Source organism: Streptosporangium sp. NPDC000239 (assembly GCF_040300765.1).
GTDB lineage: Bacteria > Actinomycetota > Actinomycetes > Streptosporangiales > Streptosporangiaceae > Streptosporangium.
In genome coordinates, this window is the sequence record NZ_JBEPEI010000002.1 from 676,701 (window position 1) to 733,908 (window position 57,208).

General features: G+C 69.9%; 51 protein-coding genes (2 of these 51 only partly in view). 19 read left to right on the top strand and 32 right to left on the bottom strand.

What is annotated here, in order from left to right:
- The 4 genes from ABT340_RS08585 to ABT340_RS08600 all read right to left on the bottom strand — a co-directional run.
- Nucleotides 1–869, bottom strand: partial view of an ABC transporter permease gene (locus ABT340_RS08585; RefSeq protein ID WP_352010045.1) — the 5' portion only. It extends 304 nt beyond the left edge of the window; only the first 869 of its 1,173 coding nucleotides appear in the window; it begins with the start codon at nt 867–869; the stop codon falls past the left edge of the window.
- Nucleotides 866–2,416 (bottom strand): ABC transporter ATP-binding protein, encoded by a 1,551-nt coding sequence (locus tag ABT340_RS08590; protein ID WP_352010046.1) that lies wholly within the window; start codon nt 2,414–2,416, stop codon nt 866–868. Before ABT340_RS08590 ends, ABT340_RS08585 begins: the two co-directional genes overlap by 4 nt.
- Nucleotides 2,417–2,491: 75 nt before the next feature.
- Nucleotides 2,492–3,568: a BMP family lipoprotein gene (locus tag ABT340_RS08595; protein ID WP_352010047.1), complete on the bottom strand. Its 1,077-nt coding sequence runs from the start codon at nt 3,566–3,568 to the stop codon at nt 2,492–2,494.
- Between the two features lie 370 nt (nt 3,569–3,938).
- Nucleotides 3,939–5,174, bottom strand: a complete 1,236-nt coding sequence (locus tag ABT340_RS08600) for an amidohydrolase (RefSeq protein WP_352010048.1) — start codon at nt 5,172–5,174, stop codon at nt 3,939–3,941.
- 872 nt (nt 5,175–6,046) lie between these two features.
- On the opposite strand from ABT340_RS08600, the gene ABT340_RS08605 reads away from it, so the two are divergent.
- On the top strand, nt 6,047–7,387 hold the full coding sequence (locus ABT340_RS08605; RefSeq protein WP_352010049.1) for a peptide ligase PGM1-related protein: 1,341 nt from the start codon (nt 6,047–6,049) through the stop codon (nt 7,385–7,387).
- Here ABT340_RS08605 and ABT340_RS08610 read toward each other — a convergent pair.
- Nucleotides 7,361–7,558 (bottom strand): SCO4848 family membrane protein, encoded by a 198-nt coding sequence (locus ABT340_RS08610; RefSeq protein WP_352010050.1) that lies wholly within the window; start codon nt 7,556–7,558, stop codon nt 7,361–7,363. The two genes, ABT340_RS08605 and ABT340_RS08610, sit on opposite strands and share 27 nt — an antisense overlap.
- A 100-nt stretch (nt 7,559–7,658) precedes the next feature.
- Between ABT340_RS08610 and ABT340_RS08615 the strand changes: the two genes are divergently transcribed.
- The 4 genes from ABT340_RS08615 (at nt 7,659) to ABT340_RS08630 (ending at nt 11,314) form a co-directional block, all read left to right on the top strand.
- Nucleotides 7,659–8,795 carry a D-alanyl-D-alanine carboxypeptidase family protein gene (locus tag ABT340_RS08615; RefSeq protein WP_352010051.1) on the top strand — a complete coding sequence of 379 codons (1,137 nt, stop codon included), beginning with the start codon at nt 7,659–7,661 and terminating at the stop codon, nt 8,793–8,795.
- An 87-nt stretch (nt 8,796–8,882) separates the two neighbouring features.
- Complete coding sequence (locus ABT340_RS08620; protein WP_352010052.1) at nt 8,883–10,127, top strand: sensor histidine kinase; 1,245 nt, start codon at nt 8,883–8,885, stop codon at nt 10,125–10,127.
- Nucleotides 10,118–10,759 carry a response regulator gene (locus tag ABT340_RS08625; RefSeq protein ID WP_352010053.1) on the top strand — a complete coding sequence of 214 codons (642 nt, stop codon included), beginning with the start codon at nt 10,118–10,120 and terminating at the stop codon, nt 10,757–10,759. The genes ABT340_RS08620 and ABT340_RS08625 overlap by 10 nt, the downstream gene beginning before the upstream one ends.
- Nucleotides 10,760–10,771: 12 nt before the next feature.
- Nucleotides 10,772–11,314, top strand: a complete 543-nt coding sequence (locus ABT340_RS08630; protein WP_352010054.1) for a hypothetical protein — start codon at nt 10,772–10,774, stop codon at nt 11,312–11,314.
- 4 nt (nt 11,315–11,318) lie between these two features.
- Here ABT340_RS08630 and ABT340_RS08635 read toward each other — a convergent pair whose 3' ends face one another.
- From ABT340_RS08635 to ABT340_RS08645, 3 genes are all read right to left on the bottom strand, one after another.
- Nucleotides 11,319–12,263, bottom strand: coding sequence for a YihY/virulence factor BrkB family protein (locus tag ABT340_RS08635; RefSeq protein WP_352010055.1), 945 nt, complete (start codon nt 12,261–12,263; stop codon nt 11,319–11,321).
- 73 nt (nt 12,264–12,336) lie between these two features.
- Nucleotides 12,337–13,341 carry a tryptophan--tRNA ligase gene (gene trpS / locus ABT340_RS08640; RefSeq protein ID WP_352010056.1) on the bottom strand — a complete coding sequence of 335 codons (1,005 nt, stop codon included), beginning with the start codon at nt 13,339–13,341 and terminating at the stop codon, nt 12,337–12,339.
- Between the two features lie 14 nt (nt 13,342–13,355).
- Nucleotides 13,356–14,669: a hemolysin family protein gene (locus ABT340_RS08645; protein WP_352010057.1), complete on the bottom strand. Its 1,314-nt coding sequence runs from the start codon at nt 14,667–14,669 to the stop codon at nt 13,356–13,358.
- A gap of 122 nt (nt 14,670–14,791) precedes the next feature.
- Between ABT340_RS08645 and galE the strand changes: the two genes are divergently transcribed.
- Complete coding sequence (galE, locus tag ABT340_RS08650; protein ID WP_352010058.1) at nt 14,792–15,754, top strand: UDP-glucose 4-epimerase GalE; 963 nt, start codon at nt 14,792–14,794, stop codon at nt 15,752–15,754.
- Nucleotides 15,755–16,217: 463 nt separating this feature from the next.
- Here the strand turns inward: galE and ABT340_RS08655 are convergent, their stop codons facing one another.
- The 3 genes from ABT340_RS08655 to ABT340_RS08665 form a co-directional block, all read right to left on the bottom strand.
- Nucleotides 16,218–16,976, bottom strand: a complete 759-nt coding sequence (locus ABT340_RS08655; RefSeq protein ID WP_352010059.1) for a hypothetical protein — start codon at nt 16,974–16,976, stop codon at nt 16,218–16,220.
- 240 nt (nt 16,977–17,216) lie between these two features.
- Nucleotides 17,217–18,194: a malate dehydrogenase gene (locus ABT340_RS08660; RefSeq protein ID WP_352010060.1), complete on the bottom strand. Its 978-nt coding sequence runs from the start codon at nt 18,192–18,194 to the stop codon at nt 17,217–17,219.
- A gap of 41 nt (nt 18,195–18,235) precedes the next feature.
- Nucleotides 18,236–19,696, bottom strand: a complete 1,461-nt coding sequence (locus ABT340_RS08665) for an MDR family MFS transporter (RefSeq protein ID WP_352010061.1) — start codon at nt 19,694–19,696, stop codon at nt 18,236–18,238.
- Nucleotides 19,697–19,751: 55 nt separating this feature from the next.
- On the opposite strand from ABT340_RS08665, the gene ABT340_RS08670 reads away from it, so the two are divergent.
- Complete coding sequence (locus ABT340_RS08670) at nt 19,752–20,279, top strand: PadR family transcriptional regulator (protein WP_352010062.1); 528 nt, start codon at nt 19,752–19,754, stop codon at nt 20,277–20,279.
- A 2-nt stretch (nt 20,280–20,281) separates the two neighbouring features.
- Here the strand turns inward: ABT340_RS08670 and ABT340_RS08675 are convergent, their stop codons facing one another.
- Nucleotides 20,282–22,507, bottom strand: a complete 2,226-nt coding sequence (locus ABT340_RS08675) for a protein kinase domain-containing protein (RefSeq protein WP_352010063.1) — start codon at nt 22,505–22,507, stop codon at nt 20,282–20,284.
- Nucleotides 22,508–22,705: 198 nt separating this feature from the next.
- On the opposite strand from ABT340_RS08675, the gene ABT340_RS08680 reads away from it, so the two are divergent.
- The gene (locus ABT340_RS08680) at nt 22,706–24,235 is read left to right on the top strand and encodes an RNA polymerase sigma factor (protein ID WP_352010064.1); all 1,530 of its coding nucleotides are present in this window, start codon (nt 22,706–22,708) and stop codon (nt 24,233–24,235) included.
- Between the two features lie 108 nt (nt 24,236–24,343).
- Here the strand turns inward: ABT340_RS08680 and ABT340_RS08685 are convergent, their stop codons facing one another.
- From ABT340_RS08685 to ABT340_RS08695, 3 genes are all read right to left on the bottom strand, one after another.
- Complete coding sequence (locus ABT340_RS08685) at nt 24,344–25,558, bottom strand: NADP-dependent isocitrate dehydrogenase (protein ID WP_352010065.1); 1,215 nt, start codon at nt 25,556–25,558, stop codon at nt 24,344–24,346.
- A gap of 102 nt (nt 25,559–25,660) precedes the next feature.
- Entirely contained in the window at nt 25,661–25,948 is a 288-nt protein-coding gene (locus ABT340_RS08690) for a DUF3017 domain-containing protein (RefSeq protein WP_352010066.1), read from the bottom strand.
- 43 nt (nt 25,949–25,991) lie between these two features.
- Entirely contained in the window at nt 25,992–27,113 is a 1,122-nt protein-coding gene (locus ABT340_RS08695; RefSeq protein WP_352010067.1) for a citrate/2-methylcitrate synthase, read from the bottom strand.
- Nucleotides 27,114–27,294: 181 nt separating this feature from the next.
- Between ABT340_RS08695 and ABT340_RS08700 the strand changes: the two genes are divergently transcribed.
- On the top strand, nt 27,295–27,948 hold the full coding sequence (locus ABT340_RS08700) for an FHA domain-containing protein (protein WP_352010068.1): 654 nt from the start codon (nt 27,295–27,297) through the stop codon (nt 27,946–27,948).
- A gap of 479 nt (nt 27,949–28,427) precedes the next feature.
- Nucleotides 28,428–28,892: a hypothetical protein gene (locus ABT340_RS08705; RefSeq protein WP_352010069.1), complete on the top strand. Its 465-nt coding sequence runs from the start codon at nt 28,428–28,430 to the stop codon at nt 28,890–28,892.
- 136 nt (nt 28,893–29,028) lie between these two features.
- Here the strand turns inward: ABT340_RS08705 and ABT340_RS08710 are convergent, their stop codons facing one another.
- Genes ABT340_RS08710 through ABT340_RS08730 form a run of 5 tightly spaced genes read right to left on the bottom strand, consistent with a single transcriptional unit; the run spans nt 29,029 to nt 37,353 of the window.
- A complete protein-coding gene (locus ABT340_RS08710) occupies nt 29,029–30,027 on the bottom strand; it encodes an aldo/keto reductase (protein ID WP_352010070.1) in 999 nt (332 codons plus the stop codon).
- A complete protein-coding gene (locus ABT340_RS08715) occupies nt 30,027–31,778 on the bottom strand; it encodes a CocE/NonD family hydrolase (RefSeq protein ID WP_352010071.1) in 1,752 nt (583 codons plus the stop codon). Before ABT340_RS08715 ends, ABT340_RS08710 begins: the two co-directional genes overlap by 1 nt.
- Nucleotides 31,771–34,347, bottom strand: a complete 2,577-nt coding sequence (locus ABT340_RS08720; protein ID WP_352010072.1) for a N,N-dimethylformamidase beta subunit family domain-containing protein — start codon at nt 34,345–34,347, stop codon at nt 31,771–31,773. Before ABT340_RS08720 ends, ABT340_RS08715 begins: the two co-directional genes overlap by 8 nt.
- A 40-nt stretch (nt 34,348–34,387) precedes the next feature.
- Nucleotides 34,388–35,317: an AraC family transcriptional regulator gene (locus ABT340_RS08725; protein WP_352010073.1), complete on the bottom strand. Its 930-nt coding sequence runs from the start codon at nt 35,315–35,317 to the stop codon at nt 34,388–34,390.
- Nucleotides 35,318–35,358: 41 nt separating this feature from the next.
- Complete coding sequence (locus ABT340_RS08730) at nt 35,359–37,353, bottom strand: dipeptide ABC transporter ATP-binding protein (protein WP_352010074.1); 1,995 nt, start codon at nt 37,351–37,353, stop codon at nt 35,359–35,361.
- A gap of 244 nt (nt 37,354–37,597) precedes the next feature.
- On the opposite strand from ABT340_RS08730, the gene ABT340_RS08735 reads away from it, so the two are divergent.
- The 4 genes from ABT340_RS08735 to ABT340_RS08750 all read left to right on the top strand — a co-directional run bounded on the left by ABT340_RS08735 (nt 37,598) and on the right by ABT340_RS08750 (nt 42,388).
- A complete protein-coding gene (locus ABT340_RS08735) occupies nt 37,598–39,211 on the top strand; it encodes an ABC transporter substrate-binding protein (RefSeq protein WP_352010075.1) in 1,614 nt (537 codons plus the stop codon).
- Between the two features lie 6 nt (nt 39,212–39,217).
- A complete protein-coding gene (locus ABT340_RS08740; RefSeq protein ID WP_352010076.1) occupies nt 39,218–40,162 on the top strand; it encodes an ABC transporter permease in 945 nt (314 codons plus the stop codon).
- Nucleotides 40,159–41,061, top strand: coding sequence for an ABC transporter permease (locus tag ABT340_RS08745; protein WP_352010077.1), 903 nt, complete (start codon nt 40,159–40,161; stop codon nt 41,059–41,061). Before ABT340_RS08740 ends, ABT340_RS08745 begins: the two co-directional genes overlap by 4 nt.
- A gap of 70 nt (nt 41,062–41,131) precedes the next feature.
- Nucleotides 41,132–42,388, top strand: a complete 1,257-nt coding sequence (locus tag ABT340_RS08750; RefSeq protein WP_352010078.1) for a multidrug effflux MFS transporter — start codon at nt 41,132–41,134, stop codon at nt 42,386–42,388.
- Between the two features lie 89 nt (nt 42,389–42,477).
- On the opposite strand, the gene ABT340_RS08755 is transcribed toward ABT340_RS08750, so the two are convergent.
- From ABT340_RS08755 to purN, 5 genes are all read right to left on the bottom strand, one after another.
- On the bottom strand, nt 42,478–42,648 hold the full coding sequence (locus tag ABT340_RS08755) for a hypothetical protein (RefSeq protein ID WP_352010079.1): 171 nt from the start codon (nt 42,646–42,648) through the stop codon (nt 42,478–42,480).
- Between the two features lie 156 nt (nt 42,649–42,804).
- Entirely contained in the window at nt 42,805–43,674 is an 870-nt protein-coding gene (locus ABT340_RS08760) for a bifunctional methylenetetrahydrofolate dehydrogenase/methenyltetrahydrofolate cyclohydrolase (RefSeq protein ID WP_352010080.1), read from the bottom strand.
- A 22-nt stretch (nt 43,675–43,696) separates the two neighbouring features.
- Complete coding sequence (locus ABT340_RS08765; protein ID WP_352010081.1) at nt 43,697–43,870, bottom strand: hypothetical protein; 174 nt, start codon at nt 43,868–43,870, stop codon at nt 43,697–43,699.
- Nucleotides 43,871–44,028: 158 nt separating this feature from the next.
- Complete coding sequence (gene purH, locus ABT340_RS08770; RefSeq protein ID WP_352010082.1) at nt 44,029–45,573, bottom strand: bifunctional phosphoribosylaminoimidazolecarboxamide formyltransferase/IMP cyclohydrolase; 1,545 nt, start codon at nt 45,571–45,573, stop codon at nt 44,029–44,031.
- 43 nt (nt 45,574–45,616) lie between these two features.
- Complete coding sequence (gene purN, locus ABT340_RS08775) at nt 45,617–46,237, bottom strand: phosphoribosylglycinamide formyltransferase (RefSeq protein WP_352010083.1); 621 nt, start codon at nt 46,235–46,237, stop codon at nt 45,617–45,619.
- Between the two features lie 78 nt (nt 46,238–46,315).
- On the opposite strand from purN, the gene ABT340_RS08780 reads away from it, so the two are divergent.
- Nucleotides 46,316–46,726 (top strand): hypothetical protein, encoded by a 411-nt coding sequence (locus ABT340_RS08780; protein ID WP_352010084.1) that lies wholly within the window; start codon nt 46,316–46,318, stop codon nt 46,724–46,726.
- Between the two features lie 6 nt (nt 46,727–46,732).
- Here ABT340_RS08780 and ABT340_RS08785 read toward each other — a convergent pair whose 3' ends face one another.
- Both ABT340_RS08785 and ABT340_RS08790 read right to left on the bottom strand, forming a co-directional pair.
- The gene (locus tag ABT340_RS08785; RefSeq protein WP_352010085.1) at nt 46,733–47,206 is read right to left on the bottom strand and encodes a TIGR00725 family protein; all 474 of its coding nucleotides are present in this window, start codon (nt 47,204–47,206) and stop codon (nt 46,733–46,735) included.
- A gap of 80 nt (nt 47,207–47,286) precedes the next feature.
- Complete coding sequence (locus tag ABT340_RS08790) at nt 47,287–48,015, bottom strand: SDR family NAD(P)-dependent oxidoreductase (RefSeq protein WP_352010086.1); 729 nt, start codon at nt 48,013–48,015, stop codon at nt 47,287–47,289.
- 144 nt (nt 48,016–48,159) lie between these two features.
- On the opposite strand from ABT340_RS08790, the gene ABT340_RS08795 reads away from it, so the two are divergent.
- Nucleotides 48,160–48,816, top strand: a complete 657-nt coding sequence (locus tag ABT340_RS08795) for a TetR/AcrR family transcriptional regulator (RefSeq protein ID WP_352010087.1) — start codon at nt 48,160–48,162, stop codon at nt 48,814–48,816.
- Between the two features lie 167 nt (nt 48,817–48,983).
- Here ABT340_RS08795 and ABT340_RS08800 read toward each other — a convergent pair whose 3' ends face one another.
- The 4 genes from ABT340_RS08800 to ABT340_RS08815 form a co-directional block, all read right to left on the bottom strand.
- Nucleotides 48,984–50,645, bottom strand: coding sequence for a cell division protein PerM (locus ABT340_RS08800; protein WP_352010088.1), 1,662 nt, complete (start codon nt 50,643–50,645; stop codon nt 48,984–48,986).
- Between the two features lie 231 nt (nt 50,646–50,876).
- Nucleotides 50,877–51,752 carry a succinate--CoA ligase subunit alpha gene (gene sucD / locus ABT340_RS08805; RefSeq protein ID WP_352010089.1) on the bottom strand — a complete coding sequence of 292 codons (876 nt, stop codon included), beginning with the start codon at nt 51,750–51,752 and terminating at the stop codon, nt 50,877–50,879.
- Entirely contained in the window at nt 51,752–52,933 is a 1,182-nt protein-coding gene (gene sucC / locus ABT340_RS08810) for an ADP-forming succinate--CoA ligase subunit beta (RefSeq protein WP_352010090.1), read from the bottom strand. Before sucC ends, sucD begins: the two co-directional genes overlap by 1 nt.
- 170 nt (nt 52,934–53,103) lie before the next feature.
- The gene (locus ABT340_RS08815; protein WP_352010091.1) at nt 53,104–53,511 is read right to left on the bottom strand and encodes a cobalamin B12-binding domain-containing protein; all 408 of its coding nucleotides are present in this window, start codon (nt 53,509–53,511) and stop codon (nt 53,104–53,106) included.
- A 174-nt stretch (nt 53,512–53,685) separates the two neighbouring features.
- On the opposite strand from ABT340_RS08815, the gene ABT340_RS08820 reads away from it, so the two are divergent.
- The 3 genes from ABT340_RS08820 (at nt 53,686) to ABT340_RS08830 (ending at nt 57,055) form a co-directional block, all read left to right on the top strand.
- Nucleotides 53,686–54,651, top strand: a complete 966-nt coding sequence (locus ABT340_RS08820) for a hypothetical protein (protein WP_352010092.1) — start codon at nt 53,686–53,688, stop codon at nt 54,649–54,651.
- A gap of 450 nt (nt 54,652–55,101) precedes the next feature.
- Entirely contained in the window at nt 55,102–56,034 is a 933-nt protein-coding gene (locus tag ABT340_RS08825; RefSeq protein WP_352010093.1) for a hypothetical protein, read from the top strand.
- 133 nt (nt 56,035–56,167) lie between these two features.
- Nucleotides 56,168–57,055: a hypothetical protein gene (locus ABT340_RS08830; protein WP_352010094.1), complete on the top strand. Its 888-nt coding sequence runs from the start codon at nt 56,168–56,170 to the stop codon at nt 57,053–57,055.
- 7 nt (nt 57,056–57,062) lie between these two features.
- On the opposite strand, the gene pcrA is transcribed toward ABT340_RS08830, so the two are convergent.
- Nucleotides 57,063–57,208, bottom strand: partial view of a DNA helicase PcrA gene (gene pcrA, locus ABT340_RS08835; RefSeq protein WP_352010176.1) — the final stretch only. Its footprint extends 2,080 nt past the window's final position; only the last 146 of its 2,226 coding nucleotides appear in the window; the start codon falls outside the window, past its right edge — the gene reads right to left on this strand; it ends in the stop codon at nt 57,063–57,065.

Sequence of the window (57,208 nt, forward strand, 5' to 3'; positions counted from 1 at the left end):
TAGCTGTAGGACTCGCCGAGCAGGTTCGGCATACCCGCCAGGCCCGCGACCGCGCCGGAAATGATCATCGTGGTGAAGATCATCCGCTTGACGTTGACGCCGCTGGCCACGGCCGCCGGCTCCGAGCGCCCGGTGGCGCGCAGGTCGAAGCCGAACCGGGTCCGGTTGAGCACCACGTAGTAGAGCAGGCCCATGACGGCCGCCAGGATGATCAGGCCGTCCACCTTCAGCGGGCTCCCCGGGATGAGCGGGATGCCGGGGACCTGGGCGGAGGGGCCGAGCGGCTGGGTGCCGATGTTGTTGCTGCCCGCGACCTCGACCGCGAGCCGGTCCTTGTTGAGCAGCCAGGAGCCCAGGGCGGTCGCGATGGCGTTCAGCATGATCGTGGAGATGACCTCGCTGACGCCGCGCCTGACCTTGAGCACCGCGGCGATCGACGCCCAGCCCGCGCCGACCAGCACGGCCACCAGCAGGATCGCGGCGACGTGCAGCGGGGCGGGCAGGGTGATCGCGCCGCCGACGGCCGCCGCGATGAGCGCCGCCAGCCGGTACTGTCCGTCGACGCCGATGTTGAACAGGTTCATCCTGAACCCGATCGCCACGGCCAGCGCGGACAGGTAGTAGCCGGAGGCGAGGTTCAACGCCAGCGTCAGCGGCCTGGGCTGCAGGCCGTAGTCGACCATCGTGCCCATCGTCTCGATCGGCGGGGCTCCGGTGACCAGCAGGATGACCGAGGTGATCAGGCCCGCGAACACGATGGCCAGGACCGGCGCGGCCAGCGAGAGCAGACCACCCAGCTTGACCCGGCCCATCAGCCTGTCGGCGAAGGTGGACCCCGCCTCCCGGCCGCCGGCCGTACCGTCGCTCATGCCGCCTCCCCCGCGCCCGTCATGGCCGATCCCAGCAGCTCGGGCGTGACCGTCGCCGGATCGACGTCGGCGACCAGCCGCCCGCGCAGGATCACCTTCAGCGTGTCGGACAGGCCGATCAGCTCGTCCAGGTCCGCCGAGATCAGCAGTACGGCCAGCCCGGCCGCGCGGGCGGCCCGCAGGTGGTCCCAGATCGCGGCCTGCGCCCCGACGTCCACCCCCCGCGTCGGGTGGGAGGCGATCAGGAAGACCGGCTCCCCGCTCATCTCCCTGCCGACGATCAGCTTCTGCTGGTTGCCTCCGGAGAGGGACGCGGCCTCCACGTCGATCCCCGGCGTACGGACGTCGTACTGCTCGACGATGCGCCGGGTGTCCTCGCGGGCGCCCGCGCGGTCGATCCAGGGTCCCCTGGCGTTCGGCCGCCGTGTCTGGTGGCCGAGGATCCTGTTCTCCCAGAGCGGCGCCTCAAGCAGCAGGCCGTGCCGGTGCCGGTCCTCGGGGATGTAGCCGATGCCCGCCTCACGGCGGCGCAGCGTCGTCCAGGCGGAGATGTCCTGGTCACCGAGGAGGATCTCCCCCTCCGCCTGGCGCATCCCCATGACCGCCTCGACCAGCTCCGCCTGGCCGTTGCCCTCGACGCCCGCGATGCCGAGCACCTCGCCCTTGTGGATGTCGAAGCCGATCCCCTCGATGAGGACCCTGCCGTCGGGCGCGCGGACCGTCAGGTCCCGCACCGAGAGCGCGATCTCGTCGGTGACGGTCGACTCGCGTGTCTCCGGGCTGGGCAGCTCGCTGCCGACCATCAGCTCGGCCAGCTGCCTTGCGGTGACGTCTCCGGGGTTCACCTCGGCGACGGTCGTGCCGCGCCTGATGACGGTGACGGCGTCGGCGACCGAGAGCACCTCGTCCAGCTTGTGGGAGATGAAGATGATCGTCAGGCCCTCGCGGACCAGGCCGCGCAGGTTCTCGAAGAGCTCGTCCACCTCCTGCGGCACGAGCACCGCGGTCGGCTCATCGAGGATGAGGATGCGGGCTCCCCGGTAGAGGACCTTGAGGATCTCCACGCGCTGCCGCGCGCCGACGCCCAGGTCCTCGATCATGGCGTCCGGATCGACGCCCAGGCCGTAGGAGTCAGAGATCTGCCTGATCCTGCGGCGCGCGGCGCCGAAGTCGATGGCGATCCCGCCGACGCGGGGCTCGCTGCCGAGGATCACGTTCTCCAGCACGGTCAGGTTGTCGGCGAGCATGAAGTGCTGGTGGACCATGCCGATGCCCACGGCGATGGCGTCGGAGGGAGATTTGAAGGTCACGCCCATGCCGTTGACCCGGATCTCACCCTCGTCCGGACGCTGCATGCCGTACAGGATCTTCATGAGGGTGGACTTGCCCGCGCCGTTCTCGCCGACGACGGCGTGCACGTGGCCTTGCTGGACGGACAGGGAGATGTCGCGGTTGGCCACGACGCCGGGGAACCGTTTGGTGATCCCCTCAAGCTCGACGGCCGGTGTCGAGGTGCTGATGACGGCCCCCTCCGTACGGATGGCCACGGTGGTGAAAGCGCAACGCTGGACGTTACCCAAAGGGCCCGGGGAGGAATCCGCCGGGCCCTTCGAGGTCGTGGATCAGGAGGTCTTGTCGGGGACGACGATCTCGCCGGAGACGATCTTCTGCTTGAGCTCGTCGAGCTGGGCCTTGATGTCGTCGACCTGGCCGCCGGTGGTCGAGTAGTCGACACCGCCCGCCTTGAGGTCGTAGACCGTGGTGCCCGGCTTCAGCGAGTTGGAGGTGAAGCCCTTGAGGAAGTCGAAGACGGCGACGTCGACCTTCTTGATCATGGAGGTCATGATCACGCCCTGCACCTCGGGCGCGGCGGTCTTCGCCTGGTCGGAGTCGACGCCGATGGCCAGCCCCTTGGCGGACTTGGCCGCCTCGAACACGCCGCCACCGGAACCGCCCGCGGCGTGGTAGACCACGTCGGCGCCCGCGTCGAACATGCCCTGCGCGGCGGTCTTGCCCTTGGCCGGGTCGTTGAAGCCGGTGAAGTCCGGCGGCTGGGTGAGGTACTTGACGTCGATCTGGACGTCAGGCTTGATCTTCTTCGCCCCGGCGTAGAAACCGGCCTGGAACTTCTGGATCAGCGGCACCTGGACACCGCCGACGAAACCGATGTGCTCCTTCTTCGACTTCAGCGCCGCGGCGGCACCGACGAGGTAGGAGCCCTCCTGCTCGGCGAAGAGCAGGTTGGAGATGTTGGGGCCGGTGGCCGCGGCGTCGTCGACGATCGCGAACTGCACGTTGGGGAACTCGGCGGCGACCTTCTTCAGCGAGGCCGAGTAGGCGAAACCGATGGCGATGACGGGGTTGTAACCGCCCTGGGCGAGCAGCCTGAGCCGCTCCTCCTTGGCCGCCTCGGTCTCGCCGCTGCCCGCTTCGAGCTCCTTGGTGTCGGCCAGGCTCAGTTCGGTCTTGGCCTTGTCGAGGCCCGCGGCCGCGGCGTCGTTGAAGGACTGGTCACCGCGACCGCCGATGTCGTACGCCAGGCCGACCTTCGGTCCCTTCTCCTGCGGAGCGCCACTCGCGCTGGCGTCGGGCTTGGCCGACGTCGCCGGCTCCTCGCTTCCCCCGCACGCGGCAGCCCCCATGAGCATGCCTCCCGCGACCACCGCCGCGGTCAGCCTGCCGAACCGGTTCCGAAGCAAGATGGACCCCCTTCGCGTTCAGTGCACGCGCGAGGAGACGCACGGCAACCCTGCACGGAAGATAGTTGGTTGACCAGGGTTGACCAAACCAGCACACCAGTCCGCAACAGGTCTGTTATGCAGCTCACGCCACCTCGTGACCCACAGGGACGGCCGATCCTACCGAACGGTAGCTTCGGGTGTCGTCACGGTAGCGTCACGGTAGGGCACCGTCTTCCATGCGGAGGCCCACGGGTGATCCGTCCGGGTTTCACCTACTCCGGTCACCGGCGGCCACCCAGACGCCGGTGACCGGCGCCCGGGACGGCGCTTCAGGCGACGTCACTTCAGGCGAAGGCACTCATACGGCGGCGCTTCGGGCGACGACGCCTCAGGCGATGGCCCCCGCCACGTGCTCGCTCGCGCTGGGCCGCTGCCCCTCCCACAGGGCGGTCAGCGCCGTGGCCGCGAGGAAACGCACCCCGGCCGCGATGCAGGACTCGTCGACGTCGAAGGTGCCCTGGTGGATGTCACCCGGATGCGGCGTCCCCGGCGTACGGGTGCCCAGCCTGGCGAAGGCCCCGGGGATCGACTCCAGGTACCAGCCGAAGTCCTCGCCCCCCAGGCTCTGCTGCGTCGGCTCGGCCGAACCCTCGCCCAGCACGCCCCCCGCCGCCTCGGCCAGCATCTGCACGCTGACCTCGTCGTTGACGACCGGCGGCACACCTCTGACGTAGTCCATCCGGGCCTCGACACCGTAGGCGCCCGCGACGGACTCCAGCAGGGCCTTGATCATGTCGGGGGCCGCGTGCCACGCCTGCTCGTCCAGGCAGCGCACGGTGCCCTCGGCCAGCCCCTCGTCGGGAATGGCGTTGGCCACGGAACCCGCCTCGACCCGGCCCCAGACCAGGCTCAGCGAGGAACGCGGGTCGATCCTGCGCGACAGCGCCGCGGGCAGCTCGGTCAGGATCTTGGCCAGGGCGAAGACCAGGTCGGCGGTCAGATGCGGCCTGGCCGTGTGCCCGCCGGGACCGCTGACCCTGATGAAGACCTTGTCGCAGGCGGAGGTGATCGGCCCCGTCTTCAGACCGACCTTGCCGACGTCGACCCGGGGGTCGCAGTGCAGGCCGAAGATGCGGTCCACACCGCTGATGCCGCCCGCCGCCATGACCTCAAGCGCGCCGCCGGGAAGCTCCTCCGCGGGCTGGAAGATCAGCCGGACCCTGCCGGGCAGCAGACCCGCCTCGGCCTGCCTGGCCAGGAAGAGGGAGGTGCCGAGCAGAACCGTGGTGTGCACGTCGTGCCCACAGGCGTGGCACACCCCGGGAACCGTCGAACTGTAGGGAACGTCCTTCTCATCCGGCACGGGAAGCGCGTCGATGTCGGCCCGCAACGCGACGGTCGGCCCGTCGCCGCTGCCGACCTCGCAGATCAGGCCGGTACCGCGCGGCAGCACCGAGGGCGTGAGACCGGCCGCGATCAGCCGGTCGGCGACGCGCTGGGTCGTCCGGTACTCGGCGAACGCCAGTTCGGGATGCATGTGCAGGTCACGCCGGAAACCGATCAGCTCCTGCCCGGTCTCGGCGAGGAACACGTCCAGTTCCCCCCGCAGATTATGCCCCCGCATTGGTCACCGTCCTATCCGCGCCTGCCAGCTCTGGGTCCCGACGCACCGTGCCACTGCCCTCAATCACGTGAATCATGGGGCAGTCGACAAAACGATCACCGCACCGACAAGCCTGAGGGGGTGCCCAGAGCCGTTCCGGCGCGGACCGATGGACCGCCAGCACGAAAGCGGCAGGCCGGTCAGAGTCCACCGGCGTGTTGACGATGACTTCGACTTTATCTCCCCTCGGACACACCTCGCCGTCATCTCGGCCAAATGTTTTGCCGCCCCATGCTCTCCATTCACATCTCCTGACCCACTTGGACCAGGGATGATGGCCCGGATTGACTAGACGTTTGGCGCCGCCTTCGGCGTCGCGGGCTGTGTCTCTTTGCGCCGCCTTCGGCGTCGCGGGCTTGGGCGCTCCGAGTCGGCGCTTTCCCTCGTCGCTCATCCGCTTCGCTCCTTCGCTCCTCAGTCCAAGCACCGACGCGCCCAAGCCGACACTCCTCACACCTGGCATCGAGAAAGCCAAGATCAAACCCTGTGTGTGAGGGGGCGGGGGCGAACCTCGTCGGCGTTCACGGGGCGAGGGTCACATCGGCGAGGGGTGTCCCCGGGTGGTCTCGATCAGGGGCTTCCAGCCGTCGCGGGTGGCGATGTTTGGGGTGGGGAGTGGGGAGGGGGACTGTTCTGGGGGTAGTGGCAGGTTTGTGGGGGTTTGAAACGTCGAAGGGCTGCCAATTTCCGTGTCCTCAGGTACCAGTCATAGAACCCGACGGAGTGATGCAAAGGGGAGGAATGCATGTTTAACTCCGCCTATGATCACTTGCATCCCGTTCGGGGAGAAGCATTCCGGATTGAGCATCTTTGAACCGGACGAAGGGACCATAGTGATCGTCCCTTCACTGTCGCTTCCCCAGGACGAACTCCGCAGGATCACGGGCGCCTACTGCTACGAGGAACGCATGTTGTTCTTCCTGCTCACACTCCGGCGCCCGGGTGTCGAGGTCGTCTACCTCTCCTCGGCGCCGGTGGACGCCGCCACGGTTGACTACTACCTGAGCTTCCTTGACGACCCCGCTGAGGCTCGTTCGCGGTTACATATGATCAATTTGGGTGATACGGGAGCGACCCAACTCACCGAGTCCCTGTTGCGCCGCCCCGACCTGCTGGCGAGGATCCGCACGGCCCTCGACCGTACGGCCGACGCCTGGATGGTGCCGTTCATCGTCAGCGAGCACGAGGAGCGGCTCTCGGCGCTGTTGAACCTGCCCATCTACGGGCCCGCGAGCAGACTGGCCTCCTTCGGGTCGAAGAGCGGGAGCCGTACGCTCGCCGAGGCGGCCGGGGTGCCGGTGGCGCGGGGATTCTCCGACCTGCGCTCGCTGAGCGAGGTCGAGCACGCGGCCCGCGCGCTGAATCCCGCGGCCCGGCTGATGGTCAAGCTCAACAACAGCTACTCGGGGCTGGGCAACGCCGTCGTGACCAGGGGGGACGGGCCGCTCAGCGCGAGCCCGACGAGCTTCTCCGCCCCCGACGAGACATGGGTGACCTTCGCCGAGAAGATCGCCGAGCGGGGCGCGGTGCTTGAGGAGTTCATCGAGGAGCGCCCGCTGCGCTCCCCCAGCGCCCTGGCCATGATCACCCCGGGCGGTTCCTGCCACGTGGTCGCCACGCACGAGCAGATCCTGGGCGGCCAGAACGGCGACGTCTACAAGGGCTGTGTCTTCCCCGCCGCGGCCGACTACCGCGCCGAGGTCCAGGAGTGCGCGGGCCGGATCGCCAGGGCGCTCGCCGGACGCGGTGTGGTCGGGCTGTTCGGTGTCGACTTCTTCGCCATCAAGACCGACGCCGGGTACCGCGCGCTGCTGTGTGAGATCAACCTGCGCCTCGGCGGCACCACCCACCCGTTCGGGGCCGCGCTGCTGACCACCGGCGCCTCCTCCGGCGGGCAGACCGGGCTGGTGAGCGGCGACCGCCCCAAGTACTACGTGGCCACGGACAACTGTGCCTCGGACGGCCTGCTCGGCCGTACGCCCGCCGATGTCGTCAAGTTCGTCAACGACAGCGGGCTCGGCTTCGACCGCGACAGCCGTACCGGGAACGTGTTGCACCTGCTCGGCGCGATCCACAGGTACGGCAAGCTCGGCTTCACCAGCATCGGGGACTCCCCGCAGGAGGCCGCCGACCTGCACGACAGGACCCTACGGGCGCTTTGCGAGCCCGCGTAGCCCGATCACCCCGAGGGCGATTCCCAGGAGGATGTTGACCCCGATCAGGACGCCGTGCACGACGTAGAAGGCCGTTGGGTGGCCGTCGGCGAGGTTGAAACCGAGATCTATCCACTCGAAGATCATGAAAACCGCGACGGCTACCAAGAAACCGGCGATCTTTCGCGACATTTGCATGCGTTCAGTACTCCGTCGCACCATTGCGCCCCTGATCAGGGCGTCGTGTACATGATGCGAATCAGTACGAAGCTACCCTGTGATCACTATGGGGATGAGACACGTCGCGCCCGTCGGGGTGCTGCTGGCGGCGAACGCTCTGCTCGGGCTTCCCGCACACGCCGACAACGAGCCGGTCGGCGGCACCACGCACTCCGTCGGCAGGGCGCCCGTCGGCGGCGCCGCGCTCGGCACCCGGGGCATCGTCGCCCCCTCCGGAGTGAAGGCGCCGCCGAAGACCGCCGCGAAGTCCTACGTGGTCGCCGACGCGGAGACCGGGGAGGTGCTCGCCGCCAAGGACCCGCACGGACGCTACCTCCCGGCGAGCACGCTCAAGACGCTGACGGCGCTCACCCTGATCCCCAAGCTCGACAAGAACATGAAGGTCAAGCCGAGCAGCCGCGCGGTGAACGAGGAGGGCAGCGCCGTCGGCCTGGTCTCCAAACCCCTGTACACCGTGGACGACCTCTTCAAGGCGTTGCTGCTGGTCTCGGGCAACGACTGCGCGATGGCGCTCGCCGAGACCAACGGCGGCCTCGCCAAGACCCTCAGGGAGATGAACGCCGAGGCCAGGCGCCTGCAGGCCTACGACACCGTGGCCAAGACACCGAGCGGCCTCGACAAACCGGGGCAGAGCAGTTCGGCGTACGACCTGGCGCTGATCGCCCGCGCCGGGCTGGCCAACCGCGACTTCCAGCGCTACACCAGCACGAAGACCGGGAGGTTCCCCGCCCCCAAGGGCTACTACGAGATCGGCAACCACAACAAGCTGCTGTGGCGCTACAAGGGCATGATCGGCGTCAAGAACGGCTGGACGTCCAAGGCCCTGGGCAGCTTCGTCGGCGCGGCCAGGCGTGACGGCCACACGATCATCGTGACGATCATGCGGCACGACGGCTACTTCTGGAACGAGGTGGCCGACCTGCTCGACTGGGGGTTCGCCGCCAGGAGCAGGGTCACGCCGGTCGGCACGCTCGTCGACCCGCTCCCCGAGGCCGCCCCGACGCCGACCGGCCAGGCCGTACCGAGGACGCCCCAGGTGGCGCGCTCGACCGCCCCGAGGGCCGACGCCGCACCGGCCGGGAACGGCGGCCTCTCCCCCGCCGTCTACGGGCTCGGCGCGGGTCTGCTCGGCGGCGGCGTCCTGCTGGTGTACGGCCTGCGCAGACGTTCCCGGAGCAGGTCCTCCTGAGCCTCGCCGGGGTGGAGTTTCCCTCACCTTTTTCCGGGATACCTCGCCCCTGTCACACAAGCACGGCCAGTCCATACCTTTGATGCCATGAACGAGGTGCTCACCCCCTGGGACCGGGTTCGGGCCTGGGCCCGCGCCCACTGGTCGGCACTCACCTGGCTGCGCACCATCCACGTGGTGACGGGACTGCCGATCGCCCTGCTGTCCTCCGGCGTGGTCATCGGCCTGGTCGCGGCCTCGATCGTGCTGGTGTGGACCGTGGTGGTCCCGATCGCGGCGTTGCTGCTGCTCGTCTGGGCCGTACCGCTGCTCACCCACCTGCAACGGGCCCGTTTCCAGGCGTTCCTCGGCGTGGACATCCCCAGGACGCACCGCCGCTTCGGCACCCGCAACCCGTTGAAGCTGCTGGTGCGCGCGGCCAGGGACGGCGGCACGTGGCGGCAGCTCGGCTACCACCTGCTGGCGCCGCTGATCGGCCTGGTCGGCTTCCTCGGGGTCGTCTGCGGCTGGGCCGCCTGCCTGGTCGCGCTCCCCACGACCGTCCAGATCTGGCGGGCGGGCGGTGAGTGGTACATGATGCCGCCCGTCGTGATCGCGCTGGCGCTCTTCGTCACCGTGCCGTGGGTGGCGCGCGGGATCACGGCCCTCGACCTGATCGCCGCCGAGGCGCTGCTCGGCCCGAGCAGGAGCGACCTGCTGGCCCAGCGGGTGGAGAGCCTGCGGGAGAGCCGTGCCGAGGTGGTCGACGCGGCGGACGCCGAACGCCGCCGTCTGGAGAGGGACCTGCACGACGGCGCGCAGCAGCGGCTGGTGTCGCTGGCGATGAACCTGGGCATAGCCCGCACCACCCTCACCGACCTGCCCGCCCCCGCCCACGAGGTGATCGTCCAGGCGCACGAGGAGGCCAAGCAGGCGCTCAAGGAGCTGCGCGACCTGGTGCGCGGCCTGCATCCCGCGGTGCTCAACGACCAGGGGCTCGACGCGGCGCTCTCCGGGGTCGCCGCCCGCGCCCCGGTCCCGGTCAAGCTGCAGGTCGAGGTGGAGGAACGGGTCTCCCCGACCATCGAGGCGGTGGCCTTCTTCGTGGTCTCCGAGGCGCTCACCAACATCGCCAAGCACGCGCGGGCCTCCAGGGCGGAGGTCAGGGTGCTGCGCCGCGACCGGCTGTTGCACGTGAGCGTCCACGACGACGGCCGGGGCGGTGCCCGCCAGGACGGTGGCACCGGTCTGCGCGGCCTGGCCCAGCGGGTCGGCTCCGTGGACGGGAGACTGAGCATCCACAGCCCGGACGGCGGGCCCACGACCATCACGGTGGAGTTGCCATGCGAGTGATCCTGGCCGAGGATTCGGTGCTGCTCAGGGAGGGGCTCGTCCGCCTGCTCGCCGGTGTCGGCATCGAGGTCGTCGCGGCGGTCGCCGACGCCGCCGCGCTGCTGCGCGCGGTGGACGAGCACACCCCCGACCTCGTCGTCACCGACGTGCGCATGCCGCCCTCGCACACCGACGAGGGACTGCGCGCGGCGCTGGTGCTGCGCAGGCAGCATCCCGGGCTGCCGATCCTCGTGCTGTCGCAGTACGTCGAGGAGCGTTACGCCACCCAGTTGCTGTCCACCGCGACCAGCGGCGTCGGTTACCTGCTGAAGGACCGGGTCGCCGACGTCGCCGAGTTCGTGGACGCGCTGCGCCGGGTCGCCGAGGGCGGCACCGCGCTCGACCCCGAGGTGGTGGCCCAGCTCCTGCTGCGCGGGCGCAGCGACCCGCTGGACCGGCTGACCCGCAGGGAGTACGAGGTACTCGCGCTGATCGCCGAGGGGCGTTCGAACGCCGGGATCGCCGAGGCCCTCGTCGTCTCCGAGAGCGCCGTCGGCAAGCACATCAACAACATCTTCACCAAGCTCGACCTCTCCGGTGCGGACAAGGACCACCGACGGGTGCTCGCCGTACTGCGATTTCTGAAGATCTGAGGAAGGACAGGCATGCGAACCGGTGTCAGGGCCGCCTGGATCGTCGTCGGCGGGGCGCTCAGCGTCGCCCTCGTACTCGGGCTCGCCGTCACGACCTGGGGCCAGATCGAGCTGCCCCGCGCCTACGACTTCGTCTACCCCGGATCCTTCGGCTCCTCCCTCATCGAAAGCCGGGGGACCTCGGACGGCGAGAGCACGAAGGTCTACTCGCTGGCCGCCCCCTGGGTCATCGTGGACGCCACCGGCCCGGTCGGCGTCAGCGTCACCCCCGGTACGGCGGGCAGGCTCACGGTGCGGCAGAAGCTCACCTCGACCCAGGTCTCCCGCACGATGCGGGAGGTGTGGGAGAAGGGCAAGACGCTGCGGGTCGACCTCGACTGCCCCGGCTACGGCCCGCCGTGGGCGCCCTCCCCGCCCTGCCGGGCCGACTACACCCTCGCCGTCCCGCCGGGCGTCAAGGTCGTGGTCGTGACCCGTTCGGGGACCATACCGTGTCCGCTCACCTCGGAGCGGACGGTCTGCCGGTCCCCGGACGCGGAGGCGGAGGCGGGCTGAGCCCTCAGGCCGGCTCCCCGCCCAGCGCGCCCGCGTCGGGGATGGGGGTCGGGTCCGGCGGCGGGCCGAGCCTCGCGGTCTCCGTCCAGGCGGCCGCGTAGAGGATCACCCTGGCGGAGAGGTTGATCCAGATCAGCAGGCCGACCATCACCGCGAACACCCCGTAGATGGGGTTGTTGAGGGTCCGCGACAGGATCAGCGCGGCCAGCTGCTTCAGGATGCCGAAGCCGACCGCGCCCAGCAGCGCGCCCCGCACGACCACCCCGAACGGCTGCCGCGACCGGCCCATCCAGCGCAGGACGATCACGAAGAGAACGGTGTCGGCGAGCAGGCCGACCGCCACGCCGAGCAGCCACAGTGACCAGCTCCCCGCGATCGAGGCGGACAGGCCCAGCTTCTCCGCGACGAACCCGCCCGCCTGGGTGGCGACTCCGCCGACCAGCACGGAAGCGATCATCGTGACGCCGACCAGGACGAAGGCGGCCAGGTCCCTGAGCTTGGCCAGGAGGAAGTTGAGCGGGGGTTCGGCGGTCATCGACATCTCGCGGAGCGCGCCGCGCAGCGCGTCGATCGCGCCGAGCCCCGCGTAGAGCAGACCGAACAGGCCGATGACCCCGGCGCTGCCGCGGGAGTCGGCGATCTGCTTGATCGGCAGCTGGTCGGCCAGCCCGGGGAGGTACTGGTCGATGGCCTGCTGCAACGTCGCGATGGCGTCCGGCCGTACGGAGAGGAAGTAGCCGAAGACCGCGAAGGCCAGCGCGATGATCGGGAAGAACGACAGGAAGGCGAAGTAGGTCACCGCTCCGGCCAGCCGGTCACCCGACTGGAGCTGGTAACGCTGCACGGTTCTGATCAGATGGTCGAACCAGGGACGCCTGATCCGCTCCGAGGCGATCGTCGCCCTGCCCCGCTCACGGATCGCGACGATCCGCTCTCGCACGCTTGTCACGCGCGTCACCTACCCAAATACCGCCGGGCCGTACGTATGACTACGTGGAACGTACGGCCCGGGGCGGGAGGCGTCAGACGGTGGGCAGGAACCCCACCCGGTCGCGGACCTTGGCCATGGTCTCCGCGGCGACCGCGCGGGCCCGTGCGGCGCCGACGGCGAGCATCCGGTCGAGCTCGGCCTCGTCGGCGAGCAGCTTCTCGGTGCGCTCCCTGATCGGGGTGAAGGTGTCGACCACGGCCTCGGCGACGTCCTTCTTGAACGTGCCGTAGCCCTGCCCGGCGTAGCGGGCCTCAAGCTCGGGGATCGGCGTGCCGGTCAGGGCCGACTGGATGCGCAGCAGGTTGGTGACGCCGGGCTTGTTCTCGTCGTCGGCCAGGACCTCGGAACCGGTGTCGGTGACGGCGCGCATGACCTTCTTGCGCAGCGGCCCCGGCTGTTCGAGCAGGTCGAGGATGCCGCCGGGCGAGGAGGACGACTTGGACATCTTCGCCGTCGGGTCCTGCAGGTCGGTGATCTTCTCGACGTCCTTGACGATGTGCGGCTTGGGCAGCGTGAAGGTCTCGCCGAAGCGGTGGTTGAAGCGCTGGGCCAGGTCGCGGGTGAGTTCGAGGTGCTGCTTCTGGTCGGCTCCGACCGGGACCTGGTCGGCCTGGTAGAGCAGGATGTCGGCCGCCTGCAGGATGGGGTAGGTGAACAGGCCGACGCTGGCCGAGCCCTCGCCGTAGCGGGCGGACTTGTCCTTGAACTGGGTCATCCTGGCCGCCTCGCCCATGCCGGTGAGGCAGATCAGCACCCAGGCCAGCTCGGTGTGCTCACGGACGTGGCTCTGCACGAAGACCGTCGAGCGCTCGGGGTCGAGACCCGCGGCGAACAGCTGGGCGGCGGCGATCCTGCTGCGCCTGCGCAGGTCCTCGGGCTGGTAGTCCACCGTGATCGCGTGCAGGTCGACGACGCAGTAGAAGGCGTCGAACCCCTCCTGCATGGCGACGTACTGACGCACCGCGCCGAGGTAGTTGCCCAGGTGGAAGGAGTCTGCGGTGGGCTGGATTCCGGAGAGGACACGGGGACTGGCCATAGCTGGTAATTGTGTCAGCTGTCGGGAGTGTTCGGTGCGCCGGACGCGGGCGCTCGACGCTTTATCCGGATTCTTGACGCTCTGCGGCCGTCCATTCCGGTGACCGACAGCTCGAACCCGGGGATCTCGACTCGCTCTCCCGTCGAGGGCAGGTGTCCCAGGGCGGCCATGACGAACCCGGCGAGTGTCTCGTACGGCCCGTCGGGGAGCCTGATTCCGGTCTCCGCCTCGACCATGTCGAGGTTGGCCAGGCCGTCCAGCTCGACCTCCCCCGCGGGCAGCGCCACCCGCTTGTGCTGGACGTCGTGCTCGTCACGGATGTCGCCGACCAGTTCCTCGACCAGGTCCTCAAGCGTGACGATGCCCGCCGTCCCGCCGTACTCGTCGATCACGATCGCCAGGTGGTGCCCCTCCCCGCGCATCTCCGACAGCGTGGTCAGGACACGTTTGCTGGTGGGGACGAGCTTGACCGGGCGGATCGGCACCAGTTCGCTGATCGGCTCGATGGACCCGGTCAGCACCGGGTCGAGCAGGTCCCTGATGTGCACGAACCCCACGACGTCGTCGTAGGAGTCGCGGTAGACGGGGAAGCGGGAGTGCGGCATCGCCGCGGCCAGCACCGCGGCCTCGGCCAGCGGGGTGTCGACCGCCATGAACTCGACCTCGGTGCGCGGCAGCATCACCTCGCGGAGCTGGCGCTTGGCCGCGGCGAAGACCTCCGCGATCAGGTCGCGCTCGTCCTGGGTCAGCTCGTGGTGGCCGACGACCATGTCGCGCAGTTCCTCGGTCGTGATCTCCTCGCGGTCGGCCTCCGGGTCGCCGCCCAGCGTCCTGACCACGACGTCGGTCGAGGTGGACAGCGCCCAGATGACCGGGCGCGACAGCGCGGCGACCCGGTCGAGGAAGGGCGCGACCAGCAGCGAGATGCCCTCGGCCCGCTGTCTGGCGATCCGCTTGGGCACCAGTTCGCCGAGCACCAGCGAGAAGTAGGAGATCGCCAGCGTCACCAGCACCAGGGCCAGCGGGGCCGCGACCGCCGTGGGCACCCCCCAGCCGGCCACGACCGGCTGGAACTCCCTGGCGAGGGTGTCGGCGCCGAAGGCCGCCGAGAGCATGGTCGCCACGGTCACGCCGATCTGGACCGCGGACAGGAAGCGGTTCGGGTCGTGGGCGAGTCTGGCGGCCCTGGCGCCCCTGCGCCCCCGGGTCTCCAGCCTGCGCACCTGGCTCTCCCTGAGGGAGACCATCGCCATCTCCGCCGCCGCGAAGAAACCCCCGACCAGGATGAAGACCAGGACCAGGGCCGCGTTCGCCAGGACGTTGTTCACGAGATTGTCTCCGTCATGGCCGCCGCCCGTTCCGACTGTGGCCGATATTTGAGGTGCAAGCATATGCTGGCACCGTCCTCACAAAAATAAACACATACCCACATCATCAAACAGGAGGTCTTGTGAAGCTGCTGGTCACCGGTGGTGCCGGATATATCGGGAGCGTCGTGGCGGCGCAGCTCGTCGAGGCGGGCCACGAGGTCGTCGTGCTCGACGACCTCTCCACCGGTCACGCCGACGCGGTCCCCTCCGGCGCGCGGTTCGTCCAGGGGTCGATCACCGACGCCTCCGGCGTGCTGACCGGCGTGGACGGTGTCCTGCACTTCGCGGCCAGGTCCCTGGTCGGCGAGTCCGTCGACAAGCCCGGCCTGTACTGGGGGCACAACCTCGGCGGCACCCTCGCCCTGCTCGACGCCATGCGGGCCGCCGGAGTCGGCCGGATCGTCTTCTCCTCCACCGCCGCGACGTACGGCGAGCCGGAGCGCTCCCCCATCCTGGAGACCGACCCGACCCGGCCGACCAACCCCTACGGCGCCTCCAAGCTCGCGGTCGACACGGCCCTGACCGCCTTCGCCGGCCTGTACGGCCTGGCCGCGGTGAGCCTGCGCTACTTCAACGTGGGCGGCGCCTACACCGCGCCGGACGGGCGAACCTACCGCGAACGGCACACCGTGGAGACCCACCTGATCCCTAACGTCCTCGCCGTCGCGCTCGGCGGGCGCGAGACGGTCAGCCTGTTCGGCACGGACTACCCCACGCCCGACGGGACATGCGTGCGCGACTACGTCCACGTCGCCGACCTGGCCAGGGCGCACCTGCTGGCGCTGAACGCCTGCTCCCCCGGCGAGCACAGGATCTACAACCTGGGCAGCGGCACCGGCTTCTCCGTCCGCGAGGTGCTGTCGGTCTGCCGCGAGGTCACCGGCCACCCGATCCCCGCCGTCGAACTCGACCGCAGGCCAGGCGACCCGGCCGTACTCGTCGCCTCCTCCGAGAAGATCCAACGCGACCTCGGCTGGAAGCCCGAGCACCCGACCCTCAAGGAAATAGTCACCGACGCCTGGACCGCCCTACAGACCCCCTGACCACAACTCCTCCCCCGCACCGGGTGCGAGGGGTTTGATCTTGGCCCTACCGGTGCCGTGTGTGAGGGGTGTCGGCTTGGGCGCGTCGGTGCTTGGACTGAGGAGTGAGGGAGCGAAGCGGACGAACGACGAGGGAAAGCACCGACTCAGGGCGCCCAAGCCCGCGACGCCGCCAGGCGTCGCAAAGAGGCCCGGCTTGGGCGCGTCGGTGTCTGGACTGAGGAACGCAGGAGCGCAGCGACGGAGTGACGAGGGAAGACACCGACCCGAAGCGCCCAAGCCCGCGACGCCGAAGGCGGAGCAAAGAGACACGGCTTGGGCGCGTCGGTGCTTGGACTGAGGAGTGAGGGAGCGAAGCGGACGAACGACGAGGGAAAGCACCGACCCGAAGCGCCCAAGCCCGCGACGCCGCCAGGCGGAGCAAAGAGACACAGCCCGCGACGCCGCCAGGCGGAGCAAAGAGTCACAACCTGATGCGCGCCATGTTGTTCGCCGGGCGGCGGTCTCCCACGTGGGAGGAGTAGACCGTCGCCTTGGCCTTGGGGGCCGTTCTTCTGGCGCGGAAGGCGAGTCTGAGGTTGATCCGGCTGCCCGAGCCGACCGCGCCCAGCGCGCAGCCGACGTAGCCCGCGTACGCGTGGCAGCGCGCCCCCTCGGCCGACAGGAAGCGCGCCTTGACGGTGCGCAGGAAGACGGAGGCGTCCCTGACGGTTCTGGGACCCCGGTTGTGGACCACGGCGTCCATCGTCACCAGGCGGCCCTGCCGGGTCTTGCGCGCCAGCCGTACGGCCAGGTCGGCGCCCTCGTCGACCTGGGTGGTGAGCCGGGCCGAGTTGTTCGTCTCGTCGGCGTCGATCACCTCGGAGGTGAGGGCGGCGGTGGCGGTCAGCGGGCCGTGCGCGCCGGTCCTGACGATGCCGCTGATGGTCACCCCGCCGTCGGTCCCGGCCAGGACGTCCTGCTGGGAGGGGCAGATCACCTCGTTGGTCGTCCTGCCCGGCACGCATTCGGCGACGTTGACGCTGAGGACGTCCACGCCGTGCGGTAGCCGTACGACGAGGAGGGGAAGCACCGCGTCCTCCGGGCCCGCGTTGTGCACCTCCACCCGGTAGGACAGTGGTTGCCCTGGTTGCGCCACTCCCGGTAGGGCGTGGATCCGTACCGAAAGGTCCGCTCCACCGGGTCTTTCTCCCCTGTTCTCCGCCTGAGCCGCCCCCGGCATTACGAAAGCCGCGAAAAGGGCAAAACCTACAACTGCGGCGACAAAACGCCCCGCACCATACGCTGTGAACACCGATCCCCCGAACGTCAGTGGTCATTCAACGCGAGACACCCTCCCGGGGCATGCTGACACGCCGCCCGCCGACGCTCTGGAGACCTGAACCGGTTCACCCGGGGAGACGCGAGAGGGGGCCCCGGCGGACCGGGACCCCCTCTCGCGTGCGGAACGCGACCGCTCGGATCAGATGAGACCGAGCTCGCGTACGGCGGCGCGCTCCTCCTCAAGCTCGCGCACCGAGGCGTCGATGCGCTCGCGGGAGAAGGCGTCGATCTCCAGACCCTGGACGATCTCCCACCTGCCGTCACGGGAGATGACGGGGAAGGAGGAGATGAGGCCCTCGGGCACGCCGTAGGAGCCGTCGGAGGGGATGGCGGCGGAGGTCCACTCGGAGCCGTTGACCCAGTCGTAGACGTGGTCGATCGCGGCGTTGGCGGCGGAGGCCGCCGAGGAGGCGCCCCGGGCCTCGATGATCGCGGCGCCGCGCTTGGCGACGGTCGGGATGAAGGTGTCGCGCAGCCAGGCCTCGTCCACCTGCTCGGCGGCGATCTTGCCACCGACCTCGGCGTGGTAGAGGTCGGGGTACTGCGTGGCGGAGTGGTTGCCCCAGATGGTCATCTTCTTGATCTCGGTGACCGGGACCTGGAGCTTGGCGGCGAGCTGGGACAGCGCGCGGTTGTGGTCGAGGCGGGTCATCGCGGTGAAGCGCTCGGCCGGGACGTCGGGGGCGTGCTGCTGGGCGATGAGGGCGTTGGTGTTGGCCGGGTTGCCCACGACCAGGACACGGATGTCGTCGGCCGCGTTGTCGTTGATGGCCTTGCCCTGCGGGCCGAAGATGCCGCCGTTGGCCTGCAGCAGGTCGCCGCGCTCCATGCCCGCCGTACGGGGGCGGGCGCCGACCAGCAGGGCGACGCTGGCGCCGTCGAAGGCCTTGTTGGCGTCGTCGGTGACCTCGATGCCGCTCAGCAGCGGGAAGGCGCAGTCGTCGAGCTCCATCGCGGTGCCCTCGGCGGCCTTGACCGCCTGCGGGATCTCCAGCAGGCTCAGCTTGACCGGGACGTCGGCGCCCAGCAACTGGCCCGACGCGATGCGGAACAGCAGCGCGTAGCCGATCTGACCGGCGGCGCCGGTGACGGTGACCTTTACGGGAGTCTGGGCCATGACCTTCCCCCACTCGTAGGATGAATTGCGACGTTCGGATGTTACCCGTCGACGGTCGCCGACCTCGCGGCGAGTACCTTGATCCGGCCGGAGGGCAGCGCGATCAGGGCGATCAGCGCCACGACGGCCCCGCTGACGGCGAGCCAGGGGACGACGTTCGCGGTCGCCGCCGCGTGCGCCGCGCTCAGTCCGCGCAGGGGCGCCTCCTGCCTGACGACGGAGGCGTAGAGCGTTCCGGCCAGGGCCAGGGCGACCGAGCCGCCGATCTGCCGGAAGAAGGTCAGGTTGGCGCTCGCGGTGCCGATGAACCTGGGCGGAACCGCGAACTGCACCGCGACGGTCAGGCCGGACAACATCGGCCCCATGCCGAGGCCGAGCAGCGCCATCCATCCGGCGAGCAGGACACCCGAGGTCCCGGCGGTGATCCCGGAGCACAGCAGGGCCCCGGCCGCGATGAGGAACGCCCCGCAGATCAGCCACGGCCGGTAACGCATGCTCCTGGTGATGAGCAGGCCGGTGCCCGCGCTGCCCACGACCATCCCGAGCATGAGCGGGTAGATGCGCAGGCCTGACTCGGTCGCGCTCAGGCCGACGGACTCCTGGAAGTAGCGCGGCAGGAAGACCACCCCGGCGTACAGGCAGAACGCGGTGAAGAAGGAGGCGACGTTGGCCAGGGCGTAGGTGCGGACGCGGAACAGTTCGAGCGGGATGATCGGCGCCTGGGCCCGGCTCTCGACGAGGACGAACAGCGCCAGCAGCGCGACGGAGCCCAGGACGGGCCACAGCACGGGAGCGCTGGTCCAGGTGTGCCCGTCGATCCCCTTCTCGGTCAGGCCGATGAGCAGCACGCTGATCGCCACGCTGAAGACGGCGATGCCGAGGTAGTCGGGACGGGTGCCCCGTCCCTGCCCGGCGGTGTGCGGCAGCCTGGCGACGATGATCGCGATGAGGGCGACGCCGATGGGCAGGTTGACCAGGAAGGCCCAGCGCCAGCTCGCCTGGTCGGTGAACAGTCCGCCGAGGAAGGGCCCGGCGATGTAGCTCAACGCCATCACCCCGCCCAGGGCGCCCTGCACCCGGCCGCTCCTGCCGGGCGGGAACAGGTCGGCGACCAGCGCGAGGGACAGCGGCAGCAGCGCCCCGGCCCCCAGTCCCTGCAGGGCGCGGAAGGCGATGAGCTGACCCATGTCCTGCGCCGCGCCGCACAGCGCGGAACCGACCAGGAAGAGCGTGACCCCGGTCAGCAGCAGGGGCTTGCGGCCGTAGGTGTCCGACAGCCTGCCGTACAGGGGGACGGTGATCGTCGAGGTCAGCAGGTAGGCGGTCACGACCCAGGTGTACAGGCCTGCGCCGCCGAGTTCCTGGACGATCCGGGGTAGCGCCGTTCCCACGATCGTCTGGTCGAGCATGGCCAGGAACATGCCGCCGAGTACGGCGAGCAGCAACAGCCCGTTCTTCGCGGGCCGGGTCTCCACGGGAGGATTCAATACGTCGGTAGACACATGTTGATAGTGACGTGTCAGTCCTGACATGTCAATGCGTAGCTATGATGAGGGCATGTCTCTCCGGATCGCGCTCCTGGGCCTGTTGACCGCCGCGGGACCCTCAAGCGGCTACGACCTGACCAAGCTCTTCGAGAGTTCGATCAGCAACGCCTGGCAGGCCCGGCACAGCCAGATCTATCCCGAGCTGAACAAGATGGCCGCCGAGGGACTGGTCACGGTCGAGGAGGCCGGACCGCGCGGCAGGAAGAGCTACGCGATCACCAAGGAGGGCTCGGCGGAGCTGCGCGCGTGGATGCTGGACGAACAGCCCTCACGCATGCACCGCAGTGAGACGGCGCTGCGCGCCTTCCTGCTGCCCACGATCGAACCGCACGAGGCCGTCGCGCTGCTGCGCGGGCAGGCCGAGGTGCTCGCCGCCAAAATGGCCGAGCTTGAGGCCATCCGCGCCAAGGCCTCCGTCTGGCGCAAGCCCGGTTTCGGACGGTACGCCCTTGATCTGGGCATCCGGCAGACCCGTCTGCTGCACGACTGGGCCGAGGAGACCGCGGCCGAGATCGAGAAGTCGGCCGGACAGGGCTGACCTCAGCCGCACCCGGCCATCGCGGGAAGGGTGTCCTCCCTGGTGGAGAAGTCCACCTTGGAGAAGTGACGGTCGAGCAGCCTGCTGATGGTGCCGTCGCGGTAGAGGCTCACGATCGCGCCCTGGACCGCCTTGCAGGTGCGCTGGTCGCCCTTGCGCAGGGCCACCGCGTAGCGCTCGTCGGTGAGTTTGAGCCCGACCACCTTGTAGCGGATGCTCTCGCGGTCGGCGAAGCCCGCCAGCACCAGGTCGTCGCCGGGGATCGCGTCCACGTCCCCGGCCAGCAGCATGTTCATGCACTCGGTGTAGGTGCTCGCGGCGACCAGGTCCAGGCGCTTGACCACGTCCTGCAGGGCACCGACCGAGGCGCTCGCCCCCGGCTGGCAGAGCTTGCGGCCTTCGAGGTCCGCCACGGAGGAGATCGCCGAACCTCCCTTGACGAGCACGTCCACGTGCGCCACGTAGTACGGCCCGGCGAAGGTGACGGCGTCCGTCTTGTTGATCGAGTAGGTCGAGATGACCAGGTCGAGGTCCCCTGAGGCCAGCAGCTTCGGCCGTTCCTCGCGGGAGGTGCCCCTGAAGGTGATCCCGCTCGCCGGCACGTCGAGCTTCTTGGCGATCGCGGTCGCCAGATCAACCTCGAACCCCTGCCAGGTGCCTTCGTTGTTCAGCGCGACGCCGGGCAGGAAGTCACGCATGCCGATGGTCAGCCGGTGGGTGCTCGCCGCCTTGTCCACGACCGAGGAGAAGGTCTTCGGGCTCGGCGTGACCGGGGTCAGGGTCGACTGCTGGACGCGTCCGGCCAGCCCCGGCAGCCAGCCCGAGAAGTAGGCGACCGCGCCCGCTCCCGCGACCAGCAGGACGGCCACCGCCGCCGCGATCCAGCGTCCCCGCGAACGCCGCCGGGGCTCCGGGGAGGAGGCCTGGTTCGCGACCGTCGCCTGCCAGTTCGGCGGCTGCTCGGCGTACCCCCCGGACGAGCCGTAGGCGGGCTGCGCCGGCCCTGTCTGATGCTGGGCCGGCCGCTCGCCGTACACCGGGAACCGCTCGGCCTGGGACCACTCAGGCTGGGACCGCTCGGCCTGGGGACGTTCGGGCTGGGACCACTCAGGCTGGGACCGCTCGGCCTGGGGGCGCTCGACCTGGGACCACTCGGTCTGGGGGCGCTCAGTCTGGGGGCGCTCAGTCTGGGACCACTCGGCCTGAGGACGTTCGGGCTGGGAGCGCTCAGCCTGGGGGTGCTCGGCCGACGGGATCCGCGGGCGGGAGATCTGGGAGAGCGAGGACTGCGGGGGGCGCGGGATCTGCACGGTCGGCGGCGACTCGGAGACGGGCATCCTGATGGGGTTGGTGGCGTCCTCGGGGCCCGCGACCTGCGCCCCCTCGTTGAGCACCGCGGGCGAGGCGTTGACGGTCTCCGGGTGGCCGAGCAGGCGCAGCAGGATCTGGTCGGCGGAGGGGCGCTCGCCGGGCGCCTTGGACAGCGCCGCCGCGGCCACGCCGCGCAGCGGCTCGGGCAGGTCGCCGAGGTCGACCTCGTGGTTGAGGATGCGGTTGAGCACCACCGCGATCGAACCGCCCGCGAACGCCGTCTCGCCCGTCGCGGCGAAGGCGATGGTCGCCCCCCACGCGAAGACGTCCGTGTGCGGCCCGACGTCGCCCCCGGAGACCTGCTCCGGGGCCATGTAGGCGGGGGTGCCGATGGCCCTGCTGGTGATCGTGCCGGTCGAGTCGATGACGCGGGCGATGCCGAAGTCGACGACCCTGGGCCCGTCGGCGGCGATGAGCACGTTGTCCGGCTTGAAGTCGCGGTGCACGATCGCGGCCTGGTGGATGGCGGTCAGGGCGGTCGCGGTGCCGACGGCCAGGCGCTGCAGCGCGGTGCCGCGCAGCGGCCCCTCGGCCTCGACGACCTCCCGCAGCGACCTGCCCTCGATGTACTCGCTGGCGATGTAGGGGGTGTCGCCGTCCAGGTCGACGTCGATCACGCCCGCCGTGCAGAAGGAGGCGACCCGGCGGGCGGCTCGCGCCTCCCTGGCGAAGCGGGACCTGGCGATCGTGTCGCCGGAGAACTTCACGTGCAGCAGCTTGATCGCCGCCCGTTCCCCCTCGGGGGTCTCGCCCAGGTAGACGATCCCCTGGCCGCCCTCCCCGATCCGGCCGACAATGCGGAACTGCCCGAGCTGGTGCGGTTCCCCCGCCCCCAGCGGCGCGATCTGCGGCATCATCGTCCTCACGATCCGGTGACTCCCCGACCAGCCAAACTTTACGACCCCGCGCCCCCATCTCCGTCTTGTACGGTCTGTGGCGGGTCATCTGGACACGCCGACCTGCCCGATTACCGACAAACCACCCCAAGATGGCGCGGCACGCGCTTAGATCGCTACCGTTGACCGTTCCTTCAGTCAAAGCGGAGCCAATCCTTGATGCGCCGATACACGGGTTATCGCGACTTCATCCAGCGCGATCAGCGTCTCCTGGTCGGTACGGCCCTGCTCCTGACCGGTAGCCACGACCAGGCCTTGCGGCTCGTCCTGTGGTCCCTGCGCTCCGTCGGGCTGAGCTGGCCCCCGACCCTCTGGGAGAACCCCACCGTTCACGCCCAGATCACGATGTACCGCCGCTATCTGCGGCGGCCCGTCACGACGAGGGCCACGGCCCTGCTGCGGCTCCCGCCGGTCCGGCGGGTGATCGCCGTGGCGTGCCTGCACGACGGCAGGACCCCCGAGGAGGTGGCCACCGCCCTGGGCCTGTCCCGGGAGGCCGTGGAGACGGAGGTCTCCGAGGCGGTGACCACCCTGGCCAAGGGCGACGCCAAGCGGCTGACCACCAGGCTGGCCGCCACGGCGGCCGAGGCGTCGGTCCCCGACCTCGCCGTCAGGTCCGTGCGGGCGCTGCGCCGCCGCCGCGTCCGGGGGGTGCTCCTGACCACGGTCGCGGGCCTGATCCCGGTGGGTCTCATCGCCTTCACCCTGCAGCAGGGGCAGGTGTGGAACTCCGCGCTCGGTGAGAGCAACCAGATCGCCTCGGCCGGGGTGGGGTCGGCCGTGGGTCCCGGCCCGCAGGCCTGGCAGACCCCCCGTACGTCGTTCACGATCCGCTACGCCGTACCGGACAAGTGTCCCGACGACGGCGCCTCGACCGACGGCAGGCCCGCACCCTCCCGGGCGGGGAAGGTCACCTGTGCGGGCTGGACGCTGAAGCTGGCCGGGGGCGACGAGGGCCGTCCCGCGCTTGAGTCGGTCGAGTGCGAGCGTCCCGGCCACTGCGAGTCCACCGTGAAGGTGCCCGACGCGGCCCAGCATCTGGCGCACGGCGACGACTGGAGCTACTGGAGCCTGTCACCCGCGGTCAGCGGGGACGGGCGGCGTATCGCCTATCTCAGCGCCGCGGAGGGCCGTTACGTCGCCCACGACCTGAGCAGCGGCGAGAAGAAGTACCTGTCGCCGGTCCTGGCCCCCTCCGACACCGAGACGGGGACCGGGGTGAGCGTCTCGCGCGACGGCGGCTTCTTCGTCGTCGAACTGAACGGACGGCGGCTGCGGACCGACTTCGCCACCGGCGCCACGACGTCGCTGCCCGCGGGCCAGGCGACGGCCGCGGAGAAGGCGGCCGACTGGATGCGGCAGACCTACCGGGTCTGGCGTGACTCGCCGAGCGGGAGGTTCACCGCCGCCGTCAAACCGGGCGGGGACGACAGCGACCGCCTGCACGTCATCGATGCCAGGACCAGGAAGGTCTTCAAGGACCTGCCGATGCCCTCGCTGGGCGACCCCACCTCCGCCGAGGTCGTCGGCTGGGCGAACGTCCGCGAGGTCGTCGTCAAGCTGACCGACAGGCGGACCGGGGACCTGCTCGGCTTCTTCAGGGTCGACGCGATCACCGGACGGCTGCACCGGATCGCCGGGCTGCCGGACGGGGACTCGATCGTGCTCGGCGACCTGACCGAGCCGTGAGCGCGGCCTCGGGTTTCCCGGCACGGGGACCGCTTCCTGCGCGTTCGTGGCACGGAAGAAGGAGAGGGGCCGCCGTGACGGCGACCCCTCCGCGTGAGGAACGACCTCTCAGGCCATCTTCCTCTTGAGGTTCTCGTCCAGGGCCCCCAGGAAGTCCTGGGTGGTCAGCCACTTGGCGTCGCCGCCGACCAGGAGGGCGAGGTCCTTGGTCATCTGACCGCCCTCGACGGTCTCGACGCAGACCTGCTCCAGCTTCTCGGCGAAGTCGATCACCGCGGGGGTGTTGTCGAGCTTGCCGCGGTGGGCCAGGCCCCGGGTCCACGCGAAGATCGAGGCGATCGGGTTGGTGGAGGTGGGGTTGCCCTTCTGGTGCTGACGGTAGTGACGGGTCACGGTGCCGTGAGCCGCCTCGGCCTCGACGGTGCGGCCGTCGGGGGTCAGCAGGACGGAGGTCATCAGGCCCAGCGAGCCGAAGCCCTGGGCGACGGTGTCGGACTGGACGTCACCGTCGTAGTTCTTGCAGGCCCAGACGTAGCCGCCCTCCCACTTGAGCGCCGCGGCGACCATGTCGTCGATCAGACGGTGCTCGTAGGTGATGCCCGCGGCCTCGAACTCGGCCTTGAACTCGGTCTCGTAGACCTCGGCGAAGATGTCCTTGAAGCGGCCGTCGTAGGCCTTGAGGATCGTGTTCTTCGTGGAGAGGTAGACCGGGTAGTTGCGGGCCAGGCCGTACCGCATGGACGCCCGCGCGAAGTCGCGGATCGACTCGTCCAGGTTGTACATGGCCAGCGCGACACCGCCGCCGGGGAAGTCGTAGACGTCGAGCTCGATCGGCTCGGAGCCGTCCTTCGGGGTGAAGGTGAGGGTCAGCGTGCCCTCGCCGGGGACCTTCAGGTCGGTGGCGCGGTACTGGTCACCGAAGGCGTGACGGCCGACGACGATCGGCTTGGTCCAGCCGGGCACGAGCCTCGGCACGTTGGACATGATGATCGGCTCGCGGAAGATGACACCGCCGAGGATGTTACGGATCGTCCCGTTCGGGGACTTCCACATCTTCTTGAGGCCGAACTCCTCGACCCGGGCCTCGTCCGGAGTGATCGTGGCGCACTTGACGCCGACGCCGTACTGCTTGATCGCGTTGGCGGCGTCGATCGTCACCTGGTCGTCGGTCGCGTCACGGTGCTCGATCCCGAGGTCGTAGTACTTCAGGTCGACGTCCAGGTAGGGAAGGATCAGCTGGTCCTTGATGAACTGCCAGATGATCCGGGTCATCTCGTCGCCGTCAAGCTCGACGACGGGACCCTCTACCTTGATCTTGGGCATGCGTGTGGTTCCCCTTCTGAACTAACACTGGCCAGACAGTCCTTGAGGCTCACTGGCCGTTGAGGCTATCGGACGGGTTTGACCGCCCTGCGACGCCCCCTGTCATCTGCCATATCGCGGCATGAGCCACGGATACTGCAACAACAGCGATCCCACCATCAGCGCGATGCCGAAGATCGCCAAGGTGACGGCGTCGGTCGCCTTGCGGCGTACGGCGAGCCGCCCTCCCCCGCCCAGGCGCAGCAGCGCGCCCAGCGCCATGACGGCGCCGAGGGCGAAACCTCCCCACTCGGGGTCGGCCAGCACGGCGAAGACCACCGCGAGAACCGCGCCGGCCAGGACCACGGGGTACGGTCCCCACCGTTCCCTGGGGACACCGCCCGCGTTCACCGTTCGCCTCCGCGCCCGTTCTCCTGCGTTTCCCGTGTCCGGCTCATCGCTCGTCGATCGGCTTCCACTTCTGGTCACGCTCGCCGACGTACTCACTGTCCGGGCGAATCAGACGGTTGTCCGCGTGTTGTTCGATGACATGTGCGGTCCATCCTGACATGCGACTGACCGAGAAGACGGGAGTGAACAGGTCGGTCGGGATACCGAGATAGTGGTAAACGGTCGCCGCGTAGAAGTCCACGTTCGGGTAGAGGCCCTTCGTCTCGAAGACGACCTCCTCCATCTCCTTGGACATCCGGTAGTAGGTGTCGTCGCCGGAGGCCTCGGCGAGCTCCCGCGACATCCTGCGCAGGTGCGTCGCGCGCGGGTCCTCCGTCTTGTAGACCCGGTGCCCGAAGCCCATGATCTTCTCGTGGGCGGCGAGCCTGTCACGCACGGACTGGGCGACCGAGGCCGGGTCCAGCGCCTCAAGGGTGCGCATGACCTGCTCGTTCGCGCCTCCGTGCAGGGGGCCCTTCAGGGTGCCGATGGCCGCCACGATGGCCGAGTGCATGTCCGAGAGCGTCGCGGCGCAGACGCGGGCGGCGAAGGTCGAGGCGTTCATGGTGTGGTCGGCGTGCAGGACCAGGCAGGTGTCGAAGATCTCGACGGCGTGCGGGTCGGGGACCCGGCCGGTGATCTGGAGCAGGAAGTTGGCGGCGACGCTCAACTCGGGGTCGGGCTCGGGGATCTCGGCGCCGGTCCTGGCCGCGTGGTAGCGGGCCACCAGGATCGGCTGCTGGGCGGTGAGCCTGGCCGCCTTGCGAAGGTTGGCCTCCGGGCTGTTGGAATCCTTGTCCGGATCGTCGCCCGAGGCCAGCGAGACCAGCGTGCGCAGCGCCTCCATGGGAGCCTGCTTGTCCGCGATCTCCGGGATGTTCGCCTCGGCGAGCGCGCCGAGCGTGCGCCCCCTGACGAGTTCGGCGCCGTAGTCGGCGAGTTGCTCCCTGGTCGGGAGGCTGCCGTGCTGGAGCAGGTGCGCGGTCTCCTCGAAGGTCGTACGGCCCGCGAGATCGTGGATGTCGTAACCGCGGTAGAAGAGACGACCGGCCTGTCCGTCGATGTCGCTGAGCGCCGTGGACGCGGCTACGACATCTGCGAGACCTTTTGTGGGCTTGTCCGCCATGACTGTTTCCTCCGCTTTTCTTCCAGCGAAGTCTACCTGTGAGCAGGACAAACCTTCCCAAGAGGTCAAGGCCAATTTCACGTGGGATTCTCCTCACGGCAAAGGCGATTCCCCTTCCCCTCGTTTGGGTAAGCCGCAGCTGTAGGAATAGTTACGGCGGGCTACCTGGGGAGGAACTGCCGTGGAGGGGCCGTTCATACGCATCGAGGACACAGGCGAGGTTGTCCCGTTGCGCCCCGAGATCACGACGATCGGGCGTGGCCGGGGAGTAGACATCCGGCTCAACGATCCAAGTGTTTCCCGGCTGCACGCGGAATTCGTCCGGCGCGGCCCCTACCTGTATGTCGTTGATCTGGGCCTGTCCCGCAACGGCACACGGGTTAACGGCAGGCCGATCGCGAGAAGGGTGCTCGACGACGGCGACGTCGTCTCCTTCGGCGCCGCGAGGGGCAGGATAGGCGGGGTCCCGCGCGAGGACTTCGCCCCAGAGGTCGAACTGCGCCGCGCAGCGGCGCCCGAGCTGACTCGCCGGGAGGTGGACGTGCTGACATCACTGTGCCGTCCAGCCCTCTCCGACGAGGCGTTCGTCGCTCCCGCGACCGCGCGGGAGATCGCCGACGACCTGGTGGTGACCGAGGCCGCGGTCAAACAGCATCTGCTGCGGCTGTACCAGAAGTTCCGGATACCCGAGGGCACCAACCGCCGAACGCGGCTGGCCAACGAAGTGGTCGCCCTCGGTCTGGTCAGGCCGACTCCGGTGGTGCCGCCGCAACGCGCGGCGGGTCCTCCGGAGCCGCAACCCGCGACCACGACGGCCAACCGCCGGGCCTCCTAGCCCGCGACCGGTGTCCCGCCCCCGGGTCTGGGGCAGGGTGTTCCGTCGGCACGAGCGTACGGTGTGCCTCCCTCCGGCACACCGTGCTCCGTCATGTCCGCAGCCTTCTTCGGGGCGGCGTGACCGCGTCCCGCGTGACCTTCGGACCGGGCCCGCGCGGCCCTTCACGGCCGGGACGGCACGGCCCGCCAGAAACCGGCAAAAAGTGACAGACCACGGCGAGTGTCGGCCGCTCAGTGACGATCTCCTGACCGGCCCCCGCGTTCGCCCGCGAACCGGCCCAACGCGCTGACCAGCGGATTCGCGCTCATCTCATGGCCCTTTCCGGCCGCGGAGCCCGGTACTGACGACCGGATCGTTCCCTTGATGACAGGTTCAGTGACATGAGCGCTGTCATAAGTGTCTTTTTCCGCCTATGCCCCAAGAAGCACCATTCAAGTGCGGAAACGACCGCTTGACGTGAAGGAGCGAGGAGAGGCATGGGCAAGTACGATCACCTGTTCGTCCATCACATGCGGGACTGCGCCGACGACCTGGTGAACGAGGGCGCCGCCGCGGGCGGCGAGCGTCCGGCCAACATCGGCGACCCCTTCGGACTGATGCGCTCCATCGATGTGGACCTCAGCACGGTCCACATGGCCTACAGCTGGATCAACCCGACGACGGAGCAGGTGCACTGGGTCAACGACCACGAGCACACCTACGACGAGGTCCTCATCTGGATGGGCAACGACCCCGACAACATCCACGACCTCGGCGCGGAGCTGTACCTCGACATCGAGGGCGAGCGGCACACGGTCAACACGACCGGCTCGGTGTTCATCCCCGCGGGCACCCGGCACTGCCCGCTCGGGTTCAACTACGTGAACCGCCCGTTCACGTTCATCGCGCTGTCGCTGAACCCGTCCTACGCCTCGGACGAGAACGTGCCGCGCCACACCTGATCGGTTGGGGGGCGGCGTGGGCCGGGTGGAGAGTCTCCACCCGGCCCACGCCCGTTCGTGGGACGTCACCCGGAGCGGGCCGGGGACGAGAACGGGCCGGGCGGAGAGACTCCGCCCGGCCCGCTTCCGTTCACATCTAGGCCTCCGGGACGGGACCCCTCCCCGCACCGGTCTCCCGCAGCGCCGCCACCAGCTCGGCCAGGTCCTCCCGGGTGAGGCTGAGCGATCCGGCGGGCAGCCAGCCGTCCACCTGTCCCGGGTTACGGGCGCCGACGATCGCCGCCGTCACCCCCGGCACCGTCGTCGTCCAGGCCGCCGCCACCGCGCCGACCGGCACCCCGTGGCGCTCCGCGATCGGCCGCAGAGCCTCCTGGAGCGCCAGGTTGCGCGACAGGGCCGGCTCCCTGTACTCGTCGTTGCGCGAGCGCCAGTCGTCGGACGGCAGCGCGGCGGCCCGCTCGGCGGTGAACGTGCCGGTCAGCAGACCGGCCGCCATCGGGCTGTAGACGATCACTCCGGTGTCGTGCTCGGCGCACCACGGGATCACGTCGGCCGCCGAGTCACGGTGGATCAGCGAGAGCGGCGGCTGGAGGGTCTCGACGGGACCGACCGCCTCGCACCGTTCCAGCAGCTCGACGTCGAAGTTGGACACCCCGGCGTGCCGGACCTTGCCCTCCTTCACCAGTTCGAGCACGGTGCCCCAGGACTCCTCGATGGGCGGGCCCTGCGGGTCGGGGGCGTGGATCTGGTACAGGTCGACGTGGTCGACGCCCAGGCGGCGCAGCGAGTCCTCGCACTCACGCCGGATCGACTCCGGGGTGAGGTTCTGGCTCTCCACGCCGTTCTCGTCCCAGACCAGGCCGCACTTGGTGAACAGCAGCGGCCGGTCGGCGGCGGGCAGCGCGGCCACGGCGCGGCCGACGACCGTCTCCGAGTGGCCGAAGCCGTACACCGCCGCCGTGTCCACCCAGTTCACCCCGCCCGCCACGGCGCGGTGGATGGCGGCGATCGAGTCCTCGTCGGACTGGGAGCCCCAGCCCATCAGCCCCGGGCCGCCGGTGACCCAGCTGCCGAAGCCGACCGAGCTGATCTCCAGCCCGGTACGGCCGAGCCGGCGGAATTCGTTGATGGACATCAGTGCTCCGTGTGGTAGGGACGCGTCGCCTCCGGGCTGACGACCGGCAGCACGACACGGGAGAGGTTGAGGCCCGCGTGATGGATGTTCTGCAACGCGCTGATCATCTCGGTGGACCTGCCGGGCAGCTCACCGGTGTTGGGGTTGCGGTCGAAGTGCGGGAAGTTGCTGCTGGAGATCTCCACCCGGATGCGGTGCCCCGGCTGGAACACGTTGCTGGTCGCGCCGAGGTCGAGGTGGTACTCCACGATCTCTCCCGGGACGACCGGGTTCAGCCCGGCCTTCGGGTCGCGGTGGCTGGCGCGCAGGATGCCGTCGGTGATGTTGCGGGCGTAGCCGCAGGGGCCGACGTCGACCAGCTTGGCGGTCCAGTCGGTGTCCAGCGCGGAGGTGCTGGCGTGCAGTACCACCGAGACCGGGCCGGTGACGTCCAGCGGCTCGCCGAGCGGCTCGCTGGTGTAGACGAGCACGTCCTCGCGCTCCTCGATCGGACGCTGGTCGTAGACGCCACCCTTGGTGTGCACCGGGCTGCAGCACAACGAGCCGCCCAGCGTGGGGACCGGGTTGCGCGGGTTGTAGACGTAGCTGTCCGGCGGCTGCTCCGCACCGGGGCTGTCCCTGGACAGGCGTCCGTCGCCGTGCAGCGTGTTGGCCCGGCCGCCGCTGTGCAGGTACCAGTCCTGGTAGTCGGTGCCCGGCAGCGGCCAGGAGTCGGCGACCCGCCACTGACCGGCCCCCATGGCGTACAGCAGAACCGGCGGGTCCTCCCCCGCCGAGTCGCCGCCGTCGCGCAGCCACCGGTCGAACCAGCGAAGCTGCAGGCCGTCCACGTCGAGGGCGCCTCCGGTCGAGCGTCCGCCGAAGTTCCACGAGCCGACCGGGTTGCCGCTGAACAGGCCCTCGTGCGGCCACGGCCCGACGAGCAGCCGCTGCCGGTCGCGTACCGCCTCGCCGCCCTCGGCGCGCATGCCCGCGAAGTTCGCCAGGGTGCCGCCGAGGAAGGTGTCGTACCAGCCGCCCATGTTGAACGCGGCCACGTTGATCTGGGGGTAGGCGCGGGAGACGTCGAGCCGCTCCCAGAACTCGTCGTAGGTGGGGTGCTTGAGCCACTCCCGGTAGTACGGCGCGACACCGTCGAGGTAGGGGTGCCTGTCCAGGGGCAGCGTCAGCACCGTGTCCTGCAGGTCGTCCAGGGCGTCGGTCAGCGCCCCGCGCACCTCGCCGGAGACCGAGGGGTCACGGGCGGCGTTGTGCGCGGCGAGCGAGAGCGTCCAGCCCAGGCTGAAGCTGAGCTGGAACGCGCCACCCCGGTAGACCCAGCCGTGGTGGTAGCTGGAGGCCGTGACGTTCGGGGCGATCGCCTTCAGCGCCGGGTGCCCGGACATGGCGGCCTGCCACTGGGTCACCCCGTCGTAGGAGCCGCCGAACATGCCCACGTTGCCGTCGCACCAGGACTGGGAGGCGACCCAGTCGATCGAGTCGTAGCCGTCCTCGCGTTCGTGGACGAACGGTGTGAACCGGCCCCCCGAGGCGCCCCGGCCCCGGGTGTCCTGCATCACGACGGCGAAGCCGCTGGAGGCCGCCCGCAGGGCGAGCGTGCCGTACATGCCCAGGCCCGTGCGGTCGTACGGCGTGCGGAAGATCAGGGCGGGGCAGCGCTGCCCGACCGGACGGTAGATGTCGGCGCGCAGGACGGTGCCGTCCCGCATCGGGATGGCGACCATCCGGTCGACCGAGAGCGACTCAATCATTCTTCTTACCCAGCCAGTGGTCGAGAACGTTGCGGGTGATCCTGGAGATCCCGTTGTCGTAGCCGTGGGCCGAAAGCCCACCGCTGTAGGAGATCGAGCCCGTGGCGAACACGGAGCCGCCGCCACGGGTGTGGAAGTAGACGATGTCGGAGCGGACCTCGGGATCCTCCGATCCGCCGTGGCCCGGGTGCGTGCCGCTCAGCTCCTCCACGGCGAACTGGTAGCCGTCGAGCAGTCCCTCTGAGGTGGCCAGCACGACCGCCTCGGGCGGGCTGCCCAGCGAGAGGTCGTAGCGGTCGATCTCGCCGCCGGCCGAGCCTCCGCCGTCCAGCCCGGAGTCGCCGAACACCTCGGGCACGCCGTCCAGCAGGTGCTTCAGGTCCTCCGGCACGGCGTCGGGGCCGATCCGGTAGCGGCCGGAGGGGCCGCTGCCCTGGGCGCTGAAGCCGACGCCGAACACCTTCTGCGGCGGGCGGCTGCGGTTCATCCACAGGCCGCCGCGCTCACCGGTGGTGGCGTGGTGGTGCTCGCCGGTCTGGGCCTGCCAGCTCCTGGTGCCGTTCTCACCGCGGCGCAGCTCCATCACGTGCGGCAGCTCGGGGTGGAAGGAGACCACCCAGTAGTAGCCGTTGCCGCCCAGGTAGGCGAAGTTGCCGCCGCCGTCGACGTACGTCTCGATGGCGTCGATCATCTGCTCGGTGGCGTACTCCGGGTGGCTGCCGCTGATCACCCCGGCGTAGGGGCGCAGCAGGTCCACGCCCTCGGCGTGCAGGTCGTGGTCGGTGATGACGTCGAAGGAGTAGCCGAGCTCGGTGAGCCAGTCCAGGAAGTACAGGTCGGAGGCCAGCATGAACGGCGACAGGTGGACGCGGAAGCCCGGCGCCAGGGTGAGGATCGGGCGGCTCCACGAGATGTAGCTCACGCCGCTGCCGTCGGTGTACCTCGCGTAGGCCGAGTGCCCCAGGTCGTAGCGGTGTTCGAGGAACACCGTGCCGTCGGGGACGACCGGCACGTGGCCGAGGCCGCGCTCGTTGGAGTAGGCCAGGTAGGTCGCGGTCGGCAGGAGCAGGGCGAGCCTGCCGGTGGCGGTTCCCGGGCGGGGACGCACCACGAACGGGATGCCCCGCTCGCAGGAGCCGTCGGCCGCCGTGACCTGCAGGGCGTAGACGCCGCTCGGCAGGTCGTCGGGAACGGTGAACTCGTGGCTCGGCTCCCATCCGGCGTCGGCCAGGGAGTCCTCGTGGAAGTGGATCGCGGCGTATCCGCGCGGGTCGGCGGCGTAGTGCTCGATCCGGCCGGTGAAGTGACGCCCGGTCACCCCGCGCACCGGCAGGTTCACCAGCCTGCCGTCCAGGCCGGGACGGCCGACGCACGGCACGACCAGCGACGCCGCGGTCTCCCCCGGCTCGAAGGACCAGCGCAGCGGGGCGTCGTGGTCGTCGGAGACCGCGACCACCAGCGCGGCCCTGGCCAGCGGGTACGGCCACACGCCGGGCCGTTCGATCTTGCCGTTGTAGTGGTCGTCCTCGGGGGTGCGGGCCGCGAACAGCAGGTCACCGTGCTCGGCCGGGGCGAAACCGCCCTCGACGTCCTGCTCGGTCACCTGGGGCCGGTCGTCGACCACGATCGGGCTCACCCGGCTGTTCACCCCGGTCACCAGCGGCCGGGCGACCAGTGTGGCGCGCCCGGTCTCCGGGTCGTAGGAGGCGGCGACGCCGTACCAGCGGTGCAGGGGGAGGGGGGTCTCGGCGTGGACCGCGCTCTCGCCGGAGCCGTCGCCGAGCCAGAGGGTCAGCCGCCCGGTCTCGTCCAGGCCGAGCGCGTAACCACGCGGGCCCTCCTCCCAGCGGGACACCACGACCTGCGGCCTGCCTGTCACGCAGGTCGGGTAGATGTAGGCGGCGACGGTGAAGCCGTCCGCGCCCGTGGTCGCGCCGTGCGGGTCGCGGACGGCGATGTGCGAGCCGAGCCGTACCCGCTGTTCCCGGCCGGTGTGGCGGCCCTGCCAGACGTCGGGCACCTGCTCGATCCGGACACCGGGGCTTTCCGGGTTGTCGTCGGTGTGCCGCACCCGGACCAGTTCGGTGGTGTACTCGGCGACCTGTTCGGCGCTGACCATGAACGTGATCCGGTCGCCGGGGGCCGCGCTCACCCGGTCGGCGTAACCGAGCAGGACCGGTCCCTCGTGCCGTAGCTCCGGCCCGTCGATCGCGTCCTGTGAGGGCTCTCCCCAGCCGAAGACGTCGAACAGCTCGCGCCGCAGGCCCGCCTCACGTGCCTCGTTGAGGCTGGTGAACTCCCGCCGGTCGGCGAGCCGGTAGGTCTCGCCGCGCCGCGCCGGAGGGCGGACCAGCCGCCAGACCTCGCGCCTGGTCTGTTCGTAGACGGACAGGCGCTCGGTCGCGGCCCGCTGGCCGAGGAAGTTCGCCAGCAGACTCAGCGGCTCCCGGTGAACCGCCTCAGGATCGTGGATCCACGCGGTCACCAGGTCCTCGGTGATCAACGAACGTAGCTGCTCGACGCGGCGTTCGGCGAACCGCGCCCTAATGCCCACAACTGAGGATTCCATGACTTAACGCTAGGCAGCAGGTCGCGGCACATATAGCTCGTCAGGTCGGCGGCCCTGTCACTGAACGGAGGTAATCCGCGGCGCCAGCGCGCCTGCGGAACTCTCCCGGGCTCGTTCCGGTCTCGCGCTTGAAGAAGCGGCCGAAGTACGACGGGTTGTCGAACAGCAACCGCTGGGAGACCTGGGCGACGGTCAGGTCGGTGTGCCTGAGCAGCCGCTTGGCCTCGACGGTCAGCGCGGCCCGGATGATCTCCGCGGGCCGCTTGCCCGTGGTGCGTTTGACCACGTCCGCCAGGTGCTTGGGGGTCACCCCGATCCGGCTGGCGTAGCCGCTGACACTCTGCTCGTACGGCAGTTCCTCGCTCACCAGCCGCAGGTAGCGGCGGGCCAGCGCGGTGCCGCTGTCCTCCTCGACGGTACGGACGTCCGCGCCCCTGCTGAACCTGCGCATCTCGACAAGCAGGATGTGCAGGTACGCCTGGAGCACCGAGACGTCGGTGCCGCCGGGACGCTGGTACTCCCTGACCAGCGCGGCCAGCAGCGTGGTGACCGGCTCGACCTCCTCGGGGGCCAGGTGCAGGGCGTGCCCGGTGCCCAGCGGGTCGAGCGCCAGGGACCGACGCGGGGAAACCCGGTCCCCGTACTGGGGAACCAGGAACTCCTCGACGAAGGTGACGATGTATCCCTCAAGAGGGGTGTGGCCCTCCCAGAACTGCACCTGACCTGGGGCGACGAAGTACATCGTCATCGGGGTGACCTTGTACGGCACGAAGTCGATCACGTGGGTGCCCGTGCCGCCGGTCACGCACACCAGTTCGTAGAACTCGTGCCGGTGCGGGTAGGGCGCGGACGACCAGGGCGCCAGGTCGGCGAACGACCCGATGGCGAAACCGGGGGCCCCGTCGCCGATGAGGGGGTCGTCGAAGCTGTGGGTCGGGAACGAGACGGGAGAGACCGAGGTGGATGACACAGACGAGATGGACGACACAGACGGCATGGCGGCTCCCAGTGTCACTGACGCGAACTTGCGGTGCCCTCGGCTTCCGGTGAAACCGAGGAGGCTTCCGGCGAAGCCGGGGAGGCTTCCGGCGAAGCCGGGGAAGAGGGGGTGATGCCCGGGTTGGCCGCCAGCAGGGTACGGGTGTAGTCGTGCTGCGGCTCCGTGGCGAGCTTCTCGGGGGTGGCGACCTCGATCAGCCTGCCGTTCTTCATCACCCCGACCCGGTCGGCGACCGAGAGGATCAGGCTCAGGTTGTGGGTGATGAACAGGTAGCTCAGGTTGTGCTCGCGGCGCAGGTCCAGCAGGAGGTTCATCACCTGTCCCTGCACCGAGACGTCGAGCGCGGAGGTGGGCTCGTCGGCCACGATGAGCCGGGGCTCGGGGGCGAGGGCACGCGCGATGGCGACCCGCTGGCGCTGCCCGCCGGAGATCTGCCCGGGGAGCTTGTCGATGATCGCCTTGGGCAGGCCGACCTCGTCGATCAGGCGCTCCACCCGACGGCGCAGGTCGGCGCCGCGCAGGTCGGTCAGCTCGCGCAGCGGCTCGGCGATGATCCGGCCCACGGTGTGGCGCGGGTCCAGCGAGCTCTGCGGGTCCTGGAAGACCAGCTGCACGGTACGGCGGAAGGCCCTGACGTCGCCTTCCAGGCCACGTGAGGTGTGCCGCTGGCCGTCCACGGTGATCGTGCCCTCGGTGGGGTGGTCGAGCGCCGAGACGATCTGCCCGAGGGTCGTCTTGCCGCTGCCCGACTCGCCGACCAGACCGAAGAACTCGCCCGGCCGGATGTCCAGGCTGACCCCGTCGACGGCGGGCATGCGCTCGCGGCGGCGCAGCCTCAGCAGGCCGCCGGCGCGGCCGCTGCGGGTGACGAACTCCCGGCGGACGTCGTCGATCACCAGGAGCGGTTCGGTCCGCGCCTCGGCCCCGGCCTCGGTGGCCGTGACGACGGGCGGGGGCAGGGCGACCGGGCCGGCGCCGGGGTTCCAGCAGGCGACCTCGGCCTGCCGCTCCACCACGGCCGTTTCGGAACGCTCCACACGCTTGATCTCCTCCACCGGAACGGTGACGAGGGCCAGCGGCGGTTCCTCGGAGCGGCAGCGGTCCCCCGCGTGCGAGCAGCGTGGGGCGAACCGGCAGCCGGGGAGCTTGGCGCCCGCCTCGGGGACGGAGCCGACGATGGACGGCATGCCCCGGGTGTGGCGCACACCCACCTGCGGCACGCACTCGACCAGGGCCCGCGTGTAGCGGTGCCTGGGCGAGCTGAGCACCTCCGCCGCGGGCCCGACCTCGACCAGGCGGCCCGCGTACATCACCGCGATCCGGTCGGCGATCTCCGCCGCCACACCCATGTCGTGGGTGATGAACACGCACGCCATCTGGTGTTCCTGCTGCACCGTACGGAACAGGCGCAGGATCTCGGCCTGGGTGGTCACGTCCAACGCGGTCGTGGGCTCGTCGGCCAGCAGAAGATCAGGGCTGGACATCAGCGCCATGGCGATCATCACCCGCTGCTGCATCCCGCCGGAGAGCTGGTGCGGGTACAGGTTCGCCACCCGCTCGGGGTCGGGGAACCCCACCTCCCCCAGCAGCTCAAGCGCCCTGGCCTGCCCCTGCGCACGAAGGTCACCACGACGTGAGGCGGCGTCGGCCGACCAGTAGGCCTCGCCGAGCTGCACACCGATCCGCTGCGCCGGGTTCAGCGAGTCGAGCGCCTCCTGGAACACCATTCCGATCCGCCGGCCGCGGAACGACCGCATCTGCGTCGCGTTCAGTGAGGTCAGGTCGACGTCGTCGAGCCGGACCGCGCCGGTGGTCCGCACCGGGGCGACGAACTCCAGCAGGCGGATGATGGACAGCACGGTGACGGTCTTGCCGCTGCCGGACTCGCCGACGACGCACAGGGTCTGTCCGGAATCAAGGCTGAGGGTGAGTTCGTGGACCAGGTCGGTGGTCACCTCGTCGGAAAGTACTCCAACGGAGAGGCGGTCTATCTCGAGTAGTGACATGGGTGTCATCCTTTCCGTCGGCCAACCTGACCTCGGGTCGGGGATTCTGCACCTCAAAGCTGCCGCTTAACAAGGCTGTGGGCACAGTGTGCCGATCGGGAACGGCGTCTGTCCACACTCATGGGCACAGGTTGGCTGATTTCGCATGAGTGACATAAAAGCCGACATCGACGCCTATCTTGGACGGGCGGGCCGGGTTACGTTCTCCGCCACCGACCCGCGGAAACAGGCGCGAGGAGCCGCAATGGATCGCACCGGACAACGTCGCAAACCCAAGATCATCGCCCTCGTCACGGCAGGGCTCTTGCTCTCGGCTTGCGGCACTGCCACAAAGTCCCCATCCACCCCGGCCACCCCGGCTGCACAGAGCGACGCGGGACAGCCCGCGCGAGGCGGCAACCTGACCGTCCGCCTCGCCCAGGACCCTGGATCGCTGGACACGGTGCAGAACAGCAACGCAGGAACCAGCTATCTCGGGCACGAGATCTTCGAGTCTCTGGTCGCCATCGACGCCAACTACCAGCCCCAGCCCGTGCTGGCCGAATCTTACAAGAAGAGTGATGACGGCCTGACCTACACCTTCACCCTGCGCAAGGGCGTCCAGTTCTCCGACGGCTCGCCGCTGACCTCGGCGGACGTGGTGGCCTCCATGCGCTACTGGGTGGAGAAGGGCAGCTACGCGGGCTCGCTCAAGCCGGTGCTCAAGGAGATCACCGCGCCCGACGAGGGCACCGTGGTGTTCTCCATGAAGGCGCCGTTCAACCTCGTCGCCCTCATGGCCTCCAGCCACGGCAGCGGCATCCGCAGGGCCGCCGACGTGGCCGCCGCCGGAGCCACCGGAATCCCCCAGGACCACTCGATCGGCACCGGGCCGTACAAGCTGAAGACCTGGACGGCGGGCCAGGAGATCGTGCTGGAGCGCAACGACAAGTACAAGCCGCCGGCCGGTGAGTCCAGCGGGTACGCCGGAGCCAAGGGCGCCTACCTGGACACCATCACCTACAAGGTGATCGCCGACCGCGACGCCGCGTTCAACAGCCTGCAGACCGGGCTGCTCGACGTCTCCGAGCCGTCCTACGACCAGTACGACCAGATCAAGCAGAACCCCAACCTCAAGATCGGCGTCGAGGGCGCCGCGAACGTCCAGTACATCGCGCTCAACCACAACTCCGGCTCGATCTTCTCCAAGCCCGAGGCCAGGGACGCGATGAACATGCTCGTCGACAAGAAGGCGATCATGGACTCGCAGGGCGTGCCCGACCTGGTGCTACCCAGCAACGGCGCGTTCGCCACCCAGACCAACAAGGCCATGTACTCCGAGGCCGGCAAGGCCAAGTGGGACCAGCACGACCCGGAGAAGGCCAAGCAGATGTTCGCCGCCGCGGGCCTGCGCCCCGGCCAGACCATCCGCATGATCACCACGGACGAGTTCCCGCAGTTCAAGGACGCCCTGGTCATCATCCAGGACTCGCTGAAGAAGATCGGGATCAACGCGACCGTCGAGAGCTACGACTTCGCCACCCTGATCGGCCGCAAGAACAACCAGCCGAACAGCTGGGACGTGCTCGCGCTGATGGACGACGCCAACCCGCCCGTCCCGTCCTACAGCGACAACGTCCAGGGCATGGACAACATGGGTTACCCGAGGGACAAGCTCGCGCCCCTGCTGACCGCGTACAACGCGGCCAAGACGCCGGAGGAGCAGAAGCAGGCGATCGACAAGATCCAGGAGTTCACCTCGCAGAACCTGCCCACGCTGACGCTCTACCACGCCAGGTCCTACGTGGCCTACAACCCGAAGGTGCAGGGCTATGACGGCTGGGGCCTGGAGTTCGCCAACACCTGGCTGGCGAGGTAGCACCTGATGCTGGGGGTCATTCTGCGCCGGTTGCGCGATCTGGTGATCGTGCTGTTCGTGGTCGGCACCGCACTGTTCTTCCTGCTGCGCTCGATCCCGGGTGACCCGGCCGCGGTGCTCCTGGGCACCAAGGCCAGCCCGGAGCAACTCGAACGGCTTCGCCAGGACCTCGGCCTGACCGGACCGCTGTACGAGCAGTATCTGCACTGGCTGGGCAACGTGCTGAGCGGTGACTTCGGTACGTCGATCAAGTACAACCTCCCGGTCCTGCAGATGATCTTCGACAACATCGCACCCACGCTGACCCTGGCCATCCTGAGCACGGTGATCAGCTTCATCCTCACCGTGCTGATCGTCACCTGGGTCACCGTGGCGCCGCACAACCGGGTGGCCCGGCTCGTCAACCGGGCCACCCAGTTCGGGCTGGCCCTGCCGGAGTTCTGGCTCGCGCTGCTGGCGGTCTACCTGTTCGCGCTCACCTTCGGCTGGTTCCCGACCGGCGGCTACACCCCGCTGTTCGAGGACCCGGCGACCGCGATCACCCAGCTGGCGCTGCCGGTCGCGGTGCTCGTCGTCGGGCAGACCGCCTTCCTCACCATCACCATGGAGGAGAGCGTGCTCGGTGAGCTGACCCAGCTCTACCTGCGTACCGCGCGGGCCAAGGGCGTCGGCGAACGGCGGATCATGCTGAAGCACGTGCTGCCCAACTCCATGCTGCCGGTCCTCACCACGGTGGGCCTGAACTTCGCCTCGCTGATCGGCGGCGTGGTGGTGATCGAGAGCATCTTCATCATCCCGGGCCTCGGCACCACACTGCTCGGCGCCGTCTACGCCCGGGACTTCCCGCTCATCCAGGGGGGTGTCATGTTCATCGCGTTCCTGTTCGTGCTGATGAACCTGCTGGTCGATCTCGCCTACGCGCTGATCGACCCGAAGGTGCGGGTGTCGTGACCGCCGACCTCGCCACCGCGCCGACCGTGACGGCCCCCACCCGGGTCCGCTCGTTCGTCCGGCGAAACCCCACGCTGATCGTGACGGGCGGGCTGCTGATCCTGATCACCCTGGTGGTCATGGTGCTCCCGCCGTTCCTGCCCGACCCGAACGCCGCCGACCCGGTGAACCGGTTGCTGCCGCCGTCGGGTGAGCACCTGATGGGCACCGACAAGTACGGCCGCGACCTGTTCGCCAGGTGGGCCTCCGCCGGTCGGGTCTCCATCGGGATGACCATGCTGATCACGCTGTGCTCGGTCGGGCTCGGCACGTTCATCGGCCTGGTCGCGGGCTACTTCGCGCGGGCGGGCACGGTGATCATGCGGGTCGTGGACGCCTGGATGGCGTTCCCGTCGATCATCCTGGCGATCGTGTTCGCGGTCGTGGTCGGTCCCGGCATGATGAGCGAACTGCTCGCCGTGACGATCATCTTCACCCCGTACACGGCCCGGATCATCCGCAGCCGTGTGCTCGGCCTGACCACCCGCACCTACGTGAAGGCGGCCAGGGTGTCCGGCATGGGGCCGTGGAAGACCCTGGGCGTGCACATCCTGCCGAACACCCTGCCGCTGGCCGTCGTGCAGTGCGTGCTGCTGTCGGCGGGCGCCATGCTCATCGACGGCTCGCTCAGCTTCCTCGGTCTCGGCATCTCACCACCCACCGCCACCTGGGGAAACATGGTCGCCGACGGGCGTACCTACCTGCAGACCCACCCGACCATGGTGATCTTCCCCGGCCTGACCATCGCCCTGTTCGTGTTCCTGCTGAACCTCACCGGTTCGGCGCTGCGCGCCTTCGTCGATCCTCGGGCGAGGATGCTGCTCGACCAGCAGCGACGACAGCGGCGGTCGCGCCGGTGAGCGCAGGCACACATTCGGGGGAAAGCCACCCGGTGACCGCGTCCAGGCGAGGCCACCCGGTGGGTCACACGTGAGCGCGGACGGCCCACCGGCCGTCCCGCCTCCGATCGCCCGGACCCGCAGGCTGCTCTTCACCCTCGGAGCGCTGTCGACGTTCGGCCCGCTGTCGATCGACCTCTACCTGCCCGCGTTGCCCGCGCTGGCCCGCCAGCTCGGGGCCTCCGACGGCGCCGCCCAGTGGAGCATCTCGGCCTGCATGATCGGCCTGGCCGTCGGCCAGCTGTTCATCGGCCCGCTCAGCGACCGGATCGGCCGTAGGCGCCCGCTGTTCGCCGGGGTGGTGACGTACACGGCGGCGTCGTTGCTGTGCGCGGCGGCGCCGTCGATCGAGACGCTCATCGTGCTGCGCCTGGTGCAGGGACTGGCCGGATCGGCCGGGATGGTCGTGGTCGAGGCCATGGTCCGCGACCTGTACGAGGGCCGGCAGATGGCCCGCATCATGTCGCTGCTGATGCTGATCGGCGGATTCGCACCGATCGTCGCCCCGGTCATCGGCGGGCAGCTGCTGTACGTCGTCGACTGGCGCGGCCTGTTCGTCTTCCTGGCCGCGATCTCCGCGGTGCTGCTGCTCGTGGCGTTCACCCTGCCCGAGACGCTCCGCCCCGAGCACCGGCACTCGGGGGGCATGGCCCGGGTACGGGAGGGCTTCTCCGCGGTGGCGGGCGACCGGCTGTTCGTCGGCTGCACCCTGGGGTCGAGCATCGGCAGCATCGCGCTGTTCATCTACATCTCGTTCAGCGCGTTCGTGATCGAGGACGGCTACGGCGTGAGCCCGCAGGTGTTCTCCCTGATCTTCGGGATCAACTCGGTCGGCCTGATCCTGGGCGGCTGGTTCAACGCCCTGCTCCTGCGCCGCTTCGCACCGGAGCGGCTGCTCGTACCCGAGGCGCTGGTCGCCGTGGTGGCCGGTGTCGGTACGGCCGTCGCCGCGGCGCTGCACGCGCCGCTCTGGGTGTTCCTGACCTCGCTGTTCTTCACGATCATGTCGGGCGGACTGGCCTCACCGAACGCGACGGCGCTCGCGCTGGTCCGTCATCCGGCCAACGCGGGCACGGCCGCCGCGTTGCTCGGCAGCACGGGCTTCCTGTTCGGCGCCCTGTTCGCCCCGCTGGCCTCGCTCGGCGGCGCCGGCGCCATCGCGATGACCGGCGGGATCGCCCTGGCCCGCATCGGCTCCTGGCTGGCGTACGCGCTGGTGGCCAGGCCGCGTGCGAACCACACCCCCGAGGCCGCGCCACAGCCGTGCGGTTCCGAACCGAACCCGTGACCGGCTGTTCGCCGGAGCCCGGCACCTCGGCGACGAAGAAGTGAAGGCCTCCGGGGAACAGCTCACGGGCGGCCGGGCCGGGCTGCGGCTCACCGAATGACGGAGAGCCGGGACCCGGCGTTCGTGAAGGCGTCGGTCACCGCGTGCAACGATTTGCGCCGGAACCCCATCGGGACGGTCCGCCCGCCGAGCGTCCGGTCGAAGGAGTAGCCGGTGGTCGCGAGGTGGTCGGGCCGGGGGCCCTGGATCGTGTAGGCCACGAAGGGGTGGTCGACGCGATCAGCCGGCCGCCGGGCCCGAGCACCCGCCGCAGTTCGGCCGGCCCCCGGTCCTCCAGGTGGTGCGGCACCGGCGACGCGACCACGTCGTCGAACGGCAGGCGCTCGCGCGGGTCGGCGACGTGCGGGGCCACGTCGTCACAGTGGGCCCTGGGTGCCCTGGACCTGACGTTCCGCGGCCTCGACGACGTTGCTGAGCAGCAGCGCCCTGGTCATCGGGCCGACACCGCCGGGGTTGGGGGTCAGGAAGCCCGCGACCTCGCCGACCTCGGGGGCGACGTCACCGGCGATCTTCCCGTCGACCCGGGAGACCCCGACGTCGAGTACGGCGGCGCCGGGCTTGACCATGTCGGCGGTGATCAGGTGGGGCACACCCGCGGCGGCGACGACGATGTCGGCGCGCCTGACGTGGGCGGCCAGGTCCTGGGTACCGGTGTGGCACAGGGTGACGGTCGCGTTCTCCGACCTGCGGGTCAGCAGCAGGCCCAGGGAACGGCCCACGGTGATGCCGCGCCCGACCACGGCGACCTCGGCGCCCTTGAGCGGCACGCCGTACTCCCGCAGCAGCAGGACGATGCCGTGTGGGGTGCAGGGCAGCGGCGCGTCGACCATGTGCACGAGACGGCCCAGGTTGATCGGGTGCAGACCGTCGGCGTCCTTCGCCGGGTCCATCCGCTCGATCAGGGCCAGGGCGTCCAGGTGCCGGGGAAGCGGGAGCTGGACGATGTAGCCGGTGCACTCGGGCGAGGCGTTGAGCTCGTCGATGACGGCCTCGACCTCGGCCTGCGTCGCGGTGGCGGGCAGGTCCCTGCGGATGGAGGAGATGCCGACCTCGGCGCAGTCACGGTGCTTTCCCGCCACGTAGATCTGGCTGCCGGGGTCGTCGCCGACCAGGACGGTGCCCAGGCCCGGGGTGACGCCACGCTCCCTCAGCACGGCCACCCTGGCCGCGAGGTCTGCCTTGATCTTGGCCGCGGTGGCCTTGCCGTCCAGAATCTGCGCGCTCATGGCGCCAATCCTTCCATGAAGTTCAGCCGCGGCTCGCTTGCCTGCGCTCGATGATGCGGCGGGTGAAGGGGATGTACTCCACAGCCTTGGCTCCCAGGTAGGCGGCCCCGAGGGCCACGATGACGAGGAGCACGGGGCTCTGCCAGAACCCATTCATGATCACGAAGGCGTTCAGGAAGGAGCCGAGCAGTGGCATGGGAGTCTCCACGGGCGCGATGGACGAGATGCTTCACCTTAACCGGGCTTTAAACCCTTTTTAGCCGAAAAATCCTGTCCGTCCCGCCACGTTCCTGTCTCTGGTGCACGGCTGCCCCACGGATGGCGGCAGCCGTACGACCTGGGAAGATCTTGAGACTAGTGGAAGAAGTGCCGGGTGCCGGTGAAGTAGAGCGTGATCCCGGCGGCCTCGGCCGCGGCGATCACCTCGGGGTCGCGGATGGAACCGCCCGGCTCGACGACCGCGGTGATCCCGGCGGCGACGAGCAGTTCGAGGCCGTCGGCGAACGGGAAGTACGCGTCGGAGGCCGCGACCGACCCCTTGGCGCGCTCACCGGCGCGGGCGACGGCCAGCCGTGCCGAGTCGACCCGGTTGACCTGCCCCATGCCGACGCCGACGCTCGCGCCGCCGGAGGCCAGCAGGATCGCGTTCGACTTCACCGAACGGCTGGCCCGCCAGGCGAAGGCCAGGTCGGCCAGGACCTCCGGTGAGGCCGCCGCCCCCGCCTTGAGCTCCCAGGTGGCGGGGTCGTCACCTGGGGCGTCCACCCTGTCGGTCGTCTGCACCAGCAGGCCGCCGTCGATCCGGCGGAACTCGGCCTTGTTGTCCGGCCCCTTCGGGCAGGCCAGCAGACGGATGCTCTTCTTCGCGGTGAGCAGCGTCAGCGCCTCGGGAGTGAACGACGGGGCCACCACGACCTCGGTGAACACCTCGGCGATCTGCCCGGCGAGCTCCTCGGTGACCTCACCGTTGACCGCGATCACCCCGCCGTAGGCCGAGACCGGGTCGCAGGCGTGCGCCTTGCGGTGCGCCTCGGCGACGTCGGCGCCGACCGCGATGCCGCAGGGGTTCTGGTGCTTGATGATCGCGACGGCGGGCTCGGCGAAGTCCCACGCGGCCCGCCAGGCGGCGTCGGCGTCGAGGTAGTTGTTGTACGACATCTCCTTGCCGTGCAGCTGCTCGGCGTTGGCCAGGCCGTCCCGCTGACCGGAGTAGAGGGCCGCGCCCTGGTGCGGGTTCTCGCCGTAGCGCAGCGGCGTCCTGAGCGTCCAGGCCGCGCCCATGTAGGTGGGCCAGGCGCCCTCCTCTGCGGCGTAGACGTTGGCGAACCAGGAGGCGACCGCCGTGTCGTAGGCGGCGGTGTGGGCGTAGGCAGAGGCGGCGAGACGACGGCGCTCGGTGACGGTGAAACCGCCGGCCGCGACCGCGGCGAGCACGTCGCCGTAGACGGCCGGGTCCACCACGACCGCGGCGGTGCCGTGGTTCTTGGCCGCGGCGCGGATCATCGCGGGACCGCCGATGTCGATCTGCTCGACGCACTCGGCGTCGGAGGCACCGGAGGCGACGGTCTCCTGGAACGGGTACAGGTTGACCACGACGAGCTCGAACGGCTCGATCTCCAGCTCTTCGAGCTGCTTGACGTGGGCCGGGTTGCCGCTGTCGGCCAGCAGGCCCGCGTGCACCCTCGGGTGCAGGGTCTTGACGCGGCCGTCCAGGCACTCGGGGAACCCGGTGAGCGACTCGACCGGGGTGACGGGAACACCGAACGAGGCGATCGTCGCGGCGGTGCCGCCGGTGGAGACGATCTCCACGCCTGCGGCGTCGAGTCCGCGGGCCAGCTCCTCCAGCCCGCTCTTGTCATACACCGCGATCAACGCGCGCCTGATGGCGATGCGGGTCACTTCGTGGTCCTCCTGTTTTGTTCAGATTTTCCGGCCGTCCGGCTCATCCGCCGGATCGTCCGAGACGTACGGTCCGTCCGGTCACCGTCCAGCCCTCCCGGGCCAGCCTGCCGACGGTCTCGACGAGCAGCCTCCGCTCGACGACCTTGATGCGCTCGTGCAGCGTCTCCTCGTCGTCGCCGTCGAGCACGGCCACCGCCTCCTGGGCGACGATCGGCCCGCTGTCCACCCCGGCGTCGGCCAGGATCACCGTGCAGCCGGTGACGCGGACGCCGTAGGCGAGGGCGTCGCGGACACCGTGGGCGCCGGGGAAGGACGGCAGCAGCGCGGGATGGGTGTTGACCATGGTGAAGGAGGTCGTGGACGGCTCACCGAGGATCTTCATGAACCCGGCGAGGATCACCAGGTCGGGCCGGTGCTCGGCGATCCTCTCGGCGATCGCCCTGTCCCACGCGGCCCGGTCCTCGTGGTCGGGCAGCCGCTCCACGAAGGTCGGCACTCCCGCGCGCTCGGCGCGGGCCAGTCCTTCGATGCCGTGCCGGTCGGCTCCGACCGCGACGATCCGGGCCCCGTACGCCTCATCGGCCGAAGCGTCCAGCAGGGCCTGTAGGTTGGTTCCAGAACCGGATACGAGGACCACAAGCCGAGCGGCCTGGGATGACACCGACGCACTCCTTTCGGACGGGACTCACGCCGCTGCAAGGGTATCGGCCTGTGCGCTCGTACGACGCAAGGAGGTCCGTTGACGTCACCCGTCCAGGCACGGCCTGCGGAAAGCGCGGGGCGCAGGGCGCTGTGGCTCGCGTTCGCCTCCGTGGTGATGACGTTCCTGCTCCCTCTCGCCGGCCTTGTCATGTCGATATTCGCGCTGGTCGTCTCGATCCGCGCGATCCCCGCCCTGCGTTCGGTCTCCAAGCCGACCGGTACGGCCGTCGCCGGGATCGTCCTGTCGGCCCTGGCGCTGCCGATCTCCCTGTCGATGGCGGCGATGCAGCTCTATCTCAGTGACGAGCTCTCGGCCTACGCCAACTGCCGCGCGGGGGCGGGCACCGTCGCCGCGCAGCAAGACTGCGTCCAGCAGCTCGAACAGGCGCTGCAGAAGAAGATGCCCTTCCTGCAGCCCGGCGACATCCGGTTCCCCTTCACTCCGTAGGAACCCTCACGGCCACAACCCGGTCAGCTCAAGGGCCTGCCCGGGTGAGGTGGCGTGCCGTACGCCGGGCAGCGGGGCGCCGTCGCGGTCGAGGACGCGCCAGCCGCCGAGCTGGACCACCGGGGCGCGTCCCCCGCGCATGGTCAGGGCCAGCTCGGACAGCGTGCCCCACGAGCCGCCGACGACGATCACGGCGTCCCCCGAGTTGACGACGACGGCGTTGCGCGCCTCGCCCAGGCCGGTGGGGATCACGACGCTCAGGTCGGGGTTGGCCTGCCACCGGTCGGCCCTGGACAGGATGCCGACGACCGTCCCACCGGCCGACCGCGCCCCCGCCGCGACGGCGGCCATCACGCCTCCGTAGCCGCCGCAGACCACCACCGCGCCCCGCTCGGCCAGCAGCCTGCCGACCTCGCGCGCGTCGGCCTCCTCCTGGGGCGTGCAGTCGCCGGGACCGCAGACCGCCACCTGAACCGCCATCGCGCTCCCCCGTCGTCGCCGCGCCCGCCCCGGTACGGCCCCGTGGCGTAGGCAAAGTGTCCCCCGCCGGGCGGTTCCCGTCAGCCGAAGACGCTGAAGGTCGCCTCGGCGCGGCCCCGGGTCGCGTACATCTCCCAGGCGGCGTCGGCGAGCGCGTCGGGGTCGAGGGTCATGCCCGCCACGGGGCCGTACCGCTCCGGCTGGGAGGAGACCATCCCGTGGATGTCGCCGCGTTCGACGACACCGCCGATGACCAGGCAGCCCGCGTAGACCCCCGTCTCGGTCAGGGCCGCGTTGAGGGTCACCGCGTAGGTGCGCAGGGCCGCCGACAGGATCGCCAGGTTGCCGAGGGCGGGCATCGGCATGACGGCGCTGAGCCCGGTGGCGAACAGCAGGCCGCCCTCACCGCGTTCGATCATGCCGGGCAGGACTCGCCGGGCCACCTCGACGGCGGGGTAGGCCCACTCCATCGCCCGCCGGACGTCCTCCGGCCCGGCCTGGAGGATCGGGACGGGGTGGGACTCGGGGTCGGTCGAACCCGGCCCGTAGTAGACCATCCCGACGGGACCGTGCCGTTCGACGACCGTGTCCAGGACGGACAGCAGGCGGTCGTGGTCGCGCACGTCGGCGGCGAACGCCTCGGCCCTGATCCCGGCGTCGGCGAGCGAGGAGACATATCCGGCGTGTCTGGCGTCGCTTCTGGACACCAGGACGACGGGGTGGCCCTCGCGGCCGAGCCGGTGCGCGATGGACATGCCGAGACCGGGCCCCACTCCGATGACGACCGCGACTCCACGTGAAGCGGACATGGCTGCGCCTTCCTTCCCCAGACAGGTTGAGGGAACCCTCAGGTTAGAAGTTGAGGGAAGCCTCAATTTCTTGCGAAGGTACCATGAAATCGAGGCTTCCCTCGACTTTTCGTGGGATCCGCGCTTCGAGGGGACTGACGACACATGGCGCTTCAAGCCCGGCCGGCGAGGCCGCTGCGTGCCGACGCCGTACGCAACCGCGACAGGTTGCTGGCAGCCGCCAAGCAGGTGTTCGGCGAGCGCGGGCTCGACGCGCCGCTTGAGGAGATCGCCCGCAGGGCCGAGGTCAGCATCGGCACGCTCTACAACCACTTCCCCACCCGGGAGGCGTTCTTCGACGCGATCCTCCCCGAACGGCTGGCCGCCCTGGAACGCATCGCCGCGGCGGCGATGGCCGACCCCGACCCCTGGCGCGGCTTCACCGGCTTCCTTGAGGGGCTGTTCGCGCTCCAGGCCGAGGATCAGGGGCTGAACGACGCGATGGCCCGGCGGCTGCCGCTGAGCGAGGGGGTGCTCGCCTCCTGCCACCAAGGCTTCGAACTCGCCGGTCAGGTCGTCGAACGCGCCAAGGAGAGCGGCACGCTGCGCGCGGACTTCGAGATGCGGGACCTGCCCCTGCTGGTCTGGGCCATGTCCCAGGTGATCCGCGAGTCGATGGGGGTCGCGCCCCAGGCCTGGCGGCGTTGCCTGTCGTTCTTCCTCGACGGCCTGCGCGCCGGGACCGCCCGCCCGCTCCCCGTCCCCGCCATGGCCGATGAGCAACTCGACGCGATCAGGCTGCGGACGACGCCGGGGAGCTAGGACGACGGGGGCGCGGCGGCAAGCACTTCCCCAGCAAATGCCGCCGCGCCTTTTGCGCACGATCCAACCGCGAGGGCCGAATCACACTCCCCAGGGGAGTACCCACAACCCACTGGTTTTCCACAGTTTTCCTGGTAAACGTCCTATACCGGCCATCCAGCCGGGGATCAGTCGCGGTCCCAGGCGTAGGGGTCCAGGTAGATGACGTGGCCGCCCTTGTCGTCCGACTCGTCGACGATGTCACGCCGGGGTGGGCGCGGAGGCTCCCGGTCGACCGGTTTCGACGGGCTCTCCGCGGCGGCCGAGGCGTGCTCGTCCTGCCAGTCGTCCCTGATGACCGGGATCGGCTGGGTCTCGCACTCGGTGGCGTCCAGCCAGTGGCCGGGCAGCCTGCCCAGCTCCTCGGGATCGGCGAGGCCGACCTTGCTCGCCACGGTGCCCGCGGCCTTGGCGATCTTGACACCCGCCTTGCGGACCGGGGCGGTCGCCGTACCGACCCTCTCGGCGGCCCTGGCGACGGCGGTGTTCTGACCCCGGAAGATCAGCCACCAGTTGGCCAGTCCCGCGGAGATCCCCGCGGCGACACCGACCTCCAGGGTGACCGAGAGCATCACCTCCCAGGCCGCGGGGCCGACCACGGTGAGCCGTGTGCCACCGAGCGGACCCCCGGACAGCGCCGCCAGCGCCCCGGCCACCGCGCCCGTGAACAGCCCGCAGGCGAACCCCCACAGCGGGGCGCCCTCGTAGGTCGGCGAGGGCGCGATCCTGACGCTCAGGACGCCCGCGACCGCCCCCGCCGCGAACGGCAGCGCGACCACCACCATCACCCACGCCGGAGTGGGACCGGCCTCGGGAAGCGCTCCCAGGATCGGCAGGCTGGGCACGACGCCGAGCTGGACCCCCGTCGGGGCGACCAGCGTCCCCGCGCCCACGGCGAAACCGGGGCCCGCGGTGTAGGCCATGCCCCAGACGATCGCGTTCGGTAGGTAGAGCACCTGGATCAGCAGGAGCAGCAACCCCCCGACGAAGCCGGGAGCCAGGATCTCCGACAACGCCCTGACCTGCGAGAAGTTCGCCACGAGCGCGCCGGTCACCAGGACCGTGCCCGCCACGAGCATGATCCCCAGCGCGGCGGCCGAGCTGATCAGGGCCGCGCGCAGGCGCTCGGGCAGCAACCTCAGCATCGCCCGCCACGGCCCGATCGCCCTGGCCGTGGCCAGCGAGCCCGCGGCGAAGGCCAGCAGCAGGTGGCTGAGCAGCGTCTCACCGATGAACGGCTGGGTGACCTCGTTGTCGGTGATCAGCGCGATCACCCCCGCCAGCAGCGCGTACGGCGCCGCCAGTGAGACACCCGCCTGGGCGACCAGCACGAGCTGCGCCCTGCGCCGGGCGTTGGCCTCGTCCTTCGGGCTGTTCTTCGGCAGTCTGGCGGGCATCCTGAGCCGCAGGTCGGCGTCCCTGGTCATCCAGACGCCCGCGCGGTAGAGCAGGAAGGCGGGCAGGACCGTCAGCCCCAGGGGAAGCAGCCCGATGACCCCGCCGGAGATGGAGAACCCCGCGTGGTGGGCCACCAGCCACAACTGCGCCGCCGTACGGAAGACCCCGGGCAGGCCGCTGCTGAACGCGCCCCTCGGGGAGGCGATCCAGCCGACCAGGGTGAAGGTGGTGAGCACCGCGAGACCCACGCCGAGCGTCCACACCGCGGCGAGCATCCCCGAGACGGGAAGCGGCCTGCGGACGTCGTCGTCGTCACCAGTGACGCCGGGCAGGGGGATACGGCTGAGGACGTTCCGGGGAGCCGTCCGTAGCTGGTCGAGAAGGGCCGTCACAATAGTCGATGGTCTCAGGATCTTCCACGGGGAAGGCACTCATCGCCCCGCGTGTCGCGGCGCCGTACGGGCTGATGTGCGTCCGGGGTGTGCGAACGGCCCCGCCCGGCCGACAACCCCACGCGGCCGGGAACCTCGCGCGTCCGATGACCCGCGCGGCCGGGAACGCCGGAAACAGGGAAAGGCGCCCGTCGGGGACGGGCGCCTTCACCTGTGGCCTGCCGGGATGTCCTAGCGGGCCTGCATGACCTCGCGCATCAGGCGGGCGGTCTCGCTCGGGGTCTTGCCGACGCGCACGCCGACCTTCTCCAGAGCCTCCTTCTTCGCCTGGGCGGTTCCGGCCGAGCCGGACACGATCGCGCCCGCGTGACCCATGGTCTTGCCCTCGGGGGCGGTGAAGCCCGCGACGTAGGCGACGACCGGCTTGGTCACGTGCTGCTCGATGTAGGCGGCGGCGCGCTCCTCGGCGTCTCCGCCGATCTCACCGATCATCACGATCGCGTCGGTCGCCGGGTCGTCCTGGAAGGCCTGGAGGGCGTCGATGTGCGTGGTGCCGATGACCGGGTCGCCACCGATGCCGACGGCGGTCGAGAAGCCGAAGTCACGCAGCTCGTACATGAGCTGGTAGGTCAGCGTGCCGGACTTGGACACCAGGCCGATACGGCCCGCGGTGGTGATGTCGGCCGGGATGATGCCCGCGTTGGAGGCGCCGGGGGAGGCGATACCGGGGCAGTTGGGGCCGATGATGCGGGTCTTGTTGCCCTTGGCGACGGCGTAGGCCCAGAACTCGGTGGTGTCGTGGACCGGGACGCCCTCGGTGATGACCACGCAGAGCGGGATCTCGGCGTCGACGGCCTCCTTGACCGCGTCCTTGGTGAACGCCGGGGGCACGAACACGACCGAGACGTCGGCGCCGGTCTGCTCGATGGCCTCCTTGACGGTGCCGAAGACGGGCAGGCCCTCGTGGACGGTCCCGGCCTTGCGGGCGTTGACGCCGCCGACGACGCGGGCGCCGGAGGCGAGCATGCGGCGGGTGTGCTTGGTGCCCTCGCCGCCGGTCATGCCCTGAACAATGATCTTGCTGTTCTCGGTCAGCCAGATAGCCATTACGCACCTACCGCGGCGAGCTCGGCGGCGCGCTTGGCCGCATCGTCCATCGTGTCGACAAGCTCGACGCCCTTGAGGTTGGCGTCGGCGAGGATCTTCCGTCCGAGGTCGGCGTTGTTGCCGTCGAGACGGACGACCAGGGGGCGGCTGACGGCCTCGCCGCGGCTCTCCAGGAGCTGGAAGGCGGACACGACGCCGTTGGCGACCGCGTCACAGGCGGTGATGCCGCCGAAGACGTTGACGAAGATCGACTTGACCGAGGGGTCAGAGAGGATGATCTCCAGACCGGCCGCCATGACCTCGGCCGAGGCGCCGCCGCCGATGTCGAGGAAGTTGGCGGGCTTGGGCTGGCCGGGGAAGGCCTCGCCCGCGTAGGCGACGACGTCGAGGGTGGACATGACCAGGCCCGCGCCGTTGCCGATGATGCCGACGCTGCCGTCGAGCTTGACGTAGTTGAGGTCCTTGGCCTTGGCCGCGGCCTCAAGCGGGTCCTCGGCGGCCTTGTCCTCGAAGACCGAGTGCTCGGCCTGGCGGAAGGAGGCGTTGTCGTCGAGGGTGACCTTGCCGTCGAGGGCCTTCACCTGGCCGTCGGCGGACAGGATCATCGGGTTGACCTCGACCAGGGAGGCGTCCTCGTCGACGAAGGCGGCCCACAGCTTCTCGATGAGCTCGGCGGCGCCGTCGAGCGCGACCTCGGGCAGGCCGCCCGCGACCGCGATCTCACGGGCCTTGGCGCGGTCGACGCCGTCCAGCGGGGAGACCGGGACCTTGGCGACCTTCTCCGGGGCGGTGTGCGCGACCTCCTCGATGTCCATGCCGCCGGCGGCGGAGCAGATGGCGAGGAAGGTACGGTTCGCGCGGTCGAGCAGGAAGGAGAAGTAGTACTCCTCCGCGATCGCGCTGGCCTCCTCGATCAGGACCTTGTGGACCGTGTGGCCCTTGATGTCCATGCCGAGGATCTGGGTGGCCTTCTGCTCGGCGTCGGCGGCGTCGTCGGCGACCTTGACGCCGCCCGCCTTACCCCGGCCACCGGTCTTGACCTGTGCCTTGACGACGACACGGCCGGTCAGCTGCTCGGCTGCCGCTCGTGCCTCCTCCACGGTGTGCGCGACGATACCGCGCGGCACCGGGATGCCGTACTCCGCGAAGAGCTCCTTCGCCTGATGTTCGAACAGGTCCACGAGGGTCCGTCCTTGCTTGTGCGGCTGGTGTACAGAATGTGGGCGGGCCGGCTCCTCGCTCTCATGGGGGAGCCCGGCGTCTTTGCGCCAAAGAAGCCTAGCCTCCCGAGGGGCGTGGCCAGGTCACCGGGTCCTCGCGGACGAAAGGGCCCTCTTCGCGCGGGACGGAATCATACGCGGGACGGGATCGCGCTTCGCACCCAATCGACGATCTCCTGGGTGGTCGCTCCCGGGGTGAAGACCCGGGCGACTCCCATGCGCTCCAGCTCGGGCATGTCCTCATCGGGGATGATGCCGCCGCCGAACACCACGATGTCGCTCGCGTCGTTCCCCGCCAGCAGCTCGATGACCTTGGCGAAGAGTGTCATGTGCGCCCCGGACAGGACGGAGAGACCGACCGCCGCGGCGTCCTCCTGGATGGCGGTGCGCACGATCTGCTCGGGCGTCTGGTGCAGGCCGGTGTAGACGACCTCCATCCCGGCGTCCCGCAGTGCCCGCGCCACGATCTTCACGCCCCGGTCGTGCCCGTCAAGGCCGGGTTTGGCGATGACCACGCGAATCCTCGACTCGGCTTCCATGCAGACCTCCTTGTCCGCGCTCCACGCGCTACGGAAGAGCTGTTCGCAGCGTAACCGGCGATGCCCCGCCGGATTTCACGGGACCACCGGAAATCTCGACACATTCATGATCATTGTCTGGAATGATGCCTTTCCCTCCCCATGTGAAAACTGATGTACAGGACGGTGAACCCCATGAGGCGATGGATCGCCCCGCTGGCCGCGGCGCTGCTCGCGCCGGCGCTGACCATCACGGCTCCGGCCGCCGCGCAGGCCGCCGCCGTCGACCCGGTGAAGGCGCTCAGGCAACGGCTGGCGTCCTGGGACGGCGTCCGCATCGCCGAGTCGGGCCAGGCCCCCTCGGAGGGCGGCACCCTGAGCTCGCGCCGCACGGGTGTCCTGCGCCTGTCCCCCTCGGGTCTCGCGGGCCTGGACGTCGTACGGCGGGACGTCTCAAGAACCGTCTCCGGCGGCAGAACCGAACTGCGCGCGGAGCGTGTGATCACCGTCGGCGGGGTGAACTACACCTCCTCCCCCCGTTTCGCGGACCGGCTCCCCCACGGCAAGGCCTGGGTCAGCGACACCCGCAGGAACACCCGCTGGGAGGTCCTCCTCGGCGACCAGGCGGTCAACGCGCTCGAACCCTCAACCCTGGGCCTCCTGCTTCGCACCGCGAAGGACCGCCTGCCGTACAAGGGCGGTGTCCAGTACCGGGGCACGGTCACCCTGAAGCGGTTGTACGACGCCTCCCCCTCCTTCAGGGAGCGCCGGGGCTACACGCTGCCCGTCGAGACGGGCCGCCTTTCGGTCGGCTGGCGGCTGTGGCTCGACACCCGCGGACTGCCCACCCGCCTGGTGACCAAGGACCCGCACGGCAGTGACGACATCCGCTACACCGGCTGGGGCACCGGGATCGTCGTGACCGCTCCGCCCGCGGACCAGGTCGTCGACGCCCGTCACCTCGGCTCAGGCGCCGCGATCGAGCGCACGCCGAACTCCCCCGCCGAGGGGGCCAGGTCGGGTGCCGGACGCGAGGACGCGCCGTCCCCCCGAGGCGACGCCGGGACCTCCGATGTCGAGGCCCCCGTCGTCGATGCCCCCGTCGTCGATGCCCCCGTCGAGAACCGGGAGTCGGCCGTCGGCGCCTCCGGCCGCGGTTGACGACCGCCGGGCTCACCGGATCTCGCGTGCAACCGCGGAATCCATAAAGGCGGAAAGCGAATCACGGCCGCCGAATGCCCGGCCGTTCTCTCCGAGCAGGCCTTTCGCATATCGCCTCCGGCGGCATTCCCGTCCGTCTCGGTTGGACGCCACGTCCCGCCCGGTTCGGCGCCGCACTCGCCTGTCGGACGCCACGCCCCGTCACCGCCCCGCCGCCCCGCTCCGGCCGCCCGCCGTACGGCTCACGCGTCTGCCTGGTCCTGGGCGGTGCGGAGTGAGCGAGGGCGTCGGCGGGGCTCACGGAAGGTGACCGGAAAGACACTGCACCAAATATTCACAACCAACTACGAATAAGCCATCAGATATCGCATTTTATGATGATCATATCTGATATGAATACCCTGAACCCTCCCGAACGGGGCGGAGGGTATATCCAGGAGGAATCCCCCTTTGAAGCGATACATTGCCGGTCTGGCGTGCGCGGCCATGGCCGTGGTGAGCGTCCCCGCGCTCGCGTCGACCGCGCACGCCAAGGCCGCCGACCCGGTCGCCGCGCTGAAGAGCAAGCTCGTCAGCGGCCAGGGTGTGACCTTCGTCGACAAGACGAAGATCTACGCCAAGGGCCAGAAGAGCACGATCGCCGCCGACCGTAAGGGCGTCCTGCAGTTCGGCCCTTCGGGTGTCGTCGCGTCCGACCAGACCGGGAAGTACCGGATCGACGAGGAGACCCTCAAGATGATTGAGGAGTTCTCCAGCCCCGGCGAGGACGGTGAGGAGGACCCCTTCATCAGACTGGTCAAGGCCATGACCAAGCCCGAGCAGGTGGTCCGCCTCGGAAAGACGACCTACGTCTCGGGTGGCGCCTTCGGCGAGTTCATCCCCGAGGGCAAGACCTGGATCCGCTTCCCCCAGGACACACTCGGCATAGTCGGCGCGGTGACCCAGTCGGTCAACGCCGCCGAGCCCACGACGCTCAAGGCTCTGCTCGCGCACGCCACCACCAAGCGCGCCGGGTTCTACGCCGGGAAGATCACCTGGGGTGAACTGGCCAAGGTCTCGCCGTGGTTCCGCGCCTCGCAGAGCACCGCACTGACCGAGACCGCGGGCAAGACCGTGATGAACTGGAAGCTCTACGTCGGCGCCGACCAGCTCCCCAGGCGCCTGACGACCAGCTACACCCAGGGCAAGAGGACGACGACGGTCTACGACACCGTCTACAGCGGCTGGGGCAGCATCGTGTCGATCAAGGCGCCCGAGCCCGAGACCGTCGCCGAGCTCAAGGACCTGCAGCTGACCAAGCCCGAGGCCCAGGTCTCGATCCTGCGCGGTCAGGTGAACTCCTTCGTCGGCCGCCCGGGGACGGGCTCTGCCCGGAACCACTGATCCGGAAAGACGGCGAACATGTACGTGCCCGGCGGACCGTGTCCGCCGGGCACGTCTCGTTGATCCCCCGGGTGGGCGACAATCTCCTCACCCCCCTGCGACGACGCGGGGACACCCCGGGAGGATCTTCTCGATGAGGCGAACGACCGCCGTCCTGACCGGTGCCGCCCTCACGGCCCTGGCATTCCCCCTGCTGATGGCGGCCCCGCCCGCCAACGCCCTCGCCGCCGATCCCGTGGCGGCGTTGAAGGGGCGGTTCAAGGCCGGGCACGGGGTGAGGATCGTCGAAAGGGCCAAGCTCGTCGGCGACGGCGGAAACCCGCGCACGGTGTACGGCCGGGTCAAGGGCGTGCTGGAGTTCGGCCCCTCGGGGGTCGTGGCGTCCGACCTGACCAGTTCCTTCGAGCTGCCCGCCGAGGAGGGCACGCCCTCCGAGCCGTTCGCCCCCTCCCGGACGGTCACCGTGAAGGGTGTCTCCTACACCCAGGGCGGCGTCTACGCCGGTTCCCTTCCCGAGGGGAAGAAGTGGCTGCGCAGCCGTGACGACGTCCTCTCCATGACCAACCCCGCGCAGCGGCTGTTCAACCCCCTGGAGCCCGCGACGCTGCGGGCCGCGCTCGCCCACGCGGGCCCCGGCCGTCCCGGCGGCACCCTGGACGGCACCAGGACCGTCGTCCGCTCCGGCTCCTTCACCCTGGGCGAGCTGTACCGGATCTCCCCGTCGGCCCGCGCGGTGCTCGGGGCCAAGCCCTCGGCCAAGTCGGCCCCGCTCAAGGTGAGCTGGCGGCTCTATCTCGGCGCCGACCAGCTCCCCCGGCGTGCCGTCTCGTCGTACGTCCAGTCCGTACGGGGCCTGACCAGCGTCGACGTCACCTATCTCAACGACACCCAGTACGGCGGCTGGGGCCTGCGCTCGGCGCTCAAGGCCCCGCCCGCCGCCGAGGTCGCCGACTTCGACGAGCTGAGGATCGGCGACGCCGACCCCGGGAACGTCTCCCTCAACAACCTGTTCACCGGGTGAACCGGGGTCAGAGCTTCTCGATCGGCGCGTAGGTCAGCAGCAGGGTCTTCTCCCCGCCGCTACCGAAGTCGATCTTCGCCTTGGTCTTCTCCGCCACCCCGTCGACCGAGACGACCGTGCCCAGGCCGAACTGGTCGTGGGTGACCCGGTCGC

What these genes read in the sequence shown, in the direction of transcription:
- ABT340_RS08820 (WP_352010092.1), top strand. Translation starts at nt 53,686, where the DNA reads ATGAGGCGATGGATCGCCCCGCTGGCCGCGGCGCTGCTCGCGCCGGCG.
- ABT340_RS08675 (WP_352010063.1), bottom strand. Translation starts at nt 22,507, where the DNA reads ATGATGCCGCAGATCGCGCCGCTGGGGGCGGGGGAACCGCACCAGCTC.
- ABT340_RS08795 (WP_352010087.1), top strand. Translation starts at nt 48,160, where the DNA reads ATGGCGCTTCAAGCCCGGCCGGCGAGGCCGCTGCGTGCCGACGCCGTA.
- ABT340_RS08710 (WP_352010070.1), bottom strand. Translation starts at nt 30,027, where the DNA reads ATGTCCATCAACGAATTCCGCCGGCTCGGCCGTACCGGGCTGGAGATC.
- ABT340_RS08620 (WP_352010052.1), top strand. Translation starts at nt 8,883, where the DNA reads ATGAACGAGGTGCTCACCCCCTGGGACCGGGTTCGGGCCTGGGCCCGC.
- sucD (WP_352010089.1), bottom strand. Translation starts at nt 51,752, where the DNA reads ATGGCTATCTGGCTGACCGAGAACAGCAAGATCATTGTTCAGGGCATG.
- ABT340_RS08790 (WP_352010086.1), bottom strand. Translation starts at nt 48,015, where the DNA reads ATGTCCGCTTCACGTGGAGTCGCGGTCGTCATCGGAGTGGGGCCCGGT.
- ABT340_RS08730 (WP_352010074.1), bottom strand. Translation starts at nt 37,353, where the DNA reads ATGTCACTACTCGAGATAGACCGCCTCTCCGTTGGAGTACTTTCCGAC.
- ABT340_RS08600 (WP_352010048.1), bottom strand. Translation starts at nt 5,174, where the DNA reads ATGCGGGGGCATAATCTGCGGGGGGAACTGGACGTGTTCCTCGCCGAG.
- ABT340_RS08720 (WP_352010072.1), bottom strand. Translation starts at nt 34,347, where the DNA reads ATGGAATCCTCAGTTGTGGGCATTAGGGCGCGGTTCGCCGAACGCCGC.
- ABT340_RS08735 (WP_352010075.1), top strand. Translation starts at nt 37,598, where the DNA reads ATGGATCGCACCGGACAACGTCGCAAACCCAAGATCATCGCCCTCGTC.
- ABT340_RS08830 (WP_352010094.1), top strand. Translation starts at nt 56,168, where the DNA reads ATGAGGCGAACGACCGCCGTCCTGACCGGTGCCGCCCTCACGGCCCTG.
- ABT340_RS08760 (WP_352010080.1), bottom strand. Translation starts at nt 43,674, where the DNA reads ATGAGCGCGCAGATTCTGGACGGCAAGGCCACCGCGGCCAAGATCAAG.
- ABT340_RS08615 (WP_352010051.1), top strand. Translation starts at nt 7,659, where the DNA reads ATGAGACACGTCGCGCCCGTCGGGGTGCTGCTGGCGGCGAACGCTCTG.
- ABT340_RS08655 (WP_352010059.1), bottom strand. Translation starts at nt 16,976, where the DNA reads ATGCCGGGGGCGGCTCAGGCGGAGAACAGGGGAGAAAGACCCGGTGGA.
- ABT340_RS08625 (WP_352010053.1), top strand. Translation starts at nt 10,118, where the DNA reads ATGCGAGTGATCCTGGCCGAGGATTCGGTGCTGCTCAGGGAGGGGCTC.
- ABT340_RS08685 (WP_352010065.1), bottom strand. Translation starts at nt 25,558, where the DNA reads ATGCCCAAGATCAAGGTAGAGGGTCCCGTCGTCGAGCTTGACGGCGAC.
- ABT340_RS08660 (WP_352010060.1), bottom strand. Translation starts at nt 18,194, where the DNA reads ATGGCCCAGACTCCCGTAAAGGTCACCGTCACCGGCGCCGCCGGTCAG.
- ABT340_RS08680 (WP_352010064.1), top strand. Translation starts at nt 22,706, where the DNA reads ATGCGCCGATACACGGGTTATCGCGACTTCATCCAGCGCGATCAGCGT.
- ABT340_RS08610 (WP_352010050.1), bottom strand. Translation starts at nt 7,558, where the DNA reads ATGTCGCGAAAGATCGCCGGTTTCTTGGTAGCCGTCGCGGTTTTCATG.
- trpS (WP_352010056.1), bottom strand. Translation starts at nt 13,341, where the DNA reads ATGGCCAGTCCCCGTGTCCTCTCCGGAATCCAGCCCACCGCAGACTCC.
- ABT340_RS08630 (WP_352010054.1), top strand. Translation starts at nt 10,772, where the DNA reads ATGCGAACCGGTGTCAGGGCCGCCTGGATCGTCGTCGGCGGGGCGCTC.
- ABT340_RS08740 (WP_352010076.1), top strand. Translation starts at nt 39,218, where the DNA reads ATGCTGGGGGTCATTCTGCGCCGGTTGCGCGATCTGGTGATCGTGCTG.
- ABT340_RS08670 (WP_352010062.1), top strand. Translation starts at nt 19,752, where the DNA reads ATGTCTCTCCGGATCGCGCTCCTGGGCCTGTTGACCGCCGCGGGACCC.
- ABT340_RS08705 (WP_352010069.1), top strand. Translation starts at nt 28,428, where the DNA reads ATGGGCAAGTACGATCACCTGTTCGTCCATCACATGCGGGACTGCGCC.
- ABT340_RS08815 (WP_352010091.1), bottom strand. Translation starts at nt 53,511, where the DNA reads ATGGAAGCCGAGTCGAGGATTCGCGTGGTCATCGCCAAACCCGGCCTT.
- ABT340_RS08695 (WP_352010067.1), bottom strand. Translation starts at nt 27,113, where the DNA reads ATGGCGGACAAGCCCACAAAAGGTCTCGCAGATGTCGTAGCCGCGTCC.
- ABT340_RS08715 (WP_352010071.1), bottom strand. Translation starts at nt 31,778, where the DNA reads ATGATTGAGTCGCTCTCGGTCGACCGGATGGTCGCCATCCCGATGCGG.
- ABT340_RS08765 (WP_352010081.1), bottom strand. Translation starts at nt 43,870, where the DNA reads ATGCCACTGCTCGGCTCCTTCCTGAACGCCTTCGTGATCATGAATGGG.
- ABT340_RS08785 (WP_352010085.1), bottom strand. Translation starts at nt 47,206, where the DNA reads ATGGCGGTTCAGGTGGCGGTCTGCGGTCCCGGCGACTGCACGCCCCAG.